The sequence below is a fragment of the Nocardia tenerifensis NBRC 101015 genome (assembly GCF_000308715.1).
Taxonomy (GTDB): Bacteria; Actinomycetota; Actinomycetes; order Mycobacteriales; family Mycobacteriaceae; genus Nocardia; species Nocardia tenerifensis.
Genome location: NZ_BAGH01000241.1, coordinates 1 through 57,671 on the forward strand (window position 1 = coordinate 1; position 57,671 = coordinate 57,671).

50 protein-coding genes are annotated in these 57,671 nt (G+C 67.0%); 20 read left to right on the top strand and 30 right to left on the bottom strand.

Going from position 1 to position 57,671, the window contains the following annotated elements; genetic code table 11:
* Positions 1–411 precede the first annotated feature (411 nt).
* Together ON39_RS19150 and pip are read left to right on the top strand one after the other, a co-directional pair.
* Positions 412–1,374 (top strand): COX15/CtaA family protein, encoded by a 963-nt coding sequence (locus ON39_RS19150; protein WP_040736299.1) that lies wholly within the window; start codon positions 412–414, stop codon positions 1,372–1,374.
* A 54-nt stretch (positions 1,375–1,428) separates the two neighbouring features.
* Positions 1,429–2,427 (top strand): prolyl aminopeptidase, encoded by a 999-nt coding sequence (gene pip, locus ON39_RS19155; protein ID WP_040736238.1) that lies wholly within the window; start codon positions 1,429–1,431, stop codon positions 2,425–2,427.
* A 6-nt stretch (positions 2,428–2,433) separates the two neighbouring features.
* Here pip and ON39_RS19160 read toward each other — a convergent pair whose 3' ends face one another.
* From ON39_RS19160 to ON39_RS19225, 14 genes are all read right to left on the bottom strand, one after another.
* Positions 2,434–3,045, bottom strand: a complete 612-nt coding sequence (locus tag ON39_RS19160; RefSeq protein ID WP_040736240.1) for a TetR/AcrR family transcriptional regulator — start codon at positions 3,043–3,045, stop codon at positions 2,434–2,436.
* Positions 3,042–3,716 (bottom strand): TetR/AcrR family transcriptional regulator, encoded by a 675-nt coding sequence (locus tag ON39_RS19165; RefSeq protein WP_040736242.1) that lies wholly within the window; start codon positions 3,714–3,716, stop codon positions 3,042–3,044. Before ON39_RS19165 ends, ON39_RS19160 begins: the two co-directional genes overlap by 4 nt.
* 46 nt (positions 3,717–3,762) lie before the next feature.
* The gene (locus tag ON39_RS19170) at positions 3,763–4,317 is read right to left on the bottom strand and encodes a hypothetical protein (RefSeq protein WP_051186800.1); all 555 of its coding nucleotides are present in this window, start codon (positions 4,315–4,317) and stop codon (positions 3,763–3,765) included.
* A gap of 15 nt (positions 4,318–4,332) precedes the next feature.
* A complete protein-coding gene (locus ON39_RS19175; protein ID WP_040736244.1) occupies positions 4,333–5,277 on the bottom strand; it encodes an MlaD family protein in 945 nt (314 codons plus the stop codon).
* Positions 5,274–6,263 carry an MlaD family protein gene (locus ON39_RS19180; protein WP_051186801.1) on the bottom strand — a complete coding sequence of 330 codons (990 nt, stop codon included), beginning with the start codon at positions 6,261–6,263 and terminating at the stop codon, positions 5,274–5,276. The genes ON39_RS19175 and ON39_RS19180 overlap by 4 nt, the downstream gene beginning before the upstream one ends.
* Positions 6,264–6,289: 26 nt before the next feature.
* A complete protein-coding gene (locus ON39_RS19185) occupies positions 6,290–7,369 on the bottom strand; it encodes an MCE family protein (protein ID WP_146251436.1) in 1,080 nt (359 codons plus the stop codon).
* The gene (locus ON39_RS19190) at positions 7,339–8,385 is read right to left on the bottom strand and encodes an MCE family protein (RefSeq protein WP_040736248.1); all 1,047 of its coding nucleotides are present in this window, start codon (positions 8,383–8,385) and stop codon (positions 7,339–7,341) included. The genes ON39_RS19185 and ON39_RS19190 overlap by 31 nt, the downstream gene beginning before the upstream one ends.
* Complete coding sequence (locus tag ON39_RS19195; protein WP_040736250.1) at positions 8,382–9,389, bottom strand: MlaD family protein; 1,008 nt, start codon at positions 9,387–9,389, stop codon at positions 8,382–8,384. The genes ON39_RS19190 and ON39_RS19195 overlap by 4 nt, the downstream gene beginning before the upstream one ends.
* Positions 9,386–10,408 (bottom strand): MlaD family protein, encoded by a 1,023-nt coding sequence (locus tag ON39_RS19200; RefSeq protein WP_040736252.1) that lies wholly within the window; start codon positions 10,406–10,408, stop codon positions 9,386–9,388. The genes ON39_RS19195 and ON39_RS19200 overlap by 4 nt, the downstream gene beginning before the upstream one ends.
* Positions 10,409–10,412: 4 nt before the next feature.
* On the bottom strand, positions 10,413–11,201 hold the full coding sequence (locus tag ON39_RS19205) for an ABC transporter permease (protein WP_373283704.1): 789 nt from the start codon (positions 11,199–11,201) through the stop codon (positions 10,413–10,415).
* A gap of 232 nt (positions 11,202–11,433) precedes the next feature.
* Entirely contained in the window at positions 11,434–12,267 is an 834-nt protein-coding gene (locus tag ON39_RS19210) for an MlaE family ABC transporter permease (RefSeq protein ID WP_040736256.1), read from the bottom strand.
* Positions 12,268–12,661: 394 nt separating this feature from the next.
* Complete coding sequence (locus ON39_RS19215) at positions 12,662–13,471, bottom strand: transporter substrate-binding domain-containing protein (protein ID WP_051186805.1); 810 nt, start codon at positions 13,469–13,471, stop codon at positions 12,662–12,664.
* Positions 13,471–13,698 carry a hypothetical protein gene (locus ON39_RS19220; RefSeq protein ID WP_040736259.1) on the bottom strand — a complete coding sequence of 76 codons (228 nt, stop codon included), beginning with the start codon at positions 13,696–13,698 and terminating at the stop codon, positions 13,471–13,473. Before ON39_RS19220 ends, ON39_RS19215 begins: the two co-directional genes overlap by 1 nt.
* Before the next feature lie 3 nt (positions 13,699–13,701).
* Entirely contained in the window at positions 13,702–14,052 is a 351-nt protein-coding gene (locus ON39_RS19225) for a hypothetical protein (protein WP_040736261.1), read from the bottom strand.
* 132 nt (positions 14,053–14,184) lie between these two features.
* Between ON39_RS19225 and ON39_RS19230 the strand changes: the two genes are divergently transcribed.
* The gene (locus ON39_RS19230; RefSeq protein WP_040736263.1) at positions 14,185–15,150 is read left to right on the top strand and encodes a quinone oxidoreductase family protein; all 966 of its coding nucleotides are present in this window, start codon (positions 14,185–14,187) and stop codon (positions 15,148–15,150) included.
* Positions 15,151–15,156: 6 nt separating this feature from the next.
* On the opposite strand, the gene ON39_RS19235 is transcribed toward ON39_RS19230, so the two are convergent.
* A complete protein-coding gene (locus tag ON39_RS19235) occupies positions 15,157–15,753 on the bottom strand; it encodes a TetR/AcrR family transcriptional regulator (RefSeq protein WP_040736306.1) in 597 nt (198 codons plus the stop codon).
* Positions 15,754–15,842: 89 nt separating this feature from the next.
* On the opposite strand from ON39_RS19235, the gene ON39_RS19240 reads away from it, so the two are divergent.
* Both ON39_RS19240 and ON39_RS19245 read left to right on the top strand, forming a co-directional pair.
* On the top strand, positions 15,843–17,264 hold the full coding sequence (locus tag ON39_RS19240; protein WP_040736266.1) for an FAD-dependent monooxygenase: 1,422 nt from the start codon (positions 15,843–15,845) through the stop codon (positions 17,262–17,264).
* Between the two features lie 271 nt (positions 17,265–17,535).
* Positions 17,536–18,039 carry an OsmC family protein gene (locus ON39_RS19245; RefSeq protein ID WP_040736267.1) on the top strand — a complete coding sequence of 168 codons (504 nt, stop codon included), beginning with the start codon at positions 17,536–17,538 and terminating at the stop codon, positions 18,037–18,039.
* 269 nt (positions 18,040–18,308) lie between these two features.
* On the opposite strand, the gene ON39_RS19250 is transcribed toward ON39_RS19245, so the two are convergent.
* On the bottom strand, positions 18,309–19,295 hold the full coding sequence (locus ON39_RS19250; protein ID WP_040736268.1) for a heme o synthase: 987 nt from the start codon (positions 19,293–19,295) through the stop codon (positions 18,309–18,311).
* 421 nt (positions 19,296–19,716) lie between these two features.
* On the opposite strand from ON39_RS19250, the gene tkt reads away from it, so the two are divergent.
* The 7 genes from tkt to ON39_RS19285 all read left to right on the top strand — a co-directional run bounded on the left by tkt (position 19,717) and on the right by ON39_RS19285 (position 29,208).
* Positions 19,717–21,876 (top strand): transketolase, encoded by a 2,160-nt coding sequence (gene tkt / locus ON39_RS19255; protein WP_040736269.1) that lies wholly within the window; start codon positions 19,717–19,719, stop codon positions 21,874–21,876.
* 6 nt (positions 21,877–21,882) lie between these two features.
* Positions 21,883–23,016, top strand: coding sequence for a transaldolase (gene tal / locus ON39_RS19260; protein ID WP_040736270.1), 1,134 nt, complete (start codon positions 21,883–21,885; stop codon positions 23,014–23,016).
* Between the two features lie 5 nt (positions 23,017–23,021).
* On the top strand, positions 23,022–24,581 hold the full coding sequence (gene zwf, locus ON39_RS19265; RefSeq protein ID WP_040736271.1) for a glucose-6-phosphate dehydrogenase: 1,560 nt from the start codon (positions 23,022–23,024) through the stop codon (positions 24,579–24,581).
* Positions 24,578–25,486 (top strand): glucose-6-phosphate dehydrogenase assembly protein OpcA, encoded by a 909-nt coding sequence (gene opcA / locus ON39_RS19270; protein ID WP_174412543.1) that lies wholly within the window; start codon positions 24,578–24,580, stop codon positions 25,484–25,486. Before zwf ends, opcA begins: the two co-directional genes overlap by 4 nt.
* On the top strand, positions 25,479–26,228 hold the full coding sequence (gene pgl / locus ON39_RS19275; RefSeq protein ID WP_040736273.1) for a 6-phosphogluconolactonase: 750 nt from the start codon (positions 25,479–25,481) through the stop codon (positions 26,226–26,228). The genes opcA and pgl overlap by 8 nt, the downstream gene beginning before the upstream one ends.
* Before the next feature lie 296 nt (positions 26,229–26,524).
* Positions 26,525–28,723 carry a thiamine pyrophosphate-dependent enzyme gene (locus ON39_RS19280; RefSeq protein WP_051186806.1) on the top strand — a complete coding sequence of 733 codons (2,199 nt, stop codon included), beginning with the start codon at positions 26,525–26,527 and terminating at the stop codon, positions 28,721–28,723.
* 5 nt (positions 28,724–28,728) lie between these two features.
* Positions 28,729–29,208, top strand: coding sequence for a hypothetical protein (locus ON39_RS19285; protein ID WP_040736274.1), 480 nt, complete (start codon positions 28,729–28,731; stop codon positions 29,206–29,208).
* A 6-nt stretch (positions 29,209–29,214) separates the two neighbouring features.
* On the opposite strand, the gene ON39_RS19290 is transcribed toward ON39_RS19285, so the two are convergent.
* Genes ON39_RS19290 through ON39_RS19315 form a run of 6 tightly spaced genes read right to left on the bottom strand, consistent with a single transcriptional unit; the run spans position 29,215 to position 34,485 of the window.
* Positions 29,215–30,435: a cytochrome P450 family protein gene (locus ON39_RS19290; protein ID WP_040736275.1), complete on the bottom strand. Its 1,221-nt coding sequence runs from the start codon at positions 30,433–30,435 to the stop codon at positions 29,215–29,217.
* Complete coding sequence (locus tag ON39_RS19295) at positions 30,432–31,709, bottom strand: cytochrome P450 family protein (RefSeq protein ID WP_040736276.1); 1,278 nt, start codon at positions 31,707–31,709, stop codon at positions 30,432–30,434. The genes ON39_RS19290 and ON39_RS19295 overlap by 4 nt, the downstream gene beginning before the upstream one ends.
* Positions 31,706–32,320 (bottom strand): GTP-binding protein, encoded by a 615-nt coding sequence (locus ON39_RS19300; RefSeq protein ID WP_040736277.1) that lies wholly within the window; start codon positions 32,318–32,320, stop codon positions 31,706–31,708. Before ON39_RS19300 ends, ON39_RS19295 begins: the two co-directional genes overlap by 4 nt.
* A complete protein-coding gene (locus tag ON39_RS19305) occupies positions 32,301–32,672 on the bottom strand; it encodes a DUF742 domain-containing protein (RefSeq protein WP_040736278.1) in 372 nt (123 codons plus the stop codon). The genes ON39_RS19300 and ON39_RS19305 overlap by 20 nt, the downstream gene beginning before the upstream one ends.
* Positions 32,669–33,085 carry a roadblock/LC7 domain-containing protein gene (locus tag ON39_RS19310; protein WP_040736279.1) on the bottom strand — a complete coding sequence of 139 codons (417 nt, stop codon included), beginning with the start codon at positions 33,083–33,085 and terminating at the stop codon, positions 32,669–32,671. The genes ON39_RS19305 and ON39_RS19310 overlap by 4 nt, the downstream gene beginning before the upstream one ends.
* On the bottom strand, positions 33,082–34,485 hold the full coding sequence (locus ON39_RS19315; RefSeq protein WP_246003253.1) for a sensor histidine kinase: 1,404 nt from the start codon (positions 34,483–34,485) through the stop codon (positions 33,082–33,084). The genes ON39_RS19310 and ON39_RS19315 overlap by 4 nt, the downstream gene beginning before the upstream one ends.
* A 387-nt stretch (positions 34,486–34,872) precedes the next feature.
* Between ON39_RS19315 and ON39_RS19320 the strand changes: the two genes are divergently transcribed.
* Complete coding sequence (locus ON39_RS19320; RefSeq protein WP_040736311.1) at positions 34,873–35,352, top strand: SRPBCC family protein; 480 nt, start codon at positions 34,873–34,875, stop codon at positions 35,350–35,352.
* Between the two features lie 540 nt (positions 35,353–35,892).
* On the opposite strand, the gene ON39_RS19325 is transcribed toward ON39_RS19320, so the two are convergent.
* Together ON39_RS19325 and ON39_RS19330 are read right to left on the bottom strand one after the other, a co-directional pair.
* On the bottom strand, positions 35,893–36,495 hold the full coding sequence (locus ON39_RS19325; protein ID WP_040736280.1) for a DUF7691 family protein: 603 nt from the start codon (positions 36,493–36,495) through the stop codon (positions 35,893–35,895).
* A gap of 60 nt (positions 36,496–36,555) precedes the next feature.
* Positions 36,556–37,545 (bottom strand): alpha/beta fold hydrolase, encoded by a 990-nt coding sequence (locus ON39_RS19330; RefSeq protein WP_040736313.1) that lies wholly within the window; start codon positions 37,543–37,545, stop codon positions 36,556–36,558.
* A 54-nt stretch (positions 37,546–37,599) separates the two neighbouring features.
* On the opposite strand from ON39_RS19330, the gene ON39_RS19335 reads away from it, so the two are divergent.
* Entirely contained in the window at positions 37,600–38,448 is an 849-nt protein-coding gene (locus ON39_RS19335; RefSeq protein ID WP_040736281.1) for an SDR family NAD(P)-dependent oxidoreductase, read from the top strand.
* 260 nt (positions 38,449–38,708) lie between these two features.
* Here the strand turns inward: ON39_RS19335 and ON39_RS19340 are convergent, their stop codons facing one another.
* Entirely contained in the window at positions 38,709–39,590 is an 882-nt protein-coding gene (locus ON39_RS19340; RefSeq protein WP_051186807.1) for a LysR family transcriptional regulator, read from the bottom strand.
* 69 nt (positions 39,591–39,659) lie between these two features.
* Here ON39_RS19340 and ON39_RS19345 point away from each other — a divergent pair, with 69 nt between their 5' ends.
* Entirely contained in the window at positions 39,660–40,790 is a 1,131-nt protein-coding gene (locus ON39_RS19345) for a YbfB/YjiJ family MFS transporter (protein WP_040736282.1), read from the top strand.
* Here ON39_RS19345 and secG read toward each other — a convergent pair.
* From secG to ON39_RS19360, 3 genes are all read right to left on the bottom strand, one after another.
* On the bottom strand, positions 40,777–41,010 hold the full coding sequence (gene secG, locus ON39_RS19350; RefSeq protein ID WP_040736283.1) for a preprotein translocase subunit SecG: 234 nt from the start codon (positions 41,008–41,010) through the stop codon (positions 40,777–40,779). The two genes, ON39_RS19345 and secG, sit on opposite strands and share 14 nt — an antisense overlap.
* A gap of 59 nt (positions 41,011–41,069) precedes the next feature.
* Positions 41,070–43,439, bottom strand: coding sequence for a protein kinase domain-containing protein (locus tag ON39_RS19355; protein WP_040736284.1), 2,370 nt, complete (start codon positions 43,437–43,439; stop codon positions 41,070–41,072).
* Between the two features lie 315 nt (positions 43,440–43,754).
* Entirely contained in the window at positions 43,755–44,633 is an 879-nt protein-coding gene (locus ON39_RS19360) for a hypothetical protein (RefSeq protein ID WP_040736285.1), read from the bottom strand.
* A gap of 293 nt (positions 44,634–44,926) precedes the next feature.
* On the opposite strand from ON39_RS19360, the gene ON39_RS19365 reads away from it, so the two are divergent.
* From ON39_RS19365 to ON39_RS19385, 5 genes are all read left to right on the top strand, one after another.
* Positions 44,927–46,597: a DNA recombination protein RmuC gene (locus tag ON39_RS19365; protein WP_040736286.1), complete on the top strand. Its 1,671-nt coding sequence runs from the start codon at positions 44,927–44,929 to the stop codon at positions 46,595–46,597.
* A gap of 266 nt (positions 46,598–46,863) precedes the next feature.
* Complete coding sequence (locus ON39_RS19370; protein WP_040736287.1) at positions 46,864–48,984, top strand: DNA methyltransferase family protein; 2,121 nt, start codon at positions 46,864–46,866, stop codon at positions 48,982–48,984.
* A gap of 42 nt (positions 48,985–49,026) precedes the next feature.
* Complete coding sequence (locus ON39_RS19375) at positions 49,027–50,652, top strand: class I SAM-dependent DNA methyltransferase (protein WP_040736288.1); 1,626 nt, start codon at positions 49,027–49,029, stop codon at positions 50,650–50,652.
* Positions 50,653–50,848: 196 nt separating this feature from the next.
* Positions 50,849–51,886, top strand: coding sequence for a restriction endonuclease subunit S (locus tag ON39_RS47390; RefSeq protein WP_083894548.1), 1,038 nt, complete (start codon positions 50,849–50,851; stop codon positions 51,884–51,886).
* Complete coding sequence (locus tag ON39_RS19385; RefSeq protein WP_040736290.1) at positions 51,883–55,182, top strand: type I restriction endonuclease subunit R; 3,300 nt, start codon at positions 51,883–51,885, stop codon at positions 55,180–55,182. The genes ON39_RS47390 and ON39_RS19385 overlap by 4 nt, the downstream gene beginning before the upstream one ends.
* Positions 55,183–55,600: 418 nt before the next feature.
* Here the strand turns inward: ON39_RS19385 and ON39_RS19390 are convergent, their stop codons facing one another.
* Positions 55,601–56,293: a hypothetical protein gene (locus tag ON39_RS19390; RefSeq protein ID WP_146251437.1), complete on the bottom strand. Its 693-nt coding sequence runs from the start codon at positions 56,291–56,293 to the stop codon at positions 55,601–55,603.
* A gap of 147 nt (positions 56,294–56,440) precedes the next feature.
* Positions 56,441–56,623: a hypothetical protein gene (locus ON39_RS50095; RefSeq protein WP_211336521.1), complete on the bottom strand. Its 183-nt coding sequence runs from the start codon at positions 56,621–56,623 to the stop codon at positions 56,441–56,443.
* Between the last annotated feature and the right edge of the window lie 1,048 nt (positions 56,624–57,671).

Sequence of the window (57,671 nt, forward strand, 5' to 3'; positions counted from 1 at the left end):
GCCTCCAGCCAGACCTGCATCCCGCACTTCCAACAGCCCTGCACCCCGCATTCTCAGCCAGCCCTGCCCCACCTCCAGCCAGCCCGGCACTCCGCACTTCCAGCCGGCCCTGCATCCCACGGGGGTTCCGGCCAGCCCCTGCACCCCGCGCCTTCACGCCAGACTTGCATCCCGCACTTCGAGCCAGCCCGGCATTTCGACTTCCAGTCGGCCTGCATCCCACGGCGTTCCGGCCAGATCTGCATCCCACGCTTCCAGCCAGCCTGTGCCCGACGCTTCCGGTAAGGCCTGCTCACCGCGCTTCACGTGGGCCGTGCGCGCCCTTTTCCACTACCCTCTGCGCACCGCCGCCGGGCGTCTGCGGGCGGTGCCAACGACAGCGTGTAGTTGACTGTGCTCTACCATCGTGACGTGCTGTATCGCGCCTTTCTGCGACTCGTCGACAAGCTGCCGCTTCCCTCGCTGCGTGTGCAGCGACTGATCGCGATCGCGGTCATCCTGACTCAGGCGGGGATCGCGGTTACCGGCGCGGTCGTCCGGGTCACCGCCTCCGGTCTCGGCTGCCCGACCTGGCCGCAGTGCTTCCCCGGCAGTTTCACGCCGGTCGGCGTCTCCGAGGTGCCGGTGCTGCACCAGACGGTCGAGTTCAGCAACCGGCTGCTCACCTTCGTCGTCTCTCTGTTCGCCGCGCTGATCGTGCTCGCGGTCACCCGGGCCCGGCGCCGCCGCGACGTCCTGACCTACGCCTGGCTGATGCCCGGCGGCACGCTGCTGCAGGGCATCATCGGCGGCATCACCGTGCGCACCGGCCTGCTCTGGTGGACCGTCGCCGTGCACCTGCTGGCGTCCATGCTGATGGTCTGGCTGGCCGTGGTGCTCTACTCGAAGATCAACGAACCCGACGACGGCATCGAGGTCGTCCAGGCGCCCGCACCGCTGCGCTGGCTCACCGGCCTCAGTGGCGTCGCGCTGAGCGGCGTGCTGATCGCGGGCACGCTGGTCACGGGCGCGGGGCCGCACGCGGGCGACAAGAGCATCGAGCGTCAGGTCGAGCGGTTGCAGGTCGAGATCGTCACCCTCGTGCACCTGCATTCGCAGCTGCTCGTCGGCTATCTGGCGCTGCTGATCGGGCTGGCCTTCGGTTTGTATGCGGTGGGCATCACCCCCGCGGTCCGCAAGCGGCTGTTCGTGCTGCTCGCCCTCGTCTGCTCGCAGGCCTTGGTCGGTGTCGTGCAGTACTTCACCGATGTCCCGGCCGTGCTCGTCGTCGTCCACGTGGGCGGGGCCGCCGCGTGCGTCGCGGCGACCGCGGCCCTCTGGGCCTCGCTGCGCACCAGGGAGAAGATCGCCGTTCCGGCGACCCAGCCGGCCTGAGCCCGACTACCCGCCGGTCGGCTACGCTCGGGTGATGGCCGAGAGGTGGGAGTGATGCGACCGGATCAGCCGAAAGTCGCGCCGCCACAGCCGTTTCCCGAGATCGAGCCCTACGCGCACGGGCTGCTCGAGGTCGGGGACGGTCAGCGGATTTACTGGGAGACCAGTGGAAATCCCGACGGCAAGCCGGCTTTGGTCGTGCACGGCGGCCCGGGCGGCGGAGGTAAGCGCGGGGCGCGCAAGACCTTCGACCCCGCCGTCTACCGCATAGTGCTGTTCGATCAGCGCGGGAGCGGCGAGAGCCTGCCGCACGCCTCGGACCCGGCGACCGATCTGGCGCACAACACCACCGAGCATCTCATCGCCGACATGGAGCGGCTGCGCGAACACCTCGGCATCGAAAAGTGGCTGCTGTACGGCGGTTCCTGGGGTTCGACGCTGATTCTCGCCTACGCCCAACGCTATCCGGCGCGGGTCTCGGAGATCGTCCTGCTCGGCGTCACGATGACCCGCCCGGAGGAGACCGACTGGCTCTACCGCGGCGTCGCCCGCTTCCGGCCGGAGGCGTGGGCCGCCTTCCGCGACGCGCTGCCGGAGTCCGAGCGCGACGGGAATCTCGTTGCGGCGTACAGCCGTTGGGTCAAGCACCCCGACCCGCTGGAGCGGGCGGCGGCGGCGCACGCGTGGTGTGCGTGGGAGGACGCGGTCATCGCGCACGAAACCCTCGGCCGCCCAGGCCAATACAGCGACAAGCCGGATGCGGACCTGCTCGCCTTCGTCCGCATCTGCACGCACTACTTCGCCAACGACGCCTGGCTGCCCGACGGGCAGCTGCTGCGCGACGCACACCGGCTCGCCGGGATCCCCGGTGTGCTGATCCACGGGCGGCTCGATCTCGGCAGCCCGCTGTACACGGCCTGGCAGCTGGCGCAGGCCTGGCCGGACGCGGAGTTGCATGTCATCGATGAGTCCGGGCACACCGGCAGCCCGACCATGCTCGCGACGATTCTGGATGCTGTTGCGCGGTTCGGACTTTCGGCTGGGAGGCGCTGACCCTCCTCAAGGCGCGAGCGTCGCCCGCAGAAACGCGACCAGTTCCGCCCGCACCCGCGCCTGGTCCAGCCCTTCGGCCCCGCCGCGGATCGCGGACAGCAGGGCCGCGAGCAAGGTCGAGAGCAGGATCTCACCGGTGAATCGCGGGTCGAGCGCGGGATCGAGGTAGCCGAGTTCGATGCCCCGCTCGATCCGCGTGGCCGCCTCGTCGCCGTACACCCGCAGCTTTCGCAGGGAGCGCTCGGCCACCCGGTCGTCGATCGTCGCGGCCTCCAGCAGGATGAAGTTGACCATGCCCGGCTCGTCCTCGACCAATTCGTAACAGCGGTCGACGATGTGCGCGACCAGCTCACAGAACTCGTCCAGGGTCGTGGGCCGCTGTCCCGTGATGGCCCGGCCGAAGACGCGGTCGCGGATGAGCGCGAAATAGTGGTCGATGACGGCGTCGAGAATGTCGCGCTTGTTGTCGAAGTAGTTGTAGAACGTGCCGTGGCTCGCGCCCGCCCGCGCGGCGATGTCGGCGACGACCACGGACCGATAACCCTTGTCCACGAACAGTTCATGGGCGGCGAGGACGAGTTCGGCCCGGCGTTTGGCGCTGCGTTCGGCGGCGTTCATCGCGCCGCTCCGGACGCGGCGACATTGCTTGGCCGCAAAGCCTTTTCGAGCAGAATCAGCACGCCTGCGGTGATCCGCTCCCGGTCCGCGGCGGAGTTCTCGCCCCGCATCTCCTGGAGCAGCCCCGGCACGCCGAGGGTCAGGATGATGTGCGCGGTCACCTCGGCGTCGAGGTCGGCGCGGACCCAGCCCGCCTCGATGCCGAGCCGAAGTTCTTGCGCCACATAGGTGCTGACGAGCAGTTCGAGGCCGAGCAGCCGATCGCTGAGCTCCTTGTCGATCGCGCTCGCCTCGACCAGCAGCAGGCGCACGAAATCCGGTTCCTCGTCCAGCATCTCGAACCACCGCCCGATGGCCGCCCTGACGTCGGCGAGCAGCTCCTCGACCGAGGACGGCCGCCGCAGCAGGGTCTGCGGCCGCAGCATGTCCACGAACTTCTCGATGCCGAAATCGACGACATGGTCCAGGATTTCGCGTTTGCTCGCGAAGTAGCGGTAGACCGTGCCCTGGCCGATGCCCGCGTGCGCGGCCACGTCCGAGATCGCGGTCGCCTCGTAACCGCGGGCGACGAACACGGCGTACGCCGACTCGATGATCTGGCGCCTGCGCCGCTCCACCAGGCCGGGCTGCGGCGGCCGTCCGCGGCGCGGCGCGGGGGGCTGGTCCGGCACAGCACTCCCTCTCGACACCAATCAGGACGAACAACCCATAACTCTATCAACGCCCCGGCGACTCGCCCTTCGGGCCGTAATCGACCACCTGCCAGTCACCCCCGTTCTTCGCCACGGTGACCACCAGCAGGTTCGGCACCGTCGCCGGCGTCGGCTGCTGGATGTTCTGGGTCTTCTGCGTCGCGAACACCGTCACCGAGTACCGGTCGTTGCCCGGCGCGTCCACCGCCGTGCCGAGCACCTGCCCGGTGGCCACCACCTGCGCCTCGGTCATGATCTTCGCCAGGGTGTCGTGCACCTCGTCGTAGCGCTTGCGCAGGGCGTCGGAGGTGCCGCGCTGCACGCCGTCGAAGAAGGCGGGCAGGTTCTTGTGGTCGTAGGTGAGCGAGCGCAGCGTGTAGTCCTTCGCGACCTCGGCGGCCTTGTCGCGGTCGGCGTTTCGCGCGCGCAACGCGTCGAGGTCGTCGGAGGTGGACTGCCAGGACAGGCCGAGGGCGATGCAGAGCACCGCCAGCAGCACGGTGAGGCCGCCCAGCACGACGCTGATGCCGCTGTGCCGCAAGGGCTTCGGAGGTGTCTGCGACGTCTCGTTCTCGGTCATGGGGTCCTCCACTCTCTACTTCGGAACGTCGAGCGTGACGCGTGCGGTGCCGTTGCCCGGAAAGACCGCCGACAGCAGGTCGATGATCGAACCCGCGTCCACCCGAACGGGTTTCAGCACGCTGGTGGACGGCCGCAACGCGGTGGCGATGTGCGCCAGATCGGGGCCGAGGACGGCGAGGTACTGATCGATCTTCTGCACGAGGGGTCCGAGCGGTTCGTCCCAGACCTGCTCGCCCGCATAGGAATAACCCTGGAAGCTCTTGATCAGGTGCACCGCTTCGGGTAGCACCTCGGTGAAGTCGGCTGCCCAGCCGCCGATCACGGGCCCGTAGCCGTCGAAGTTCTCGGCGAGAGCCTGGCCGTTCAGGTACAGCCGGGTGATGGCGTCCCGCTTGTCGTGCAGCAGCTGCGCCGTCATGGTCAATGCCTTGGTGAGCGTGGCGATCTCGCGCTCCCGGCCCGCGTAGCCCTGCGACAGGATGGCGGCGAGCCGCTCGATCTTCGCCGGATCGATCTGCGCGTTCAGCACATCAAGCTTGGCCAGCGCCTCGCTGACTGTCGTCGCCACGCGCACCTGACGCGCCGGAACGACGCTGCCGTCGGTGAGGTACGGACCCGCCATTCCGGTCGGACGAAAGTCCATGAACTGCTCGCCCGCGGCCGACAGATTGCTGACGCGCACCTCGCTCCCGATCGGCACCCGATACTTCGCGTCCAGCTCGAGCCGCACCGCCAGGCCCGTGCCGGTCGCGGTGATGGCGCGCACCCGGCCGATGCGCATGCCGCGCAGGTCGACCTGGGAGGTCTGCATCAGGCCGCCGGACGAATCCATCAGCACCGTCACGGTATTCGTCGTGCGGCGCGGATCGAGGTCGAGCACCCCGACGGTCAGGTACGCCGCGCACACCCCGGTCAGCACGAGCAGCAGCACCAGCGAGACCGGACCGGACAGCTTCATCGGACCATTCCTATCGACCGGAGCACCGTGATCATCTCGTCCGAGCGCGCCGCGGCGTCGGCGGCGATCGCCTCCGCCGTCACCCGCTGCACCCGAATGTTCGGCGGCGCACTGAAAAACGGGATGAGCTTCTCGCGCAGCAGCCGGTTCACCGTGTCCACGTTCCGCGGCACCGTCGTGTCGGAGCTCGCGATGGTGAGCGCGGCGGGGGCGAGAACGCCGATGATGTCGTGCAGGTCGCCGCGTATCGGCAGCGCGAGATCGCCTACATGCACGGCCAATTCGCCGCCGTCGATGATCAGCTGGACGAGCCCGAAGAGCACGTCGGACAGGCCGGCGGCGCGGCTGGGCCCCAGCACGAGGGCGCGGTCGACGTTGTCCTTGTTCGCCTCCAGCGTGGTCGTCACGCTCGCCGCCGCGGCCAGGATCCGGTCCAATTCGGCGCTGTGCGTGGCGAGATCGTGCAGTGCGTTCCTGCCGCCGACCATGATGCGCGCCACATCGGCGGGGTCGGAAGGGAAGGCGGCGTTGACGTTGGCGATGAGTTCCTGCATCTCGCCGAAGCGCCCGCCGGTGACGATATTCGACAGCGCCCGCAGGATGTCCTCCACATTGGCGGCGGGCAGGGTGCGCGAACGCGGGATGACGTCGCCGTCCGTCAGAAACGGCGGGCCCGCGTTCGGCGGCGACTGCAGGGCGATATGGATATCGCCGAGGATCGTGCTCTGGCGCAGCTCCGCGGTGGCCGTCTTGGGCAGTCGCACATCGGCTTTCAGGTCGACGGTGGCGACCGCGGTATCCCCGATCAGCTCGATCCGGTCGAGCATGCCGACCTCGACGCCTTCGGCGACGACCTTGGCCCGGTCGGGCAGGTTGAGCACCGAGCCGAACTCGATCCTGATCGCGAAGGTGTCCCCGGCGAGGTATGTCCCCGGGATCGGGATGTCGGTCGCTCGTAACCCGCAGCCGCTCAACAGAAGCGCCACTGCGGCAAGGATCGTAATCAAGCGCTTCATCGCGCCCCCAGCGAGCCGAGGATCACCCGGGCTAAACCGGTTTGGCTGCCGTCTACCGATTCGTACTGCGGCGGAGCGTAATTCACCCGCACCGAGCCGTTGGCCGGGTCGAAGACCCGGACCAGCCGATCGGTCAGCGGCGGCAGTCGCACGAGCAGGTCCACGATGCCGCCCGCCTGCACCGCGTAGCGATGCGCCTCGGGCACGACCCGGTCCAGGAAGTCATAGGACTGCTGGTCGTACTTGCCGACATTGCGGGCGATCACCGGCAGGAACTCCAGCGCGAGATCGACCGCCCTGGACAGTTGCGCGGAGAAGCCGTCGACCAGCTGGATGCCGTTCTTCAGATTGTCCAGCAGCGCCTGCATATCCGGCCAGTTGGTGATGAACATGGTGGTGAGCTGGTCGAGGTTGTCGACGAGCCGGCGGATCGCGCCATCCCGGTCGGCCGGATCGCCGATCACCTGGGACAGCCGCTGTAGCAGTGCGTTCCACTGCGGGCCGGTGCCGTCCAGCGCCCGGACCGCGCCCGTGAGCGTCTGGTCGAGCAGGGTGTCCGACGGCGCGCCCGGCGTCGGCGACTGCTGCGCGCCGAGCAGGTCGCCGGCGAGGCGGGCGATCGCGTCGAGCGCCTCGCTGATGCCGACCGGAGTCTTGGTGCGCTCCAGCGGAATACAGCGCGCGGTATCGAATTTCGGGCCGCCGGTGTAGGTCTTGGCGAGCTCGACGTGCCGGTCGGTGACGATGGAGCTGGAGATGGTCACGGCGGTGATGTCGGCGGGCAGATCGAGCGTGCCGTCGATCGTCATGGTCACCCGCATGCGATCGCCGCGCGCCTCGATGCCCGAGACGGTGCCCACCTCGACGCCGAGCACGGTGACGCTGTTGCCCTCGTAAAGCCCTACCGTATCGGTGAATTCGGCACACACGCGCTGCGTAGTCGGCCGCACCCGGTCCACCCAGCTCGCGCCGCTCACGCCGACGACCACCGCGACCGTGACGACCACGGCGGCGGCGACCGAACCCGTTCTGCTCAGCACCCGCATCAGCACGCCCTCCCCTCGAACGGAACGCACAGTGCCGGACCGCGAATCACGTCGGCGGACTGGTCGATGGTCACCGCGTCCGCGCCGAGCATGGCCGAGATCTTCGCGATGAAGTCCTTGATCCCCGCGATCGCGGTGTCGAGCCGGGCGGGGTCTTGCACGAGTTTGTTGAACAGCTCCTCGAACTCGGCGACCGACGGCTCGAGCGAGTCGCCGTAGGCCAGCACCGGCCGGTGGATCACCGCGAAGAACCGCTTCAACAGCTCGAAGACCTGGACGATCTCGCCCTTGCGCTGTCCAAGCACCACCGCGACGACGCCGAGTTCGCGCACGAAGTCGGCGAGCACCGCCCGGTCGGTCGCGATCGCGCCGACGTACTCGTCGGAGACCCGCACCGCGGAGTCCAGCTGCCTCGACCGTTCGGCCAGCACGCCGGTCAGGTCGTTGACGTTGCCGATGATCGAGCGCACCGCGTCGGGCTGACCCGCCAGCGCGGCGTTCACCTCGGCGACGGTGGCGCGCAATGTCTTTCCGTCGACCTGACCGAGCGCCGGGGTGGCGACGTCGAGGATGTCGGTCAGCTCGAACGGTGTGGTGGTCCGCTCCGGCGGAATATGCCTGCCGCCCAACGGTTCCTTGCCCTGGGGCGCGAGCGACAGGTAGTGGCCGCCGATCGGTGTCAGCATCTTCACCGCCACCGAGGAGGCGTCGCCGACGTGCACGTTCCGGTCGATGCCGAAGCGCACCTCGACGTGGTCGCGGACCAGGCTGACCGAATGGACCTGGCCCACCTTGATTCCCGCGATCCGCACCTCGTCGCCGGTCCTGGCACCGCCCGACGTGCGGAAGTCCGCCGTATAGGACTGCTCCCCGAACGGCACCGCGTAGACGACCGCGGCGGCCAGCAGAGCGAGCACGGTCAGCAGCACCCCCGCTATGCCCCACCGCAATTGGGTCCACGACTCCGACTTCTCGGCGCGCAGTTGCCAGAGCTCGCCGAGCAGCCGGAACGGAAGCCCGGCCAGTTGCCTTGTCGCACCGCTCATTTGCATACCACCAGCCTCTGGTTACCGAGGACGATCTCGCCGATGCCCGGTAGACCTAGCTCGCCGCCCGCGCACGTGTACGTCTTCGCCTCGCCGCCGGCCGGGATGTTCCGGTTGAGCCCGCTGATCAACGACGGCACCAGCGAGAGGATCTCGACGATCTGATCGGTCTGCGGCAGCACCCTGCGCAGCAGCCCGTCCAGCGGCAGGTAGCTCTCGTCGTAGGCGCCCTGCAACTCCTCGAGCAGCGGAATGAGCGGCGCGAGAGTGCGATTGGACTGTTCGATGGCCTTGATGATCATCGACGTCCGGCCGCCGAACTGGCTCAGTATGCCGTCCAGCTGCTTGACCAGATCGCCGACGGCGGCGGACTTTCCGCCGATCGAGCGGGAGATCTCGCCCAGGTTGTTGATCAGCAGCACGATCACCGCCTCGCTGCTCTTGGCGTGCTGGGTCAGCCGGTCGAGGTCGGCCAGGACCGGGCCGATGCCGCTGCCGTCGCCCTGCAGCACCCGCAGGATGTTCGTGCCGAACTGGTTGAGCTGAGCGGTATCCAGGGTCTCGAACAGCGGCTTGAAGCCGTTGAACAGTTTGGACACATCGAAACTCGGGATGGTGCGCTCCACCGGGATGGTGGCTCCGGCCGCCAGCGGCACGCCGCCGGGCCGCGCGGTCATCAACTCCACATAGCGCTGGCCGATCAGATCCTGGTACCGCACAGCGGCTTCGGTGTTGTCGTAGAGCGGACGCTGCCGGTCCACCGTGAACCGCACACGGGCATTCGTGCCGTCCAACTCGACGCGGTCGACCTTACCGACCGCCACCCCCGACATCCGCACCACGTCCCCCGTGTAAAGCCCTGAGACGTCGGTGAAGACGGCGTCGTAGGAGACCTTGTCCTGCGGCACCGGCGTATTCAGCGCCGCCACGATGAAGGCTGCGCAGACCGCGACGATCGCGACGAAGATCCCGAGCTTCACGGCCGCGCCGGTCACACTGTTCATCGCGGCGCCCCGATCACCGAATCCGCAAGGTATGGCATGTTTTTCACGATCAGCTCGAGCTGCAGCTGCACCCGGCCGTCGACCATCGGGAACGCGTCGCCGATCCGTTCGAGCAGCGCGGGGAGCCGGTGGTACGCGGGCGCGACGGTGCCGATCGACGCGCTGATCGGCACCGCCAGATCGAGCACGCCGCCGATGATCGCGGCCAGGTCGGGGTTGTCCCGGCGCAGCAGATCGGCGACCGGCAGCAGCAGCGCGGTGTCGAGCCCGGACAGCGAAAGCTTTGTCCGCTCGCGGTTCTCGGCGGTGCCGAAGTACGCGCTGTTGTCGAGCACGCCGAGGATCACGTCGACGACCGGCGGCGTCGTCTGCGCGACGCCGGTGCCGACGTCGGCGCCGATCTCCAGGTAATGCCCCAGTGGCGCACGCTGATTCGTGGCGAGCACCCGCGCGGTCGCGAAGAACGAGCGCACCGTGGGGCCCAGCGCGGCGGTGTTGTCGAGCAGCAGGTCGAACAGCGCGCGCACGGTCTGGGAGTCGAGCACCTGGGTCAACCGCGCCGCCCTGCGGAACACACTGGCCACGGTGGCGTTGCTCGCGTTCTCGCCGATGAACAGGGTGGTGTTCTCCGGCAGTCGGCCGCCGCGCCCGTTGTTCACCAATTCTATTGCGCTGGAACCGAAGATGTTCGACGAGGTGAACCGCGCCGACACGTCGTCGGTCAGCGCGCCGGCCTGGACGCGATCCAGCGACAGCTCGATGCGCTGGTGCCCGTAACCGACGGTCTCCACCTTGCGCACCGTGCCGATTCCGTAGCCGCGGAACTTCACCTCCGCGCCCGGCGCGAGCCCCTCGCCGAGGGTGGCCGCGTCGATGGTGAGCTCGAACCGGTCGGCGAATCGGCCCTGCGCGTACTGCGTGGTGAACACCGCGACCACCACGATGACCGCCGCCACGACCAGCCCGCGCAACCGCAGCATCCACCGCCCCGCCGCACGCCCCGAATGATCGACGAACACGGCCTCACCCCGATATCTTGATGCCGACGTCGACACCCCAGAAGACGATCGTCATGATCATGTCCGCGATCACCACCAGCACCAGGCTGGCGCGGATCGCCCGGCCCGACGCCCGCCCGACCCCCTCCGGGCCGCCGGTCGCGTAAAACCCTTGGTAGCCGTGGATCAGGATGATCATGACCACGAAGACCGTCGCCTTGATCAGCGACGCGATCACGTCGCCGGGTTGCAGAAACGCGTCGAAGTAGTGGTAGTAGGTGCCCGAGGACTGCCCGTGCAGCACATTGACGACCACCGCGCAGGACAGGTAGCTGAGGATCAACGTGAGCAGGTAGAGCGGGACGATGGTGATCATGCCCGCGATCACCCTGGTGGTCACCACGAACGGAACGGGCCGGATGCCGATGGCCTCCAGCGCGTCGATCTCCTCGGAGATGCGCATGGCGCCGATCTCGGCGGTCATCCGGCAGCCCGCCTGCGCAGCGAACCCGATCGCGGCGACCATGGGCGCCATCTCCCTGGTGTTCGCGTAGGCGGAGACGAACCCGGTGAGCGGGCCCATGCCGACCATGTTCAGCGCCGTGAACCCCTCGACTCCGATCGAGCCGCCGACCGCGACGCCCAGGAAGACCAGCACCGCCACCGTGCCGCCGCCGACGATGATATTGCCGCTGCCCCAGGTGATGTCGGTGAGGGTGAGCATGGTCTGGCGGCGGTAGGAGCGCAGGGTGTGCGGTACGGCGAAGAGAACCTGGGTCACGAAAGTCAGCTGGTGGCCTAGGGATTCGAACAGCGTCAGCGGTCCGCGAGTGCCGCGCTCGACGAGACGACCGACCCGGCCGAACGGCCGATACTGAGCGGGCACTTGCCCACCCGTCACCCGACCACCGCCCCTCATCGAATCGCTCCGCGATGCTCGCCCACCCGTCACCCGACCACCGCCCCTCATCGAATCGCTCCGCGATGCTCGCCCACCCGTCACCCGACCACCGCCCCTCATCGAATCGCTCCGCGATGCCGGTTCATCAGCCCACCTTCTGTGGCAAGAACATCGAGACCAGTTGGGTGATAACGAGATTCACACCGAACGCGGCGATCACCCCGATCACCACGGCCGCGTTCACCGCGTTCGCCACGCCCTTGGGTCCATGCGTCGCCTCCAGCCCGCGCTGGCAGGCGACGATCAACACGATCACCCCGAACACGACCGACTTCCCGATCGCCACCGCGAGATCCGCCATGGTCGCGAAGGCCGCGAACGAAGACAGGTAGCTACCGGGCGTCACCCCTTGGAAGCCGACCGCGACCACGTACCCGGTGAACACCCCCATGAAAATCACCAGCAGGCACAGCAGCGGCGTCAGCACGACCATGGCCGCCAGCCGCGGCGCGACCAGCCGCCGCACCGGGTCGATTCCCATGGTGCGCAACGCGTCTACTTCCTCGCGGATCGTGCGGGCGCCGAGGTCCGAGGCGATCGCCGAGCCCGCCGCGCCGCCGAGCAACAGCGCCGTCACCATCGGCGCGCCCTGCCGGATGACGCCGAGCCCGCCCGCCGCCCCGGCCACCGAGGTCGCACCGACCTGCTGGGTGAGGCTGCCGACCTGCACCGAGACGATCACGCCGAACGGAATCGCTACCAGCACAGCGGGAATCGCGGTCACACTGACGATGAACCACCCCTGCTGCAAGGTGTCCCGCCAGGGATGTCGCAGCTTCAGGAGGTCGCCGACGAGGTAGGTGAACGCGGCGGTGGCGAGTTGCAGTGTGCGCCCGAATGTCCGCAGGCTCCGCAGCACCAGCTCGAATCCCCACCGCGCCAACGGCTCGGAGACTCGCGCGACCCTGTCGACGACCACCGCTACCTCGATTCCGCCGGCCCCACCCCCGACGAGGCTCAATTTAACCGACTGATATGTCACTCTGCGGCGTATTGACGGAAATCGGTTCAGTGACTGGGACAGACGGAAACACTGAGCTTCCCCGGACTGACCGGCCGAATAATGTTCAGCGGGAACCTAGCTGCGACGGATTCAGACCGGCCGCCGGTGCGCCTGCCCCTCCTCGCACGCCACTGTCCCGGCCACTTAGATCGGCGATCGAGTTCGCCCGCTCGCTCGCACCATTCCCAGCATTCGCACCGTCGCAGAGCCCTAGACGCAGTGCGGATCTTTGGAAGGAGTGCGGTCTCCAAGGCGCTGCTGTAGCAAACCCTGCGCTTCGGCACCTAAGAGGTCTGTGCGCTGCGGATTGTCAGGGCGTACCGATCCACGGCTCGAAGAGCCGGTCTACCCCGCCTGTGGCGAGTTGAGTAGCCAGCCATGCGTTGAGGGTGGTGGCAAGCATCGGGTCGTCCTTGCGGACCAGGAGGACCTTGCCGAAGGAGTCAAAAGGCTTGTCCGGGTGCAGAACTTGCAGCCCCGGATGTTGGCGTACCCGGTAGCGGCCCTCGACGGCGTCGGTGACGAACACGTCCGCGCGGCCCTGCTCGACCTCGTCGAAAATGGTGCGGTTCTCCGGCCAGAGGGTCAGCTCGGCCTCGGGAAAGTTCTTGCGCGCGAACTCCTCGTTGGTGCCGCCGCGGTTGGCGATCACGCGCACGCCTGGGCGGTTGATCTGCTCGATAGTCGAGAATTCAGCGCCGGTGTCGCGGCGGGTGATCGGCGTCTTGCCGTCGGTGCCGTAGACGAGGGAGAAGTCGGCGAAGGCACGCCGGGCGGGCGCATCGGAGATCCCGCCGACGGCGATATCGCAGTGCAGCGCGGCAAAGTCCGTCTTCATGCTCGCCCACGTAAGCGGAACGAACTGCACCGGGCGGCGGAGCATATCGGCGAACCCGCGCGCCAAATCGATGTCCACGCCGCGATATTCACCCGCGCCCTCGACCATCGCGTACGGCGGGTAGTCGCCGGGCGTACACACCCGCAAAGCATTCGGGGCGTCAGCACTCGCCGAAATCGACGGTGCCACAAGGACGCTGGGCCCGACCAGGAGAACCACGCCGAGCCGCCGAAGTGGCGTGACCGCGCCCGCCGTCACCGCACCGAGCCGACGCAGCAGCATCACCGCTCCCCCGTCACCGCACCGAGCCGACGCAGCGGCATGACCACGCCCCGCGCCACCGCACCGGGCCTCCGCAGCAGCATGACCACGCCCGATGTCACCGCCTCGAGCCGCCACAGTAGCGTGACCGCACCCGGCATCACCACACCCGTCGTCACCGCACCGAGCCGCCACAGCGGCATGACCACTCCCGGCACCACCGCGCCAAGCCGCCACAGCTCCCGCACCGCTCAGTTCTCGTTGCGCGCCTTGGGGAATCGCTTTTGATTGGCCACCCAGCCCGCCATCTTCGCCCAGTGCGACTTGCGCGGGGTGGCGATCGAGGTCAGCTCGCGGTCCCACTCGTCGGCCTCGGTGAGGCCGTCGACGGTGGCGACGAGTTCCTTCGCGGCGGCGAGGTCGGCGACGACCCGGTCGCCGAGGATGCCGTCGGAGCCGACCAGCGTGACGCGGACACCGACGCGGCCGACCGGCTGCAGCACGGCAGTAGCCGACCCGCCGTGATCGGCGACGAATCCCTTGACGGACGCCACGATGGCCTTCGGCAACTTCACCGGGGCGGTGGCGGCATGAGCACTCATGGGAGGGAGTTTACCGACCAGTAGGAAACGGTCCAGTCCCCTGTGCCCCGAATTACGGCCGAGTCCCCCGCCGATGATTCCCGGGCTAGGCAAGCGACACGTCCGAATCCGCGAGGGTGTAGAACAGACCTCATGCGCGCGATCCAGGTGTCCGAACACGGCGGCCCCGAAGTACTCCGGTACGTCGAGGTGCCCGATCCGCAGATCGGCCCGGATCAGCTGCTCGTCGATATCCAGGCGACCGGCATCAACTTCATCGACACCTATATCCGCACCGGCCGCTACCCGCAGGACGTGCCGTACGTCCCCGGCTCCGAAGCCAGCGGGGTGGTCGCCGAGGTCGGCGCCGACGTCACCGAGTTCGCCGTGGGCGACCGGGTCGCGTGGGCCGCGGGCCCCGGCAGCTACGCCGAGCGCGTCGCGGTGAACGCGAGCGTCGCGGTCAAGGTCCCCGACGCGGTGGACCCGCCGGTCGCCGCGTCGGCGTTGCTGCAGGGCATGACCGCGCACTACCTGCTCGAATCGATCTACACGCCGCAGCAGGGCGAGGCCGTGCTCGTGCACGCCGGCGCGGGCGGTGTCGGCCTGATCCTCACCCAGCTGGCCGCGGCCCGCGGCGCGCGCGTGATCACCACGGTCTCCTCCGACGCCAAGGAGCAACTGTCGCGCGAGGCCGGCGCGGCCGAGGTGCTGCGCTACGACGACGACCTCGCCGATCAGGTGCGCGCGCTCACCGACGGCGTCGGCGTCGCCGCCGTGTACGACGGGGTCGGCGCGGCCACCTTCGAGGCCAGCCTCGCCTCGCTGCGCGTGCGCGGCATGCTCGCCCTCTTCGGCGCGGCCAGCGGACCGGTCCCCCCGTTCGATCTGCAGCGCCTCAACCCCGCGGGTTCCCTGTTCGTCACCCGTCCGAGCCTCGCCTTCTACACCCGCACCCGCGACGAATTGCTCTGGCGCGCAACGGATGTCTTCGACGCCATCGCCGCGGGGACCTTACGGATCCGCATCGGCGCGACCTACCCGCTCGCCGAGGCCGAACAGGCGCACCGAGACCTGGAGGCCCGCAAGACGACCGGCTCCATCGTCCTGCTGCCCTGACAATCTTCAGAAGTCCCGACCGGTGAGCCCGCGATAGATGAAGCGGGTCAGGCCCTCCACGGCCTGCTTGTCGGTCAGCTCGACGGTGCCCTCCTCGACGGACTGCACCAAACCCGTGGTGAGCAGGAACATCATCGCCAGGCTGGCGTCGGGCGTGCTCGGCAGCGTGAGCCCGCGCGGGCCGAAGGCATCGAGGTGGTCGGCGATGTCACGTCGCTGCCGAATCGCGAACTGCCCTGCCTGCCTGGCGAATTCGTCGTTGACGAGGGCCGCCTGCTGGATCGAGCGGAACACCGCCCAGTGCTGACGGGCCGCGATCCAGTACTGCTCGATGTGGAAGCGGATCGCCGCGGGGTCGGTGAAGTCCGGATTGTGGTCCGGCCCTTCGGCCGTCACGTCGCCCTGCTCCGCGACGTCGTTCAGCAGCGCCTGGAGTAGCTCCTCCTTGCTCGCGAAATGGTTGTAGAACGACCCGGCCGCGCGACCCGCCGCGGTCGTGATGTCGACGATCTTGGTGTTCAGGTAGCCGCGCTCCGCGAACAGCCGTAGGGCCGCTGCCTTCAGCGCGAGCTCGGTCTCGGCCGACTTCTCCTTGCGACTCATCGACACCGCACCCACCTCCTTGACAGGGAACGTACCAACTCACATACTGAACCGACATTCACTGAATAGTAATTCACCAAGGAGAAATCGTGCAGGAGCAGGTACTCGTCGCGGGTGCAGGACCGACCGGCTTGACCATCGGCCTCGAGCTGGCCCGCCGCGACATCCCGGTGCGTATCGTCGACCAGGCCGCGGAGTTCTTCGCGGGTTCGCGCGGCGACGGAATCCAGCCCCGCACCCTGGAGGTGTTCGACGATCTCGGGGTGCTCGACGCGGTGCTGGCGGCGGGCATACCGATGCCGATCATGCGGGTCCACCTCGGCGGCGAGTTCGTCGGCGAACACCGGATGGCGGAACTCGTCGAGCCGACACCCGCGTTCCCCCACCCCAATCCGTGGGTGCTCGGGCAGTCCGGGACCGAGGCGATTCTGCGCGAGCGGCTCGCGGAGTTCGGAGTGCACGTCGAACTGGACACGGCGCTAACGACTTTCGACCAGGACGCCACCGGGGTCACCGCGACGCTGACCCGCGACGGCGTCGAGGAGACCGTGCGCGTCGCCTACCTCGTCGGCGCCGACGGCGGCCGCAGCACGGTGCGCAAGGCGCTCGGCATCGCGTTCGAGGGCACGACCGACGAGTCGCTGCGCATGCTGCTCGGCGATGTCCGGGCCGACGCCCTCGACCACCAGTTCGGCTACTGGTTCGCCGGAGCCGAGCATCCGATGGAGGGAATCGCCATGTCCCCCTTGCCCGGTGGACGGCAGTTCCAGTTCGCGGCCCCGCTGACCGGCGACGCCGAGCCGACCCTCGAGGTGCTGCAGGAGTACGTGGATCGCTACTCCGGGCGCACCGACATCACACTGTCCGAGCTGACCTGGGTCACCGTCTGGCGGCCGAATGTGCGCCTGGCCGAACGGTTCCGGGTCGGACGCGTCTTCCTGGCCGGCGACGCCGCGCACGTGCACCCGCCGACCGGCGGGCAGGGCATGAACACCGGCATCCAGGACGCGTACAACCTCGGCTGGAAGCTGGCCGCCGCGGTACACGGCGACGAATCACAGTTGGACAGCTACGAATCCGAGCGCAGGCGAGTCGCCGCCCACGTGCTCGGCATCAGCTCCGGCCTGCTGAACAAACTCGTCGACGGCGACGAGGACGCGATGCGGCGCGGCCCGGAGACCCAGCAGCTCGATATCTCCTACCGAGACCCGGCCGACCGCGCCCCGCTCGCGCCCGGCGATCGCGCCCCCGACGCCCCGCTGAAAGACATGGCAGGCAACCCGATTCGCCTGTTCGACCTGTTCCGCGGCCCGCACGCGACAACGCTCTGCTTCGGCGAAACCGGCCAGCTCCCACCGGGATCCGATACGTACGCGGTCGTCCGGCCGGGCACCACCGCCGCCGGTCAGTACGTCGTCGACGTCGAGGGCCACGCGTTCACCGCCTACCACGCGACCGACGGAACCCGGGTGGTGGTCCGCCCCGACGGATACCTTGCCGAACGGAGCTGAACAGGGTTTTCGTCGCCCGGAGGTTACGCGCTCGGTCGGTGGCCGGGGCCGTGTCCGGAATCCGGGGTTCGGGGTGGAGATGACGGTGGCCGAGGACGCGGTCGGTCCGTGCGCAGGGCGGAGCATCGTGAGGGGGCATCGTTGAAGTCGGGTAACGGGTCGATGCCGATCAGGTCAGGGCAGTGGCCGGGGTGGTGACGGGTTGTCAGACTCGATAGCGGTTGATCTTGGAAACGGATGGATTCACCAGCCTCGCACAAGGAGACCGACTATGACGCACATGTACACCACGGACACCACGAGGATGACGGCCACGAGTTCCTTCGGGAGTCCCCCGACGGTCAAGCCCGACGGCGGCCAGTTCAACGACGTGATGGTCATGCCAAGGACTCCTGGGTCCGCCCGCATGAATGGCCTTCCCGATTCGGAGCAGCTGTTGACTGCGGCGTATGCGGCGGACCTGCTTCAGGCGATGAATCGCTTCGGCAGCGAGAACCAACTCCCCATCAAGGACCCCGCCAAGGACTTCCCGACGGTCACCGTGGAGGTCGGGCACTACATAGACGTGGATGCACCGCCCAGAATGAAAACGAACGCCAGCGGGCAGGTCGTGTCTGTCAGCGAACCCGAGGGCAAACTGAAGATCGACCTTCAGGTCAGCGCGCCCAGCTGGAAGAAGGACATGATCGACAAGGCCATCGACCAATGGCGCAGCGACAGCTACCTGTGCGGGATCCTCGACCGCGATGCTCTCGTCACGGTGTCCGCCACCTGACCGGTAGTGGGTGCATGCCCGTTGCGGCTCTGGTGTCCGGGGCGTGCATCACTACCGATGCACGCCCAGGCACCGCACCGATCAGCCGCCCAGATCTCCGTACACTCACGCACGCCGATCACTGGCGAAGATCAGCACCGATCAGTCCGCAGCGGAACGAAACTCACAACTGGAAGGCCGGCCGCGCGGTCAACAACGCGCGCCCGACCGCACGCCCGCGACACGACGTAGGGCCTCCCCACGACCGGCGAAAGGCGCGGAGAGGCGGATCAGAACAGGCTGCCGATGGTGTCCCAGCCGAGCACGGAGTCGACCGCCAGGCCGCAGAACACCACGGCCAGATAGTTGTTCGACTGCAGGAACAGTCGCAGCGGCTTCACCGACTCGCCACGCCGCACGCCCGCGTACAGCTGGTGCGCCATAAGCAGGAACCACGCTCCGGCCACCAGCGCCACGGCCGCGTAGACCACGCCGGTCGCGGGCACCAACGCCAAGGTGGTGAGCACGGTGAGCCAGGTGTAGACGACGATCTGCTTGGTCACCGCCTGCTCGGTCGCCACCACGGGCAGCATCGGCACGCCCGCCGCGCGGTAGTCCTCCTTGTAGCGCATGGCCAGCGCCCAGGTGTGCGGCGGCGTCCAGAAGAAGATCACGCCGAACAACGCGATGGCGGGCCAGCCGATGCCGCCGGTCGCGGCGGACCAGCCGACCAGGGCGGGCATGCAGCCCGCCGCGCCGCCCCACACCACGTTCTGCGAGGTGCGGCGCTTGAGGCCGAGGGTGTAGACGAAGACGTAGAACAGGATCGTCGCGACGACGAGCACGCCGCTGAGCAGGTTGGCCTGCCACCACAGCCAGCCGAACGAGGCGAGGCCGAGCACGACGCCGAACACGAAGGCATGCGAGGTCGGCACCGCCTCCCTGGCCAGCGGGCGCTTGGCGGTCCGCTTCATCACCTTGTCGATATCGGCGTCCGCGACGCAGTTCAGGGTGTTCGCGCTGGCCGCGCCCATCCAGCCGCCGAAGAGGGTGACCAGGATGAGCCGCAGGTCGATGTGCCCACGGTCGGCGAGCAGCATCGTCGGGATGGTCGCGACGAGCAGCAGCTCGATGACCCGCGGTTTGGTGAGCGCGATGTAGGCGAGCACCCGCCGGGTCAGTCGGGACGGCAGGCCGGGACCGGTGAACCGGTCGGCCAGCGCCGTCGGAGAGGAGCCGTGCGCGCCATTGCCACCCGGCTGTTGCCCAATCCGCACTGTTTCTCCTCGCACGCTGTGCATCGCATCCGGCATGGACCAAGCAGCGCGCTGCGGCCCCGCTGAGCTGGATGCGCGAGAGCTGGACCTTCGCCCGCCTCGGCGCCCCTCGGCCGGTGCGGCGCGGCTACTACTACAGAGGATGGTAGACCCCGTCGAGCCCGGTTCTCACATAGCCCCACTCAACAAGACGGCGAATGTGACCCACCTGACCGAGCGCCGCACGGCCGAACAGGCCCGCACGCCCTCGTGTTTCGGCCGCCGCGCACGGGGCAAATAACACAGGGTTCCCCGCATGGCGCTGGATGTGCACATCTAGGGTGGGTGGGTACACACCCGGTATGCACGCGCCGCTGCCGTGCGTTCATCGCCGCCCGTAAATGCCGCCGTCGACGAAACCAATGTCAGGAGAACCTCGGTCGTGTCAGTCACAGACGACATCCGCGCCCTCACTCAGCCGAATCACCCGGACGACTGGACGGATCTGGACACCAAGGCCGTCGACACGATCCGGCTGCTGGCCGCGGACGCGGTCCAGAACGCCGGAAACGGACACCCGGGCACCGCGATGAGCTTGGCGCCGCTGGCCTACACCCTCTACCAGCGCACCATGCGCATCGACCCGAGCGATCCGAGCTGGGTCGGCCGGGACCGCTTCGTGCTGTCCTGCGGACACTCCAGCATCACCCAGTACATCCAGCTCTACCTGGCCGGTTTCGGCCTCGAGCTGGACGATTTGAAGAACCTGCGCAAGTGGGGCTCGCTCACCCCCGGCCACCCCGAGTTCCGGCACACCGACGGCGTCGAGATCACCACCGGCCCGCTCGGCCAGGGTCTGGCCTCCGCGGTCGGCATGGCAATGGCCGCCCGCCGCGAGCGCGGCCTGTTCGACCCGAACGCCGCGGCGGGCGAGAGCCCGTTCGACCACTTCATCTACGTGATCGCCTCCGACGGCGACATGGAGGAGGGCGTCACCTCCGAGGCGTCCTCGCTCGCGGGCACCCAGCAGCTGGGCAACCTGGTGCTGATCTACGACGACAACAAGATCTCCATCGAGGACGACACCACCATCGCCTTCGACGAGGACGTGGCCGAGCGCTACGAGGCCTACGGCTGGCACGTGCAGGTGGTCGAGGGCGGCGAGGACGTCGTCGCCATCGAGTCGGCACTGGCCGCCGCGCGGGCCGAGACCGGCAAACCGTCGATCATCGTGCTGCGCACCATCATCGGCTACCCGGCGCCCAACAAGATGAACACCGGCGCCGCGCACGGCGCCGCCCTCGGCGCGGACGAGGTGGCCGCCACCAAGAAGATCCTCGGCTTCGACCCCGAGCAGAGCTTCCAGGTCGACGACGCGGTCATCGAGCACACCCGCAAGGCCGTCGAGCGCGGCAAGCGCGCGCACGCCGCCTGGCAGGAGAAGTTCGACGCGTGGGCCCAGGCCAACCCGGACAACAAGGCGCTCTTCGACCGCCTGGCCAAGCGCGACCTGCCCGAGGGCTGGGCCGATCGGCTGCCGACCTACGAGCCCGACCCGAAGGGCGTCGCGACCCGCAAGGCGTCCGGCAAGGTGCTCGCCGCGCTGGCCCCCGTGCTGCCGGAGCTGTGGGGCGGCTCGGCCGACCTCGCCGAGTCGAACAACACCACCATGTCGGGCGAGCCCAGCTTCGGCCCGGAGTCGATCTCCACCGGCATGTGGAAGGCCAACCCGTACGGCCGCACCCTGCACTTCGGCGTGCGCGAGCATGCGATGGGCGCGATCCTCAACGGCATCGCGCTGCACGGCCCGACCCGCCCGTACGGCGGCACCTTCCTGGTGTTCAGCGACTACATGCGCCCCGCGGTGCGCCTGGCCGCGCTGATGCGCGTGCCCGCCATCTACGTGTGGACGCACGACTCCATCGGCCTCGGCGAGGACGGCCCGACGCACCAGCCGATCGAGCACCTCGCCGCGCTGCGTGCCATCCCCGGCCTCAATGTCGTGCGCCCCGGCGACGCCAACGAGACCACCTACGCGTGGCGGACCATCCTCGAGCGCGACAGCAGCGAGCACACCTCGCACTTCTCCGTCTCCGAAATGCCGCACCAGGACGGGCCTTCCGCGCTCGCGCTGACCCGCCAGGACCTGCCGATCCAGGAGGGCACCAGCTACGAGGGCGTCAAGCGGGGCGGCTACATCCTCGCCGAATCATCCACCGACACTCCGCAGGTGATCATCATCGCTACGGGCTCGGAGCTCCAGCTCGCCGTCGGCGCGCGGACTAGCCTGGAGGAGCGCGGCATCGGAACCCGGGTGGTGTCGATGCCGTGCGTGGAGTGGTTCGACGCGCAGGACCAGGCGTACCGCAACGAGGTGCTTCCGTCGACGGTCACCGCGCGCGTGGTGGTCGAGGCCGGTATCGCGATGCCGTGGCACCGGTTCGCCGGCGACGCGGGCGAGATCGTCTCGATCGAGCACTTCGGCGCGTCGGCCGACTACAAGACCCTGTTCCGCGAGTTCGGAATCACCACCGAGGCCGTGGTCGCCGCCGCGCTCACGACGTTCGAGAACAGCGGCGCAGTCGAAAACGTGAAGGGATAAGCGCTCATGACACAGAACGCGAATACCGCCGCCCTCTCGGCGGCCGGAGTGTCGGTATGGCTCGACGACCTGTCCAGGGACCGGATCCAGTCCGGCAACCTGGCGCAGCTGATCGAGACCCGCAGCGTCGTCGGGGTGACCACCAACCCGACGATCTTCCAGGGCGCGCTGAGCAAGGGCCACGCCTACGACGGACAGCTCAAAGAGCTTGCCGCCCAGGGCGCGGACGCCGACGCCGCCATCCGTACCATCACCACCGACGACGTGCGCGCCGCCTGTGACGTCTTCGCCGACGCCTTCGAGGCGTCCAACGGCGTCGACGGCCGCGTCTCCATCGAGGTCGACCCCCGCTTCGCCTTCGACGCGGACAAGACCGTGGCGCAGGCGATCGACCTGTGGAAGACCGTCGACCGGCCGAACCTGTTCATCAAGATCCCGGCCACCGAGGCGGGCCTGCCCGCGATCACCAAGGTGATCGCCGAGGGCATCAGCGTGAACGTGACGTTGATCTTCTCGGTCCAGCGCTACCGCGCGGTGATGGGCGCGTACCTCGACGGCCTGCGCAAGGCCAGGACCGCGGGCCACGATCTCGGCAAGATCCATTCCGTCGCTTCGTTCTTCGTGTCCAGGGTGGACACCGAGATCGACAAGCGGCTCGAGGCGCTCGGCACCGAGGACGCGCTCGCGCTGCGCGGCCAGGCCGGAATCGCCAACGCGCGCTTGGCCTATGCCGAATACCAGGACGTGTTCGACGGCGGCGCGCACACCTCCACCTTCGACAACCTCGGCGCCTCGGGCGCGAATCGCCAACGGCCGCTGTGGGCTTCGACCGGCGTGAAGAACCCGGAGTACTCCGACGTCATGTACGTGACGGAGCTGGTCGCGCCGAACACGGTGAACACGTTGCCGGAGAAGACCCTCGAGGCCGTCGCCGATCACGCCGAGATCCGCGGCGACACCGTCAGCGGCACCGCCGCGGCGGCGCAGGAGGTCTTCGACAAGCTCGTCGCCGTGGGCGTCGACCTCGACGACGTGTTCGAGGTGCTCGAGCGCGAAGGCGTGGACAAGTTCGAAAAGTCGTGGGCTGAACTGATTTCCGCGACCACCGAGGAACTGTCCGCGGCAGCCGGGAGCAACTGACGGCGATGGCCGGATCAAAGAACCCGACCTGGCGTAACCCGCTGCGCGATGAGCGGGACAAGCGCGTCCCGCGCATCGCGGGGCCGTGCAGCATGGTGATCTTCGGAGTCACCGGCGACCTGTCCCGGAAGAAACTGATGCCGGCCATCTACGACCTCGCGAACCGGGGGCTGCTGCCCCCGGGTTTCGCGCTGGTCGGTTTCGCCCGGCGGGACTACGCGGATGAGGATTTCGCGAAGGTCGTGCTCGACTCGGTGAAGACGCACGCGCGCACGCCCTTCCGCCAGGAGGTCTGGGACCACCTGGCCGAGGGAATCCGTTTCGTGCAGGGCAGTTTCGACGACGACGCGGCCTTCGCCAGCCTCGCCGACACCCTCGCGACGCTGGACAAGGACCGGGGCACCGGCGGCAATCACGCGTTCTACCTGTCGATTCCGCCGAACATGTTCCCCGTGGTGCTCAACCAGCTCTCCGAGCACGGGCTCGCGCAGCCGAACAACACCGACTCCGCGGGTCGCAAGCCGTGGCGGCGGGTGGTGATCGAGAAGCCGTTCGGGCACGACCTGGAGAGCGCTCAGGAGCTCAACGCGCTGGTCAACGGGGTGTTCCCCGAGGAGACGGTCTTCCGCATCGACCACTACCTCGGCAAGGAGACGGTGCAGAACATCCTGGCGCTGCGCTTCGCCAACCAGCTCTACGATCCGATCTGGAACGCCAACTACGTCGACCATGTGCAGATCACCATGGCCGAGGACATCGGATTGGGCGGGCGCGCAGGCTATTACGACGGCATCGGCGCGGCCCGCGACGTCATCCAGAACCACCTGCTCCAGTTGCTCGCGCTCACCGCGATGGAGGAGCCGATCAGCTTCCAGCCCAAGCAATTACAGGCGGAGAAGATCAAGGTGCTCTCGGCGACCAAACTCGTCGAGCCGCTGGACGAGACCACCGCGCGCGGTCAGTACGCGGAGGGCTGGCAGGGCGGCGAGCACGTGGTCGGCCTGCTCGACGAGGAGGGTTTCGACCCGGTGTCGCGCACGGAGACCTACGCCGCGATCACCCTCGAGGTGGACACGCGCCGGTGGGCGGGGGTGCCGTTCTACCTGCGCACCGGAAAGCGGTTGGGCCGCAGGGTCACCGAGATCGCGATCATGTTCAAGCGGGCGCCGCACCTGCCCTTCGATCAGACGATGACCGAGGATCTCGGCCAGAACGCGCTGGTTATCCGGGTACAGCCGGACGAGGGCATCACCACCCGATTCGGGTCGAAGGTGCCGGGGTCCAGCATGGAGGTGCGCGACGTCAACATGGACTTCAGCTACGGCGAGGCGTTCACCGAGTCCTCCCCCGAGGCCTACGAGCGCCTGATCCTCGACGTGCTGCTCGGGGTGCCCTCGCTGTTCCCGGTGAACGCGGAGGTCGAATTGTCCTGGGGCATCCTGGATCCCGTGCTCGAGCACTGGGCCGAGCAGGGTCGGCCCGAATCCTACGAGGCGGGCACCTGGGGTCCGGCCTCGGCCGACGAGATGCTCGCCCGCACCGGGCGCGAATGGCGGCGACCGTGATCATCGACATTCCGAACACCACGACCGGCGAGGTCACCAAGCGCATCGTGCAGCTGCGCGAAAGCAACGGCGTGATCACCATGATGCGCGTGCTCACGCTGGTGGTGTGCACGCTGGACAGCTCCGAGGCCGAGGACGCGATCGACGCCGCCAACGACGCCAGCCGCGAACACCCTTGCCGGGTGGTCGTATTGGCGCGCGGCGACCGCGACGCCGAGACCAGGCTGGACGCGCAGATCCGGGTGGGCGGCGACGCGGGCGCGGCCGAGGTGATCGTGCTGCGGCTGCAGGGCGAGCTGATCAATCACGAGAGCAGCGTGGTCATCCCGTTCCTGCTGCCGGACACCCCCGTGGTCGCCTGGTGGCCGCGCGGCGCGCCGGAGTTCCCGTCCAAGGATTCGGTGGGGCGCTTGGCGACTCGCCGCATCACCGATGCCACCTACGCCGCCGACCCGCAGGCCACGATCAAGAAACGGCTGAATTCCTACGCGAGCGGCGACACCGATCTGGCGTGGAGCCGGATCACCTACTGGCGGGCGCTGCTCGCCGCCGCACTGGACGAACCGCCGTACGAGCCGGTCGAGTCGGTGCTGGTGTCCGGGCTGCGCGACGAGCCCGCACTGGACACCCTGGCCGGCTGGCTCGCCATCCGCCTCGACTGCCCCGTGGTCCGGCGCTCAGGGGCGCTGCGCGTCGAGCTGCACCGGCCGTCGGTGTCGGTCACCATCGAGCGGCCGCAGAACGGGCGCACCGCGACGCTCACCCGCACCGGCGATCCGGACCAGCGAATCGCGTTGGCGCGCAGGGAGACCCGCGACTGCCTCGCCGAGGAGCTGCGTAGGCTGGACGCCGACGAGATCTACGCCGAGGCTCTCGCCGGAATCGAGAAGGTGACCTATGAGTGAATCCGCTAGCGACACAGTCGAAGTCCACGTCGATACCGAGTCGCTGGTGGCCTCGGCCGCCGCGCGCTTCGTCGAGGTCGTCGTCGCCGCGCAGGCCGAGCGCGGGTCCGCCTCGGTCGTGCTGACCGGCGGCGGCACCGGCATCGGACTGCTCGAACTGGTGCGCAAGTCGCCCGGCGACATCGATTGGTCCGCCATCGACTTCTTTTGGGGCGATGAGCGTTTCGTGCCTGCGGGCGATCCGGAGCGCAACGATTTGCAGGCGCGTCAGGCTTTGCTCGACCACGTTCCGGTCGATCCGGCACGGGTGCACCCGGTGGCCACCTCCGACGGCGAGTACCCCGACCCGGTCGAGGCCGCCGCCGAGTACTCCGCCGCCGTGCACGCCCACCTCGCCGAGCACGGCGCCTTCGACCTGCACCTGCTCGGCATGGGCGGTGAGGGACACGTGAACTCGCTGTTCCCGCACACCGACGCGGTCCGCGAGGAGCACGAACTCGTTGTCGCCGTGACGAACTCGCCCAAACCGCCCCCGGTCCGCGTCACCCTCACCATCCCCGCCATCCGCCGCGCGCGTCACGTGGTCCTGGTCGTAGGCGGCGCGGCCAAGGCCGACGCCGTAGCCGCGGCCATCTCCGGCGCGGACCCCGTCGACATCCCCGCCGCAGGCGCGGTAGGCCTCGAATCCACCACCTGGCTGCTGGATCAAGACGCCGCGTCGAGCCTGCAACTGCCGGACTGAGTGCTTTTCTCGCCACCGTGCGTGGGCCGTATACCCGATTCGGTGAGCGAATGGGCGCTGCACCTTGCCGGTCGTCAGACCTCAGGTGCTGGCGGTCCGTGCCGATCAACACGCCGCCGCGGACATCTCGGTCGGCCAAGCGCAGTTCGGCGGCCTTGGCATGGGCGGTGGAATGCCGAGGCCCGGTCGGGGTGGGTGAGGATTGAAATCCGGTTTGGTGCCGGTTTGGCCGGAACTTCTTCGGCTGAGTTGGATATGACGCGCAGAAAGATCGGGTTTGCCGTTAGGGTGGGGCGGTGAGCGAGCGGGTTGCGTCTCCCGGTGGGAGTCCGGGCAAGATTCTCGATGATCAGTTCCGTGCGGCGGTCGGGGCGCTGACGCCGGCACCGGATCGAACGGACGAAATCGCGCCCGGCGTCACCGGCGCGACGCTGCTGGAGTTGTTCGAGGCGCAGGCGACGAGTAGGCACCTGGATCTGGCGGCGCGGCAGTTGGGGGCGAGCAAGCGCGGGTATTACAGCATCGGCTCATCGGGGCATGAGGGCAACGCGGCGCTCGGGCTCGCGCTGCGGGTGAACGATCCGGCGTTGCTGCACTACCGATCCGGGGCGTTCTTCGTGCAGCGCGCCCGGCGGGTGGCGGGTCTCGACCCGATCCGTGATGTGCTGCTCGGCGTCGTCGCGGCGGCCGCGGACCCCATATCCGGTGGGCGGCATAAGGTTTTCGGCAGCAAGGCCGCCGCCGTCATTCCGCAGACCTCGACCATCGCCTCACACCTCCCCCGCGCGGTCGGGCTCGCCTTCGCGATCGATCGAGCCGCGCGACTGGGGGTTTCGAGTGAGTGGCCCTCGGATGCGGTGGTGCTGTGCAGTTTCGGGGACGCCTCGGCCAACCACTCCACGGCGGCAGGCGCGATCAACGCGGCGATACACACTGCGCGCCAGGGTGTTCCGCTGCCGATCCTGTTCCTGTGCGAGGACAACGGCATCGGAATCAGCGTGCCGACCCCAGCGGACTGGATCCAGCAGGCGTACGGCTCGCGCACCGGGCTGGAGTACTTCTGTGCCGACGGCTGCGATCCGCTCGACGCGCTTACCACCTCGATCGCGGCCGCAGCCTGGGTTCGCGAGCACCGCAAGCCCGCCTTCCTGCATCTGCGCACGGTGCGGTTGATGGGGCACGCCGGCTCCGACGTCGAGGCCGCCTACCGCAGGCCCGCCGACATCGCCGCCGACCTCCTCCGCGATCCGGTCACCGCCACGGCCCGACTGCTCGTCGCCACCGGCACCGCCACCCCCGCCGAAATCCTCGCCCGCTACGACGACATCGCCCGCCGCGTCGACGCCACGGCCGAAACCGTCTGGCAGGAACCCAAATTGACTTCGGCCGCCGCAGTAGTCGCCCCACTCGCCGCCACCAACCCGGCGCTCGTGCGGGCGGACGTGCTTCGAGCGGGACCTTCCGAGGCCGACCATGGCGCGGCGGAGCCGATGACCCTCGGTCAGGCGATCAACCGCACCTTGGCCGATCTGCTGGCCCGCGACAAGGACGTCCTCGTCTTCGGTGAGGACGTCGGCCGCAAGGGCGGCGTCTACGGCGTAACCAAGGGCCTGCAAAAGCAATTCGGAAAGCGCCGCGTCTTCGACACTCTGCTGGATGAGCAAAGCGTGCTCGGTACGGCATTGGGGACCGCACTGGCGGGTTTCGTACCGATCCCTGAAATCCAGTATCTCGCTTACGTTCACAACGCCGCCGACCAATTGCGCGGCGAGGCAGCCACTTTGGCGTTCTTCTCCGAGGGACGTTACCGCAACCCGATGGTGGTCCGCATCGCGGGCTACGCCTACCAGAAGGGTTTCGGCGGCCACTTCCACAACGATAACTCGATAGCCGCCCTGCGCGACATCCCCGGCGTCGTCGTCACGTCCCCGTCGCGCGCCGACGACGCCGCCGCCCTCCTGCGCACCTGCGTCTCCGCCGCCCGAGTAGACGGCCGCGTCTGCGTCTATCTGGAACCCATCGCGCTCTACCACACCCGCGACCTGTACGAGCCGGGCGACAACGCCTGGCTAGCAACGACTTCCGACATCGATCACGCCGAGATCGGCCGAGCCCGCGTCTACGGCGACGGCACCGACATCACCATTGTCACCTTCGCCAACGGCGTCCCTATGAGCCTGCGCGTCGCCCGCCGCCTGTCCGAGCGCGGCATCCGCCCCCGCGTCCTCGACCTACGCTGGCTCTCCCCCCTCCCCCTCCAAGACCTCCTCCACCACGCCCGCGCCACCGGCCGCGTCCTCATCGCCGACGAAACCCGCCACAGCGGCGGCGTCTCCGAGTCGATCTGCGCCGCCCTCATCGACGCAGGCTTCGACGGCTACATCGCCAGAGTCACCAGCGAAGACAGCTTCGTCCCCCTAGGCCCCGCCGCCGACACCGTCCTCCTCGACGAGACCAAAATAGAGACCGCCGCCGGAAAGCTGCTGGCGCAGTAAGAATCATGTCCGGCACCGACGTTCCCGAAGAACACCGGCGCTACTGGCGATACCGCCGGGAGCTGGCCGCCGTGAGCGCCGAAGCGGAAACCGAACTGGTCACCACCGTCCTGCACGACGAAGACACCGTGATGGCAGTAGCGGCGATAGTTGAATACTTCGACCGCCGTGCGGCGCAACTGATCCCGGGGAACAACGCCCACTTCGATCGCTGGGCGAGCACCATGTCCGAGCTGGCCGCCGGCCACGACTTCCTGATCCGCCGCCTACGGGAATGGACCCTGCTGCAGTCGATCACGTTGGGCCACAAGTGGTCCCCGGCCGAGATACTCACCGCCACCGACTGGTTCCAGCGCAAGGCCGCGGCCACCGCGACGGCCCCCGACGTCCTCGCCTTGCTGGCAGAGCAGGGCAGAACACGACGGGTCCGCAACGCCACAGAACTACGCCGCCGGAACCGGGGCGCGAATCCACAACCCTCGTAACGAGAATCAGGCGAGGTAGACGGGGAACGAGGCCAAGTCGTTTTGGGTGAGGACTGGGAGGTTGCGGATTTCCTCGACCGGGACTGCGAGACGGAGGTTGGGGAAGCGGTTGAAGAGGGCGGGGAGGGCGATTCCCGCTTCGAGGCGGGAGAGGGCGGCGCCGGGGCAGATGTGCGGTCCGTGGCCGAAAGTCATGTGGCGGTTGGAGGTTGAGCGGGTGAGGTCGAACTCGTCGGAGTCCTCGCCGTGCACGGCGGTGTCGCGGCCGATGGCGCGGTAGGACATGACGACGCCCTCGCCTTTCTCGATCACCGTGTCGCCGATGGTGATGTCCTCGGTGGCGAAGCGCATGAGGAGGTGGGTGACGGGGCTGTCCCAGCGCAGCGTCTCCTCGACCGCCTGCTTCCACTCGATGTCCCCGGAGCGGACCTTGTCGAGCTGTTCGGGGCGGGTGAGCAGGGCGCGCACGGCGTTGAGGATGAGCCCGACGGTGGTCTCGTGACCGGCGGCGACCAGCGCCTTCAGGTTGCCGACCACCTCTTCCTCGGTCAGCGGCTCACCGCCGTCGGCGGCGAGGATGAGGGCGCTGGTGAGGTCGTCGGTGGGTTCGGCGGTCTTCTTGCGCACCAAATCCGTGTAGTAGACGTCCATTTCGTCGATCACGCGCAACCGCTCGTCCTGCGGGGTGAGCAGCGAGAAGAACGCCTTGTACCAGTCGAGCAGCATCGGATGGTCGGCGCGGTCCACGCCCATCAGCTCGCTGACGACGCGCATCGGCAGCGGGTAGGCGAACACCTCCTTGAGATCCACCACGGCGCCGCCGTCGCCCGCCGCGCTGAGATCCTCCAGGAGCTCCGCGGTCAGCCGCTCGATGGTGGGGCGCAGCTCGGCTAGTCGACGGGGCGACAACGCCTGCGTGGTCTTGATCCGCAGCCGCCGGTGTTCGGCCCCGTCGACGGTGAACATGGAGCGGCCCGCGTCGATCATGCCGATCAGCGGCCACTGGCGCGTCACCACGCCGGAGTTCCACAGCGACCAGCCGTTGATGTCCTTGATGAGCCGGGGGTCGACGAGCAACTGCCTGGCCACGGAGTGCTCGGTGATGGTCCAGGCGGGCACGCCGAGCAGCTCGATGCGGGCGACCGGTCCCGCGGCGCGCAGGTGAGCGGTCTCTCCAGCGAGGTCACCGACCATCGGATCGATGGCGAACGGACATGTTTGGGTCACTGGGTACCTCCGACTGCACGAACTGGGGTGAAACGAACCGGCAAGGAAGTCATGCCGCGCAGGAACGCCGACGGACGGCGGACCAGGTTCTGCGCGGGAACCGACAGGTCGATATCGGGCAGCCGATCCAGCAGCACCTCGATGCTGGTCCGCGCGATGATCTCGGCCAGTTGCTGAGCGGGGAACGGGCACCGGTACTCGCCGTAGCTGAACGCGAAGTGCGCGCTGTTGCCCGCGTGCGCCGGCTCGACACCGTCGACGAGGTGCTGACGCACGTGCGGGTCCGCGTTGGCGGCGGCGAGCCCGAGCAGCAACATGTCGCCGGCCCGAATTACCTTGTCGGCCAAGCGGGTATCGCGCGCCGCCCAGCGTCCGGCGAGGATCTGGGTGGGCGTGTCCTCCCACAGCACCTCGTTCATCGCCTCGCCGACGCTGCGCCGCCCGCCGCCGAGCGCGGCCGCGAACCGGTCGTCGGTGAGCATGAGCCGCACCGAGTTGCCGATCCAGTCGGCGGTGGGCAGATGCCCGGCGGCGGTGACCGCCATCAGGTCCTGCACGTACTCTTCGTCGCTGAACTGACCGGGGTGCGCCAGCATTCGCGACACCAGATCGTGGCCGGGCCTGGCCTTCTTCGCGGCGAGCACCTGCTGCATCTGCTCGTAGTAGCGCCCGTAGGCCGCCTGCGCGTCCGCGCCGCCGTCGGCGAGCGCCTTCATGCTCCACGCCAGGCGCGGCCCGTCCTCGTCGGGGAAGCCGAGCGCCCAGGCCAGCGCGAGCACCGGCATCGGCACCGCGAACTCGGCGACCAGGTCGGCCTCGCCCCGGCCGCAGAACCCGTCGATCAGCCGGTCGGCCACATCCTCACAGGTGCGGCGCAATTCGAACGGGTCGACGGATTCGAGCGCGGGCTCGACCATCGCGACGTGCCTGCGGTGCTCGGCGCCCGCGGTGAAGTAGATCGACGGCCGCGGCTGCCCGACCATCGGCAGCAGCGGCCAGTCCTCGGGAATGTTGGGCCACTGGTTCCACAGGGCGACGTCGCGCGGGAACAGCTCGGGATCGCTGGTGACCTGATGCAGCTCGCGATACCCGATGACCAGCCACGCCGGGACATTGCCCGGCAGCTCGACGGCGACGACGGGCCCGTGCTCGCGGCGCATCTCGCGGTAGAGGTGCTGCGGGTCGGTGTGGAAGCGCGGGCCGCTCAGCGGCACCGCGCCGGGCTGGACCGGGCAGCCGCCGGTGGCGGCCGACGCCGCGCTCGGGGTGGTCATGATGCGGTCTCCGCTCGCGGGGCGTCGGCATAGAGGTGCTCGACCAGGCTGATGAGCACGCGTTTGCAGGACTCGCGCGACCTGGCGTCACAGTCGATCAGCGGCACGTGCGGGTCCAGATCGAGCGCGTCGCGGACCTCGTCGAGTCGCGACGGTCCGTCGAAGTTGTTGCACGCCACCACGAATCGCGTGCGTTGGGCCTCGAGCCGGTCGATGGCGTACCAGGAGTCGGCGATCCGGCGCTGGTCGACCAGCACGATCGCGCCGAGCGCGCCGGAGAACAACCGGTCCCAGAGGAAGAAGAACCGTTCCTGGCCGGGCGCGCCGAACAGGTAGAGCACGTTCTCGGCGTCGATGGTGATGCGGCCGAAGTCGAAGGCGACCGTCGTCGTCGACTTGCCGGGCGCGCCGGTCGGATCATCGATCCCGATGCCCGCGTTGGTCATCGTGGCCTCGGTGTCGAGCGGGCGGATCTCGCTGACCGCACGGACCATGGTGGTCTTGCCGACCCCGAAACCGCCGACGATGACGATCTTCAGGCCCTGGCGGGTCGCGCTGTTCAGCGGTGCGTCGGCGCGGGCGGGCCGAGCGTCAAAGGTTGCGGAGTCCAACGAGCACCTTCTCGAGGGTGGTGGAGTCGGGCACCGAATTCCACGGCGCGTCAAGGTGACCGGGGCCGGCGTCGGGGTGCCGGACGGTGATTTTGCCTGCGTGCAGCAGGTCCGACAGCAGAATGGTCGCGATGCCGACCGGGATGCGCAGTTCGGCGGCGATCTCGACGACCGCGGTCGGGGCGCGGCACATGTCCAGGATCGCGACGTGCTCGGACTGCATGCCCGGACTCGGATCGCACTCGCTGACCACGAGCGTGACCAGGTCGAAGCTGTCGGAGTCCGGTGTGCTGCGTCCCCCGGTCAGCGTGTAGAGCCGGTCGGGGTCGTCGTCGCGGCCTGGCCTGTTCACGACACGCTCGCTCCCCCGACCCGCGGTGTGGACGCTAGGTGGTGGCCGAGTTGTTCGACCAGCTCCCGCATGTTGTGCCCGACCAGGCCCGCGTCCGCGTCCTCGGCGGCGACCACCGCGATGTGCGCGGCGAGCCCGGCCTCCACGATGAACAGGATGCCGCCGTAGAACTCCGTCATCGATTGGCGCACACCGCCTCTGCCGTCGCCGAACTCGACGGACGCGCCGTGCGAGAGGCTCTGGATGCCCGCGGCGATGGCGGCGAGCTGATCGGCCTTGTCCATGCTGAGTTCCGGAGTGTGGCAGATCTTGAGGCCGTCGCCGGACAGCAGCAGCGCGTGCCGGGCGCGCGGGGTGCGGGCGAGCAGTTGCTCCAGTAGCCAGCTCAGTTGCGACGGAACAGACGTTGTCATCGATCATTCTCCACGGCAACGGTAGGGACGGGGGAGGGTGTCGCGGAGTCGTCGGCGTCACGACCGGCCAACGCCCGCTGAAACGCGCCGAACGCCGCGGGGGTCGACGCGGGCGGGGTGGCCGCGGGTGCGTCGGGTTCGGGGAGCGAGAGGCCGGCGGGGTGGACCGCGGCCAGCGTGCTGCCCCTGCGTCGTTTCGGCAGGCCCATGCTGGTGTGCTCGGCGGTGAGCGGCGGGGCGGGGGCGGCCTGCGGCGCGGGTGTGGGCGCGGCGGCCTCGGGTGCGAGGGCGACCGGCGTCACGGTCGGCGACGCGGTCGGCAGCGAGGGATGGGTGGCCAGCGCCGCCGGTTGCGAACGGTCGACGCGGGCGGTGAGATCGCGCGGCACCACCACGACGACGGCGGTGCCGCCGATGGCCGAGGGCCGGTAGGAGACGGTGAGGCCGTGCTTGCGGGCGAGATGTCCGACGACCGCGAGACCGAGCCGGGTACCGCTGAGCGAGGACAGGTCGGCGGAGCGCTGGCCGCGACCGTCCGGGCTGACGTTCGACACGGTCTGTTCGGCGCGGCGCAGCGCGGACTCGCTCATCACCAGGCCGCTGTCCTCGATGGTGATCACCACGCCCGCGGGCACCTCGGCGGCGTAGACGTGCACCTCGGTGGTCGGTGGGGAGAAGTTGCACGCGTTGTCGAGGAGTTCGGCCAGGGTGTGCATCACACCCTCGGCGGCGTGGCCGGCGATGGCGATCTCGGCGATGGCGCGCAGGCGCACCCGCTGATAGCCGGCGACCCGGCCCATCGCGCCGCGCAGAATCGACTCCATCGCAATGGGTTTGGCCCACCGACGACCGGAGCGGGCGCCGCTGAGCACGGCGATGCTGTCGGCGAGCCTGCCCGCCTGCGCCGTGCGGTGGTCCAGGTGCAGCAGGTCGGCGAGGACCTTGGGGTCGGCGTGCCGGTGCTCCATCTCGCGCAGTTCGGCGAGCATGCTCGTGGTCATCGCCTGCATGCGGCCCGCGGCGCCGGCGAACGCGGCCATCGCCGCGGCCCGGCGGCTTTCGCTGTTCTTCGACTCCCACGCCTGTGCGCCCGCGGCCTCGCTCGCGGCCGCCATCCTGGCCGTCGCCTCGGCGGTCACCGCCTCGGCCGCCCGCCGGGCCCGCTGGGCCGCGCCGCGATAGTGCACCGCGGCGGTTACCGTGGCGCACAAGGCGATCGCGACGGTGACCGCGCCGATGGTCAGCGGCACGCGGAAGTCGGTCGGCGCGAGATACACCGCGACCACCACGCCGACCGAGGTGACGGCGGCGCAGGTCAGCAGGGCTAGCAGCGGCATGCGCAGACGACGGAACAGCGGTTCCCGACGCTCGCCTTCCGGCGCGATCAATGACTGTGACAAGTTCCGTACTTCCGCACTCGCGTTCACCGAGAAGGCATGCTTGTTGAGTCCCGACCCCTCCTGCAGCGTTCGGGCTGCACCAAATGTACAGACCGCCAAGCGGTTCCGCATCTCGATCGAAGAGACCGGCGCGACCGCGACTTCCGCGCCGCGGTGGTTGTATTGTATTGCGCTACTTTAATTTTCAACGACACCGGCGACCGGGCAGCTACCGCTCGGCAGCCCGCCGATCATCGCCTCGTCACGCGGTGGACACACCGCCGCCACCCGCGCCTGCGTCGCATTCGGGTAGGCACGCCGTGCCCGGATTCCCCACGATCCGGATTCGTCCGGAGAATACTGGCAATACAGTGGCGGTGACGATGACCAGCAGTGGAGGGCACGGCGATGACCATGATGTCCATGCTCGGTGAGGTTCGGCCGGAGCACGATCGCGCGGCGGACGGCGATTTGGTGCTCCTGCACTATCTGCGCTCGTTCCGCAAACCGGTGCTCGAGGTCTGGTCGGCGGCGACCGACCGGGGGCAGTTGGGGCGGTGGCTCGGGGCGGTGTCGGGCGGCAACGGCAATCTGACGATCGAACCCATGGACGGGCCGGTATCGAGCCCCATCGCGGTCCGCGTCGGGCACTGCCAGGCGCCGCACGAACTGATCGCGCACGTCGGCGGGTGCCTGCTCGAACTGCGGATGACCCAGGTCGGCGTGGTCACCAATGTCGAGTTGATCCGCAGGCACGTCAGCCCCGACGAGGCGCGCGTGGTCGGCCCGCGCTGGCAGTACCTGCTCGATCGGCTCACCGCCTATTTGGAGTATCAGCCGCTGCCGCGGTGGGCCGACTATCCGAAACGAGCCGATGAATATCGTTGAGTTGGCTGATGTTTCGCTGAGCCGGGCCGTCATTCGGCTGAGCGGCCGACGATCGGCTGAGCATGGTCACAACGGCTGCGTAGCCGTCGACCGGCTGAGCAGGGCTGCAATCGACTGCGCGACCGCCGACCGGCTGAGCAGGCCCGCATCCGGCTGAGCGGCCGTCAACCGGTTGAGCAGGCCCGCAATCGACTACGCGGCCGTCAACCGGCGGAGCGGGCTGCCACATCGTTTGAGCGGAGCCGCCGACCGGCTGAGCATTGCCGCAATCGACTACGCGGTCGTCGACCGGCGGAGCGGGGCCGTCGATTGGTTCGGCGGGTGGTCGAGGCTGAGCGGGCTGCCAAATCGTTGAGCGGAGCCGTCGATCGGCGGAGCATGGTCGCAATCGGCTGCGCGGCCGTCGATCGGCGGAGCAGGGCCGCACTCGACTGCGCAGCCGTCAACCCACTGAGCAGGGCTGTCAACTGGTTCGGCGGGGTGGTCGATCGGCTGAGCGGCTGCCGAATCTTTGAGCGGAACCGTCGATCGAAACTGCCCTCAGAGGAAGAAGCCCGCGATCCCCCATCCCGGCCTGGCCTGCGCCTCGCGAATCCACTCCATGCACGACTCGATGGCGGCCAGTACCTCGTGGTCGATCTCCTCGCGTTGCCGTGGCGGCGTCGACTCCCATTGGACGAGGGCCTCCGCGCATTGCTCGGGGGTCCACTCGCCGTAGCCGGGTAGGTCCGCCGGCTCGGGCAGGGCGGCGGGCAGCGCGTGGTAGACGAAGTCGGCCAGGTTGATCGCCTTGATGCCGAGCTCGGCCAAGCCCTCGTCGACGCGCTCGAGCCAGCCGTTGCGGAACGGGGAGAAGTAGCGGTTGTCCAGGAAGCGGCCGTAGAACTGGCAGATCGTTTGATACGCGTACGCGTACTGGAAGCCATAGGACCGGTCGAACGGGCCGCCCTCGATGACGGCGCGCACCGCGTCGTAGCGCGTGGGGGCGCCGCCGGCGATCTCCTCGGCGAACCAGTCGTCGGCGTGGGCCAGCTGGGCCTTGAACCGGCCGCCGATCATGCGCCGGAGCTTGTCGTCCCGCGAGCCGATCGCGGCCCTGACCCTATCCAGTTCGACGACGTAGACGCTCAGGCTGTAACTCATGAGCGAACATTAGCGGCACCCACCGACAATGAACGGCGCACCGGCGGAGGGCGTTTGGCGTTACGCGGGCACCTCCGAGGTGTCGGTGACGAGTTCGCGCAGGTGGGCGGTGAGCAGGGCGCCGACCTCGCCCGCGCGCTCGAGTTGCACGAGGTGTCCGGCGTCCGCGATCTCGGTCACCGCGCGCAGGTCCGGGACGGACGCGCGCAGGGTCGCGAGCGGGTCGCGGCCGCTGAAACCCTCCATGTCCGGGTCGTGGTCGCCGTACACGAAGTAGGCGGGGACGGTGACGGACGCGTCGGCGTAGTCCGCGGCGAGTTCCCAGTTGCGGTCGAGCGCGCGGTACCAGTTGAGGCCGCCGGTGAAGCCCGTGCGCTCGAATTCCGCGGCGAGGGTGTCGAATTCGGCCTCGGTGAGCCAGCGCCACGGCAGCGGCGGGGCCTCGGGCAGCACATCGAGGTAGCCGGTGCCCTCCGCCGGGAACTGCCAGGTGTCGAGGTAGTGGTAGTCGGCGCTGAGCGAGTAGTACACCCGCGCCAGGAAATCCCTTGGGCGAGCGGCCAGTTCGGCGTCGGCCACGCCGGGCTGCTGAAAGTAGTGCAGGTGCAGGAAGTGTCGCGCGGCGGCCTTGGCCCACAGCTGCGACGGCGCGCGCGGCGGACGCGGCGCGAAGGGGTTGTTCAACACGATCACCCCGCGCACCCGCTCCGGCGCGCGTAAAGCCAACTCCCACACCAGCGCCGCGCCGAAGTCCAAGCCGACGAACACCGCCTGCTCGGCGCCGATGTCGTCGAGCAAAGCGAGCAGATCGCCGATCACCGCGCGGTTGGTGTAGGAGTCGATGTCGGCGGGCGCGTCGGTCTGTCCGTAGCCGCGCAGGTCGGGCGCGATGGCGCGGTAGCCCGCCGCGGCGACGGCGGCCAGCTGGTGGTGCCAGATGAACCAGGTGTGCGGGAAGCCGTGGCAGAAGATCACCGGATACCCCGCGCCCTGCTCGGCGACGTGCATCCGGACGCCGTTGGCCGTCACGAACCGATGCGTCAACTCCACTGCGGCCTCCAAAACCTAGAACGTGTTCTCATTTAACGGTAATGTGCCGAAGTCGTGAGCGGAATACCTAACGCACTGGCGGGCAAGATCGCGGTGGTCACCGGCGCGAGTCGCGGCATCGGCAAAGGCATCGCGCTGGAGCTCGGGGCGGCCGGGGCGACGGTGTACGTCACCGGACGCTCGGCCACGCCGGGGCGACTGCCCGGCACGGTGCACGAGACCGCGGCCGCCGTCGACGCGGCGGGCGGGGTCGGCGTCCCGTTCGTCTGCGATCACCGCGACGACGACGCGGTGCGGCGGCTGTTCCAGACGATCCGCGACGAGCACGGCCGCCTCGACGTGCTGGTGAACAACGTGTACAACTCCCCTGCCGCGGCGCGCTGGCTCGGCAAGCCGTTCTGGGAGGTACCGCCGGATGCCTGGGACGAGACGTTCGACATCGGCGTTCGATCGCATTACGTGGCAAGCGTTTTCGCCGCGCCGCTGCTGATCGAGTCGGGCGGGTTGATCGTCAATATCTCCTCGCCGGGCTCGCAGCGATACATGCACAACGCGGTGTACGGCGTCGCGAAGACCGCGCTGGACCGGCTCACCGCAGACATGGCGCACAACCTGGCCGAGACCGAGGTGACCGTGGTCTCGCTGTGGCCGGGCATCGTGGATACCGAACTGCTGCAACTGGTTCCGGCCGACGCTCAGGGTCAGCGCCTGGTCACCCTGCCGGGCGAGGGCACCTTCGACCTGGGTCAGGCGGAGACGCCGCGGTTCCCCGGCCGCGCCGTCGCGGCGCTCGCCGCCGACCCCGGCCGCCGGTCGCGCACCGGAACCGCTTGGCGCGTGGCCGATCTCGCGGAGGCCTACGGGTTCACCGACGTCGACGGGCGCATTCCCCGCGCGGACTGACCCGGCACGCAACGCCCGAAAACCGCCGCCCCGCAGGCGACGGCCAGACCCCATCACGCGACACCAAGAAACCACCACACCGCGCGCAGCCGCCAGGCATCGTGATCGAGGAGGTCGCCCGCGTCTGTGATTCGTCCTCGCTCATCCCCGTGGTCAACAAGCTCGGCACCATGGGCCTGATCCCGCGCAGATCTGAAGCGACGCCGAGCTGCGCGGCTCTGCACGCGAAGGGCAAGATGCACCAGGTCGCGATCGCCCCATCACGCAACACCAAGAAACCGCCGCACCGCACGCGACGGCTCAGGCTTGGCGTGCCAGGCCAGGTAGACGTGCGACGGCGGCGCATCCGGGATGTCCAGATACACAACGCCCGGGTGCGGCGCGCGGCTGCGGGCCAGGTCGGGCACGCCGCCGATGCCGCGATCGGCCGCGACCAGCTCGATCCACTCGTCGAAGTTCCGGCAGGTGATGATCGGCCGGTCCGGGTCGCCCTCGTCCCACGAACCGGCGTGGGTCGTGCCGGACACCACGTTCACGACCAGGGGGTAGCCGGCGAGATCGGCCCAGCGCAGATCGGTCGCGGTCGCGAGGGGCGAATGCACGGAGACGGCGAGCAACCGCCGCTCGGTCGCGATCACCCGCGAGTCGAAGTGGCTCGGCAGTCGAATCGCCTTGCGGTAGATGGCGATATCGATGGCTCGCACGTCGAGCGCGGCCAGCGGATCGTCGACGCGGCGCAGCGTGAGCCGGCCGCCCGCGGCCTCGTAGCGGCGGCGGGTCGCGGCCAACCAGCTGGTCGGCAGCAGCCAGGCGAAGCCGATTTCCACCGCGGAGCGGGCCCGCAGCCGGGCAGCCACGGTGTCGACATCGGCGAGAACGCGACGCGCGTGCGTCAGCAGTTCGGCGCCCTCGTCGGTCAGCGCGAAGCGCCGGGAGGTGCGTTCGATGAGGCGGCACTCGACGATCCGCTCCAGTTGCTGAATGGTCCTGGTCAGCGCGGGCTGGCTCAGGTGGAGGGCGGCGGCCGCGCGGGTGTAGTTGGCCTCCTCGCACAGCGCGACATACGCCCGCAGATGCCGCAGTTCGATATTCGTCGGTCCGTCCTGCGGATCGGCTCCGTCGGGCAGCGGCCGCACTTCCATGCGTCGAGCGTATACATGGTGCGTAGAAAGCATTTCACAGGGGTGGGAACGAGACGTACGTTCGCTGGAGTGACCGCAACTCGCACAGCACCACGCCACAGCCTCGCCCCCGCCTTCGCGGCCGCGGCCGGGCTCGCCGCCGCGATGGGCGTCGGCCGGTTCGTCTACACGCCGCTGCTGCCGATCATGGTGGACGCGCACCGGATCAGCACCAACGACGGCGCGGTGATCGCGGCGGCCAACTACGCCGGCTATCTGCTCGGCGCCGTCGCGCTCACCTGGTGGCCGGAGTTGAACAGCCGCAACGTTTTCCGGCTCTCCGCCACGCTGCTGATCCTCAGCGAGGCGCTAATGGCCGTGCCCGCGCCGACGAGTGTCGCCGCCGCGCTGCGGCTGGTCGCCGGGGTCACCAGCGCCGTCATCTTCGTCGCGTGCGCCGGGGTGGCCGCGCGGCACGGCAGCAGCCGGGACGCGGCCGGAATCGCCATCAGCGGAGTGGGTTTCGGCATCGCGCTCACCGGGCTGCTGGTGCTGGCGGTGCGGCCGTTCCTCGGCTGGCAGAGCATGTGGCTGGTCTCAGCAGTGCTGACCGCGGCGTTGCTCGTGCCCGCGCTGCGGCTCGACATCCGGCCGGGGCGGCGGGCCGGCAAGGCCACCGTCCGGTCGCGGGGTGCGTGGCGGGCGCTGCTCGTCGCCTATTTCCTGGAGGGTGTCGGGTACATCGTGATCGGCACGTTTCTGGTGGCCGCGGTGAGCGATCAGCGGGGGCCGGTGGTCGGCTCGGCGATCTGGGTGGTGGTCGGCGTGGCCGCGGTGCCGGCGACGGTGCTGTGGGGCGTGGCCGCGCGCCGCTGGGCTCCGGCCGTCGCAATGACGAGTGCCCTACTGGCGCAGTGTGTTTCGGCGGTGCTGCCCGCCGTGTCGAGCGCGGTGTGGCCCGCAGTGATCGCCGCGGTGCTGTTCGGGGCGACGTTCCTCGGGATCGTCATGCTGGCGATTCGGATCGGCGGCGAACTGTCCGACGGGAGCGCCGCCGCGCCGCTCACCGCCGTCTACGGCGCGGGGCAGATGCTCGGTCCCCTGGTCGTCGCGCCGGTGATCAGGGACAGTTATCCGGCCGCGTTCGTCATCGCCGCCCTGGTGCTGGCGGCCGCGACGCTCGCGGCCGGTCTGGTGACCCGCCTGATCAGGCGAACTTGATCTCCAAGCCGATGCCGAGGATGGCGATGACCCACACCAGGCCGGTGAAGATGGTGACTCGGTCGAGGTTCTTCTCCACAACGGTCGAGCCGGAGAGGCTGGACTGCACACCACCGCCGAACAGGCTGGACAGACCTCCACCCTTGGCGCGGTGCAGCAGCACCAGCAGCACCAGCAGCACGCTGGTGATGATCAGGAGGATATCGAGGAACATGCGCATTCGAGAGATTCTAGGCGGGCGTCAGGGGCGGGATTGGGTCGCCCCTGGCTACCGCCGTGTCATTCGCACGAAGTCCTGATTGGTCCGGCGCAGACCTGCCAAATCGGGCGGAGTCCCGCATCACAGCGGGACAAGAGCAGGTTGCGGGTGCGTTGATCGTCGCCCAGGAGCGCATCGACCGCATGCCGCGCGACCTCGGGCGACATGTCCGCATCAAGGGTGAGGGCGCCGTTCAAGTGCCGCCCGGCGTCGGCGAATAATTCATCGCGGTAACTCTCGAGCTGTTCGATCCGGTTGTGCAGCTCGCTGGGATCGGTGTAGTCGTCAAGGACGGTGGCGAGTTCGGAAGGAGCGGACTCTCTTTGGGTGTCGATTTGAAGTGCGCGTAGGCGCATCAGATCTGTCGTGACAGCCGCGAATTGCTGTAGCGCCAGCGCCGCGCGGAGGTGATCGGTCGACATACCGACCGAATCAGCCTGTGCGCTCAGATGCTTATCGGCGCGCTTACGGACCTCCTTCGCCCACCGTTTCATCTGCGCATCGAGCAGTAAGTGACGTACAGATTGTCCGACGCGGCGCCCGTCGGTAGCGGCGAGACGGATGAGGTCGGCCTGCCCACTCTGATCCAGCTTTTCGAGGGCATTGTCCACGGCAACATTGGTTTGCGAAGCGATCAGCACACGCGCATGCGGGTGACGGCGCAGGTACTGGTCGACCAGTTCGGCGATGAAGCTCGTCTTCCCGGTGCCCGGCGGGCCCTGCACCACCAGGAAGTCCTGGGCGCCCAATGCCTTGCGGACAGCGTCCTTCTTGGCACCGTCCAGCTCGCGCTGCCATGAGGGTGGATCGGTGTCGACGGGCATACGATTGCCCGCTGGATCCAGTAGTAGCTCCCGCAGAGCGGGGCGAGGACACGATTGTGCTTGCACAGCCTGGACCGCTTCGCGCTGTCGATTCAGAGCTGCCGCTTCCGGGCCGAGGCGGCGGGCGAGCATTCCGCGTGTGGGGAGATCGGCCCATTCAAGACTTCGAAGTACTATCTGGTCCCCGACTTGATCGACGACCTCGCCCCAGCCAAAAGTGCGGCTGTTGTGGCGGTCTCTTACCTCCCATGCGGTGCCGACGATGTTGTCCTCGACCGATTCCTCAAGTGTGAAATGTGCTTCTCTACCTTGGAACTCGCAGGCCATGTAGATCATCGGTGCGCCCTCGCCAGCGAGGTCGCGCCGCGCCGCCAGCACCCGCAACCACCGATCGAATGTGCCCTCGCTGTCGCGTCCGATCTTGTTGCGCGTCGATTCGGCGAGCTGATCGTGGAAATCGTAGATCGCTGTGGCAAGCGCCCCAAGGGCGCGTTCTGCGGCATCGAGGTTCGTGGGTCTGCGGAAGGTCCAGTCGAATTCTGATGCGAGACGCAGTCCTCGCCCGCGCTGCGCCTCCAGGTGCTCGGCGTCGAGCTGCCGCGCCGAGACGACCGCAGCTTGCCGATCGGCAAATTCACGCTCGCCGTTGGCGAGGCTGAACTCCCACGACTCCCCGATAACTCGGATGCGATCGATTCGGCGTCCACCAGGCATATCGAGCGCGGTCATCCACGTGCAATCGACAAACACTTCACCCGATAGATCTTCGAGCAGTGCCGATTCGGCAGCCCGTCGTCCGCTCGACTCGCCGACGAGCGCTTTGACGGCCGTGTTGGTCAGATGGAGCCAAACCGTCTCTCGCATCGAGTTCCGGCTGGGCACCTGCACACGATCGGCGTGCTTGAGCGTGTCGAGTAGCTCGCTCGCATTCCGCGGCCGGTCACCGGGGTCGGGCGCAACACACGAGGTGAGGATTCGCCGGATCTCCGGAGGGATCGCGGCACTGTCCAACGCACGCGCGACGTCACCAGGGTCTTTCAGCGTCGCTTTGCTCAGGCACTGGGCGGCCAGGACGCCCAGTGAATATACGTCGCGGACATACTTGATCGGCCCGTAGACCTCCGGCGGCGCATACGGTGGCGAGTGGAATGCGCGCACGGTCTGGGTCGGGGGGTCGTCCGCTTCACGAATGGTGGCGATACCGAAGTCTGCGAGCAGAGGTCTGCCGTCGTCGTCGATCAGGACGTTCTGCGGCTTGATATCACGGTGTTCGATGCGCTGCAGATGTGTGTATGCGAGTGCTTCGACCAAGGGATAGACCAGCTCCTGTGACAGCTTCTCCCAGGAAGTCCAGACATCACCATTGGCCAGATCGTCAGCCAGGTTGCGTTCTACCCAGTCCATGACCAGGAAGTAGGTTCCGCTGTTGTCGACCCCGGCATCACGGAAACCGACGATGTTCGGATGCACCAACTTCCGCAGCATCTGGGCTTCGCGCTCGAATACTGTGCGCGCAAGGTCGCCAGATCCGGCGGTGATGAACTTGACCGCGACGAAAGCCACCATCACCGAGATCGGTCGCCTTCCGCACATAGGACAGACCGCCCTCGCGGCGTTCGCTGCCCACCAACGCAAACCGTTCACCGATGATCTCCGGCACCCCCACCGTCCTTCAACGTCTGGCCGGTTGCCGTACCGGACATGACTGGAAAGCATAGAAGGTCGCGACCATGATCGTAAAGCGTTGTGCCGCGTCTGCTGTGCCGCGCTGCCTTTGCTCAGCTCGACCTGGCCAGCCGTCCCACGACCGCCCCCGTCCGAGGCGGAGTCGACGTGGTGATGTGTAACGTTCGATGAGGTGCCGTGCGCAGACGTCGACTTTTACCAGAGACTTCTCGGATCAGAGGGGCCGATCACGAGGTCGCCGGGGTCTTGTTCAATAACCGCCACCTCGAAGAGGTTGTCTCGGTAGACCTCTCGGGAGGACTCGATGCCGGCCTGGTCGAAGCTGATCGCATTGATCGTCATCGTCGTGTAGAAGGTCCACCGCGCCGGCTCCTCCACGACTCGCTTGGGCTGGGTGCATTCCGCGCAGTTTTCGAGCTGGGTTTCGTCGCTCTCGGCGTGCGCTTCGCAGGACTCGAACTGGGTCCAATATACGAAACCTTCGTAGGTCAATGAACCATTAGGAGGCCATTCGAGCTCGATCCACTGGCCGGGCCCAAGGCCGTACACGCCGATTGCCCGCTCCAAACCAGCCTTCTTATCGGCATCGGACCATGGCACGTCGGGGGGCAGCGCGACATCCTCGATGGGGTCCACCCCGGTATACGTGGGAACATCGCTGGCGTAGTCGACTTCAACGTGCTTCTCTGCGGCCCGCGCCAACCAGTGGGCGGTACTCGTGCGGCCTGTGTCGACCTGCTCGTGGTCGAGCTGCGGGGTGATTTCAGCCTCCAGATAGACCAGCGCGTGACGACGCTCGTGCACGACGCGCGATGGAATCCGGCCGATAATCTCGGTTTCAACGACTTCGGCGGCAGCTTCGTCGAGGGTATGTCTGACGTTGCGAATGGCGTCGCTGCCGGAGATCAGTTGTGGCAGCCCGAAGCGCTTGTCCCAGATGGAGGCGGCGATGAGCTCTTGCTTGTCGAGGAGTCCCTGGACGACCACTCGTCGCGCCGCCTCATCCGTAAGTTCCGGATCATGCAGGTACTCGTTCTGGACAGTCTCGAGAATTTTCATGAACTGATCGAACATTCGGGGCCCCTTCCGATTTCAGTCACCAAGATACGCATCTGATGTTGGTCGCGGAAACAAGGGCCTATCGATCAGAGTGACGCGCGTCGGATTCAACCGAGGCATGCCCCATTCCTACAGACCGGACGCATGGCGAGCCACTGCACTTCATGGCTCACCTGTTGATAACGCAGGTTATCAACGGTATTAGAGCAAAATTTGCAACTCGGATCATATGGTTCGTTCAACACAGCAATCCGACCGCAAGGCCGATCGCATGTGCCGAGTTCGATTGCCTACCAAGGGAGTTCGTGATGTTTAACCTCACCGTCGTCATCATCACCATCACGGCCGCTATCTTTGCGGTCGCTGCCTATGCGGTTGCCAAGAACCGCGGCGCCGCTCGTCTGGCGGAGCAGGACGCGCGCCGCCGCGTCGCCGAGGAAAATAGCCGTTTAGCCAAAGTCCAGGCGGAGGAACTGCGTGCGGAACGGGACCGGGCTCAGGAACAGGCTGACCGGGTCACTAACGCCAACAGCGAATTGTCGCTACGGCAGCACGATCTCGAGCAGGGAATCGTGACGCTGACCGGCCAGCTTGAGGCCACCCGGAACGAACTGCGTCACACCGAGCTGAAGGCCGAACAGTTGCGGGCCGAGGCCAGCTCGGGACAAACCGAATCCACGAGTCTTGCAAGCCGGCTGCGGACCGCCGAGAACGAGATCGCGACGCTGCGCGGGAAGGAGCAGCAGCTGGTAGACGAAGTTCAGCGGTTGCGCGTGCGGGTAGCCGAGCTGGACGAGCTGAACCAGGGCCTGCAACAGCAGGCCGTGGCGCTCGAAGCCGTACGCCAGCAGGTAGATACGGCCGGTGCCGAGAATCTGCGATTGCAGCAGGAGGCGTTCCAGGCCCTCGGTGATCAGTTGCTGGCGCGCTCAGAGGCGAGCCTGGTCTCGGCGGCCCAGACGAAACTCGCGCAAATCAGCGAACCGGTGCGCGAACGTCTGGCGCTGATCGACAAGCGGTTGGAGGAATTCGAAGTCAGCCGCACATCGAGCGAGGCGACGCTGCGGCAGGAGATCAAAGGGCTCTCCGAGGAAAGCCTGCGTCATCGCCAGCAGACCCACAGCCTGGTACAGGCGTTGAAGCGTCCCGAAACCCGCGGTCGTTGGGGTGAGATGCATCTGGAACGCGCCGTCGAACTCGCTGGCCTGCACCAGCATTGCGATTTCGACACGCAGGTGCACATTCCGGGTGTCGACGTGTCCCTTCGCCCCGACATGATCGTTCATCTGGTCGGCGGCAAGCACGTCGTCGTGGACTCCAAGGTGCCTATGGACGCCTTCGTCGCCGCTACCGAGGCTGACAGTGACGCTGCGGCGGGGAAGCATTGGGTGGAGCACGCCAAGCAGGTCCGTCGGCACATCGACGGGCTCGCCGAAAAGGAGTACTTCCGCAAGGTTGGGTCGACGCCGGAGTTCGTGATCATGTTCGTGCCTAGTGAGTCCTTCCTTGCTCCGGCCTTGGAGCGGGACCGTACGCTGCTCGAATACGCCGCTGCCAAGCAGGTTTTGATCGTTACGCCAGTGACACTGATCGCGGCGCTGCGGGCGATCGCGTTCGGCTGGAAACAGGAAGCGTTGCGCGAGAACCTGCGTCAGGTCCTCAAGCTCGGCACCGAGATCTATGAGCGCTTGTCGACTATGGGCGGCCACGTGGAACGGCTCGGCTCGGCGATCGACCGTGCGGTGAAGACCTATAACGACACGGTCGGGTCGTTGGAAAGCCGGGTTCTGGTGACTGCTCGCAAGCTCCGGGAGCTGAGTGTTGCGTCCGGCGAGTTGCCGATGCCGCAGCCCAAAGACAAGCTCACCCGACCGCTCGGCAGCGTCGAGTTGCTGGAATCGGCGGCGGCGGAACGGTTGAGCCCGGTTCCGCAGACGGAGGCGACGGTATCCGCAGCTCGCCAGATTGGCACGGAATAGCCCGGCCGTTCAGAGGATCCGGCGCTCTCGAACCGAGAACGCCGGATTTCTGCCGCTCAGCCGCCCGACTGCCATTGCCGATGATCGAATCCAGCGCACAGAAATACGAGGATAACGCCGAACCACTGATATCTGCAGTTTGCACGTCATTGTTGATAACCCCTCTTATCAAGTTATTAAAGGCAGGTCCCGACAAGGCCGGGATAGAGTCTTCTTAGCCGAGCCCAGGAGAGGCCAGCTCGATGACCGGAAGGGAGTAAGCCGAGATGCCCACGAAGCAAGGCGCCGCCGCTTCCAGCCTCTCGGAGGCAAACGCCCGGCTGATCTCCTACGCTGAGATCGCGACAATGGCCCGGGTACAACGTCCCGTTCCCACAACCTGGGCACGTCGGCACAGCGACTTTCCATCGCCAGTAGCTCACGAAGGCACTAGCCCACTCTTCGACGGCCGAGCCGTAGTTGACTGGCTGATCACCACAGGCCACGGCAATACGGACGCCCCCGAACTGCACGCTGAACTGGCGCTGCACACGCTGGCTGGATGGCGCCGACGAGTACCGCCCCGAATCCTTTTGGATGCCCTAACCTCGCTGATCTGCCTGCACCAGCAGCTCGACGCGCCCGTGAGCGGCGGACTAGGATGGCGGTCTCTTGTCGAGCGCGCCGAGAGCCTCGACCCGGATGACACCTTCCTGTTGAGCGAGCTACGCTCCGTGCCGGACGCGGAGCGCATCGGCCCGGCGCTCGCCACGCTCGCCGATGAGCTGACCGAGGCCGCATACGCCCCGGCCGAAGCCTTCGATTGGGTGCTTGACTCGCGCCGACGACTAGGCTCGGCCGCCCACGTCGCCGACGAGTGCGCCCCGGCCATCACCCACACTCTTGCCCGCCTTGCTCTCACCGCGGACCTAGCGGAGGACGCCGTCATCGCGGTGCCCCACGCCCGCTCAGGAGATCTCCTCGCGGCCTTGCACGCAGAAAGGACATCCGAGGCAGAGCATCTCTACGTCGCCGCCGATCCGGACCCGACCCTGGTTCGGCTGGTGCGCCGCCGCATGCTTGTGCGCGGGGTCTACGAGTACCGCTTGGACGTCGTGGAAGGCGTCGATCCTGACACTGACGAATGGGGTGATCCGCACGCCTTGGTCTGTGCGCTCCCATACGAAGCGGCCGAAACCCGCACTGCGCTAGCGGTTCTCGAGCACATCCAGAACCTGGCCGACCTACTTTCGGCCGGCCGTACCGCCGTGGTCCTCGGTCCAGCCGATGCTCTTGTGCACGCGTTGCCAGCGCATGGGGAAGCCGACCGCTTGCGGAGCTGGTTCCTCGCTGAGGGCCTACTGAAGGCTGTGATCAGCCTGCCCGATGGGGTTTACCCCCATCGCCCCGCGTACCGCACAGCGATTTGGGTGCTCTCGCGTACGCCGGAGACAGACCGCCACGGACTCGTCCTGCTGTCCGACCTCACGGCTGAAACCATTACCGCCGCCACCCTCAACACCGTCATCGAGGAGACACACGACTTCCATGCCGCAGGCTGGCGGGCGGACCGTCGGCACGAACCTCGCCGTGCGGTGCTCGTCCCGATCCTTCACCTTCGCCCCGGCGCGGCGCTGACCCCCCAGTACCGCTCGTATGCGAACCGCTACACCCAGCCGGTCTATGAACGCCCGGTGCGTATCTCCGAACTGGAGCTGACCGTTCAGCAGTTCCGCGAGCAGGACCGCGCAGATCAGAGCGCCCCGATCCGGACCAATGCAGTACTCCGCCCGGAAGGACAACCGATACGCCGCACCAGCGTCGCGCGCCTTCTCAAAGAGCGTCGGCTGCGCCGTCTTCCCGGGCACCGTATCGCGGCCGAGCACCTGGCGTCCGATGGCCATTACCCCGTAATCACCCCCGCTGAAGTAATGGGAGTCGCACCCGTCGGCGGCCGGCGTATCGACCGCGCCGTATTGCTCACCGCATACGAACATGCCGAGTTCACTGAGCCCGGCGACATTGTGGTGACCACCAGCCCCGTCTTCGGCGTGTATGTCGACGAAGAGGGCTTGTCCGTGGTCGCTTACCCTGCACGTGTTCTGCGCGCACGGCATGACCGTGATCCCGAACACCCAGTTCGCCCTCGAGTCCTGGCTGCACTACTGCGCGCCGCCGCAGAGCACGGCCGAGTCAACGGTGCAATGCGGGCGCCCCGCCGCATCGAAGATCTGATCGTCCCCGACCTCGATCCCACCGAGGCAGCACATTATGACGCCCTACTCGCCGAGATCAGCCGACGGACTGCGCTGCTACGACAGCAGAGTGCGGCCCTGGACGATCTCGCCCGCCTCACCGCCGCCGGCCTCACCGACGGCACCCTCGCTCTCAACGCATTACCGAACTGACCCGCGCCAACCCGCAGGACCCAAAGGAGACGAAAACCCGCCATGCCTCCCGCCAAGAAGAAGCCCGCCACACAGGCGGAGCTGTTCACCACCTCCACACCCAAGGAAATCCAGGACATTCTCTGGAAGGCCGCCGACAAGCTGCGCGGCTCCATGGACGCCGCGCAATACAAGGAATTCGTCCTCGGACTGATCTTCCTCAAATACATCTCGGACGCCTTCAGCGAGCGTCGCGAACAGCTCGCCAAGGAGCTCGCGGAGGAAGGAATTGAGGAAGAGCGCCGGGCTGAAATCCTGGAGAACAAGGACGAGTACACCGGCGAACACGTCTTCTGGGTCCCCGAGACCGCCCGCTGGTCCTGGATCGCGGCGAACGCCAAAGCCAAAGGCGTCGGCCTGCTCCTCAACGAGGCCATGGACGCGATCATGCGCGAAAACGCCTCGCTTACCGGCGTGCTCCCCAAGATCTTCAACAGCGACAACGTCGACCAGAAGCGCCTGGCCGAGCTCATCGATCTCATCAGCGATGCCCGCTTCGGGGGCGCCGGTGATAAGCCCGCCCAGGACGTGCTGGGCGAGGTCTACGAGTACTTTCTCGGCAACTTCGCCCGGGCGGAGGGCAAGCGGGCCGGAGAGTTCTACACACCTCGGTCCGTGGTTCAGCTCTTGGTCGAGGTCCTGGAACCGTACGAGGGCCGGGTGTACGACCCGGCATGCGGCTCGGGGGGGATGTTCGTCCAGGCCGGCAAGTTCATCGAGGCGCATCGAGGGCGTGGCCACAAGTCCGACATCTCGGTGTACGGCCAGGAGAATATCGAGCGCACTTGGCGCCTGGCCAAGATGAATCTCGCTATCCACGGGATCGACGGCAACCTCGCGGCACGGTGGGGTGACACGTTCGACGACGACAAACACCCGGACCTCAAGGCTGACTTCGTGATGGCCAACCCGCCGTTCAACCTCAAGGACTGGGCTCGGAAGGAGAGCGACCCGCGTTGGAAATACGGCGTCCCGCCCAAAAACAACGCCAACTATGCATGGCTGCAGCACATTGTTAGCAAGCTCGGGGAGCGCGGCACGGCCGGCGTCGTCCTCGCGAATGGCTCGATGAGCTCTCAAGCGAGCGGCGAGGGCGAAATCCGCAAGGCGTTGGTCGAGGCGGACCTGGTGGCATGCATGATCGCCCTTCCGTCGCAGCTGTTCCGTACGACTCAGATCCCCGCGTGCCTTTGGTTCCTGTCCAAGGACAAGTCTCCGCAGGGGGCGCGGCGGTTGGACGACCGGCGGGGCGAGGTCCTCTTCATCGACGCCCGCGCAATGGGCGAGATGATCGACCGCACGGAACGCATCCTCACGGACGCCGACATTGCGAAAATCGCCGACACTTACCATGCATGGCGCGGCACAAATTCTGCCCGCGACGGAGCCCTTTCGTACAAGGACGAGACCGGGTTCTGCTTCACGGCCGACCTGAACACTGTTCGCGAGCACAAGTATGTGTTGACTCCGGGGAGGTACGTGGGGTCGGTCGAGGTGGAAGAAGAAGACGCAGAGGCGGTCGCGGAGAAGATCGCCCGGCTGACAGGAGAACTTTTTGAGCTCTTCGATAGGTCGGACGACCTGGCGATCACCGTACGTGAGCAACTGGAGGCCGTTCGTGGACGCTGAGATCAATCTCGCGGCTGATCGAGTAAACCTCCCTATCGGATTTCCCGACATCCCGTCAGATTGGAGGTGGGCACCTCTAGCTGAATCTTGCACGGGCATTTACGACTGCCCTCACTCAACACCTGAACTTACGAGCTCGGGCCCTTACCTGGTACGAACGCAAGACTACACGGATGGGGTTCTGAAACTAGACAAAATGGCGCGAGTTTCTGAAGAGACATACGCGGACCGAGTGCGCCGGGCGGTTCCGCAACGTGGCGATATTTTGTATAGTCGAGAAGGTAGTTACCATGGAATCGCCGCAGAAGTTCCATTCGGGCATCGGGTATGCATGGGACAGCGCATGGTTCTCATTCGCCCTAATTCCAACGTGCTCAACTTTAGGTTCTTGCGCTACTGGCTGAACTCGTCCTACGTACGAGACTTCATCGAGGGTATGCGCGAAGGGTCTGGCGCCCCGCGAATCAACATGCCAACAATCCGCGAGCTGTTGACGCCTCTACCTCCAATCGGAGAGCAAAACTCTGTGGCGCGCCTACTCGGAGCGCTTGACGACAAGATCGCCGTCAATGAGCGCATTGCAGCCACCGCAGACGAGCTGGTTTTGGCAATCGCGTCTAGTGAGCGTTGGGAAGCACGCATCCCGCTGGGCGAAATCTGCACTCTCCGCAAGGATCAGATTTCCCCCGCGGAGATTTCAGAACCCCAGGTCGATCATTACAGTCTGCCTGCATTTGATTCACAAAAGCGGCCTGAACGCACCTCGCCTGGAACCATCAAGAGTGGAAAATTTCTCGTAGCCACTCCGGCCGTCCTATTCTCTAAGCTAAATCCGGAAATCCCACGGGTATGGAATGTGACACCCGCCAATGCTGTGCCAGCATTGGCTTCCACTGAGTTCCTAGTTCTAACTCCGCGCGGCGATGTATCGACCCACGAGTTGTGGGCAGTGACCGCGCAGCAGGACTTCAGGGAGGTCGTGGCCGCTAGGGTGACGGGGACGTCCAAGAGCCATCAGCGCGTCCGGCCTACCGACGTGCTCGCTGCGGAGGTGGTCGACCCGCGCCGCTTCGGCGCTGTTCAACAGCAGATCAATTCCCTCGCGCTCAGCGCACTCGCGGCCCGCAAAGAGTCCGTCGTCCTCGCCTCCCTCCGCGACACCCTCCTCCCCCAAATAACGTCCGGCCGTCTCCGCGTCAAGGAGGCCGAAATGATTATCGAGGACCACGCATGACGTACGACTCCAGCGCCTCCGACGAGAACTCGGCTGAGGACACCGCGCTTTCCAATTTCCGCCCCCTGGAAAGCGATTGGGAGCACCTCGCTCTCGATGAGCTCGAAAGGTTGGCGTGGTCCAGGAATGAGGGCAACGAACTCGCCCCCAACTCCGGCCACCGCGCCTCCTGGGACGACCTGGTCCTCTACTCCGACCTACGCGAAGCCATTGAGCGGCTCAACCCGGACCTGCCACCAGACGCCGTCGGTGACGCGCTCGCCACCGCTTCGACTCCTACCTCGCAGGACGCGTATGAGGAGAATCGGACTGCTCACGTCTACCTGACGGACGGCATCCGGTCGGTTAGCTACACCGACGAATTCGGGGCAGTGCACAACCCGACCGTTCGTATTGTCGACCTGGCCGACCGGGACAAGAACACCTATCGGGCGGTCCGCCAGGTCACCGTCATCGACGGCGAGAAGAACGGCCGTTTCGACCTCGTCCTGTACGTCAACGGCCTCCCCTTGGCCGTCATCGAGCTGAAGCGCGCCGGCGACGAGGACACCAGGCTGAGTGACGCTCACACACAGATCAGCTGGTACGTGAAGGATTTCCCGACGGCTTTCCGCTACAACGCGATTGTGCTGCTCTCCGACGGCATCACAGCCAAGTACGGCACTCCCTTTACTGCCTACGAGCACTTCGCCCCGTGGAACACCGACGACACGGGCAGACGCATCAACCCCATGGAGGCCGATGGACTGACTCAGTCGGGCCAGAACCTCGCGCTTCACGGTCTGTTCGACCAGCTCCGGCTCCTCACCCTAATCCGGTCCTTCATCAACTTCGTACCGTCGAAGCGGATGAAGCGGATCGCCAAACCGCACCAGTACTTCGCCGTCACCCGCGCTGCACAGGCCGTGCGCAAAGCCGCGGCGACCGACGGCAAGGCTGGCGTGGTCTGGCACACCCAGGGTTCAGGCAAGTCCGAGGAGATGGTCCTCACGACCAACGTCGTGGTCCGCGACCCGGTCCTGCATAACCCCACCGTCGTCGTCGTCACCGATCGCAACGACCTCGACAACCAGCTGTATACGACCTTCCTGGAGAGCGAAATCCTCCCAGAAAAGCCGCGCCAGATCCTGACTCGTGCCGAGCTACGCGAGGAGCTCGCCGCGAAACGCACCGGCGGAATCCTGTTCACCACGCTCCAGAAGTTCGGGCGTACAAAGCGGGAGAAGGAGTCGGGCGCCGACCACCCTCTGCTCTCCGACCGGCGCAACATCGTCGTAGTCGTAGACGAAGCCCACCGCAGCCACTACGACAACCTGGACGGCTATGCCCGCCACCTGCGTGACGCCCTCCCGCACGCGACACTCCTCGCCTTCACCGGCACCCCGATCTCCGAGGCCGACCGCAACACCCGGGACGTATTCGGTGGGCCCGACTACATCGACGTCTACGACCTCAAGCGGGCCGCCGATGACGGCGCGACCGTCAAGGTCTACCACGAGAGCCGCGTCGTCCAGCTCGTCTTGGACCACGACGTCGACCCCACCAAGATCGACGAGGAAGCAGACCGGATCACCGACGGCCTCGACGAAACCGAGCGCCGCCGTATTGAGCAGGCCGTCGCAACCATGAACGCGATGTATGGCGCACCGGCCCGGATACGCGACCTGGCCCAGGACCTGGTCGAGCACTGGGAAGCAAGGCGGACACGGATGCAGCCGTTCGTTGGCGTCTCCGAGAAGCCGAACGGCGCGGCCGGCAAGGCGATGATTGTGTGCGCCACACGTGACATTTGTGTGCGGGTCTACGACGCTCTGCGCGAGCTGCGCCCGGAATGGCATAGCGACGAGATCGACAAGGGCGCAATGAAGATCGTGTTCTCCTCGGACTCCCGCAAAGACCCAGCACATCTGCGCGCACACGCCCTGCGGGACTCGCAGCGTAAGACCGTCATCAACCGCGCCACGGACCCCGACGATGAGCTCGAACTTCTCATCGTCAACAACATGCTCCTGACCGGATTCGATGCCCCACCGGTCCACACCATGTACCTGGACCGCCCGCTCAAGGGCGCCAACCTGATGCAGGCCCTCGCCCGCGTCAACCGACGGTTCCGCGGCAAGGAAGACGGTCTGCTCGTTGGCTACGCACCGCTGACCGAGCATCTCCAGAACGCGATCGCCGAATACTCAAACGCCGACCAGAAGGACCGAACTCTGGGCCAGGACATCGACCGCGCACTCGATGAACTGCGCAACGAGTACGACATCCTCGGCGACATGCTCCGCGGTTGGGATTGGCGTGAGCGGCTTGCTCGGCCCAAGCGCACGGCGTTCATCGATGCAGCGCTGGGCACCGCGAACTACCTTCGCAACCCGGCCACCCCGGGCAACAACCCCGACAAGCTCGATAATCCCAACGACACTCTCAGCCGCCGTTTCCGCGACCACGCCCACCGGCTGGAACGCTTCCACGCACTCGCGGGTTCCTCAGCCGACATCGCCTCCCGCTTCTTGGACCAGCCGCAATGGAAAAGGGACATCCAGTTCCTCGTCGAGGTCCGCGCGTACATGGCAAAGCTAGACGCGATGGACAGAGAAGCCCGGGGTCTGCCCATCGCCCGCGATGTCCAGCTGTACCTATCCCAGCTCACCTCGGCCGTCGTCGAGACCGGCGGTGTGACAGACCTGTTCGCCGAAGCCGGCCTGGAGACCGCCGACCTCACCCACCTCACCGACGCAGTTGTCTCCCGGCTCCAGAACAGCGAGACGCCGCACTTGGTCGCCGAGGCGCTCCGCCGGCTCGTCGAACAGAAGATGCGCGAGGTCACCGGGCACAACATCGTGCGTCGAACAACCTTCTCGGAGCGTCTGCAAGATCTGATGGTCCAGTACATGCGCCAGCAGCTCACCAGCGCGGAGATCATCGCGAGGCTGGTCGAGATGGCGAAGGAAGTCAGGAACGACGCCGAACGTGGCAAGCAGTTCAACCCATCCCTGGACGACAACGAGCTCGCCTTCTACGACGCCGTGGCCGATCTGGGCAGCGCACGCAAACTCATGGGAGATGAAGTTCTGGCGGGAATCGCCCGCGAACTGGTCGCGGAGGTCCGCAAGCAGATCAAGAAGGACTGGATCTCACGGGAACCAGTCCGCGCGAAACTTCGCTCCACAATCAGGCGCCTTCTGGCCCGCCGTGGGTATCCGCCCGAGGAGGCACCCAAGGCAATCGAGCTGGTACTGAAGCAGATGGAACACTTCGCCAACGAGTGGTCGCAGGATGGAACAGCGGAATCTTGATCCGCGCGGCCAAGCGGGGCGGAGGCGGGACGACAATTCACCGGTAAATAGGCGCAGATTCATCGATCGAGCACACTGGACGGCGCGCCGAGTACCCGACGAGATCCATCGTGACCGAGTCAATGTGCAGGAACATTGCGGTAGGTAGCCTGGGATGATGCCCAGCGATCGACCCTTCAAACCGAGCGGGGACTACTAATCCGGGAAAACCCATTTCGCTCCGACTACGCTCCGAGTCCCGACACATTCCGTGACGGAACTGCCCTCACGTGGGGGAAGTCTTGACCGCTGACAGTCTGGCGCAGGCTTGATCGGCTGCAGTCCCAACCGACAGGATGTACCGCAGCTTCGGACCGCTCGCTCACCGAGACCGATCGCCGCTGGCCGGGTATGAACGACGATCGTTCCTATAGATACTTCACCTGTCAAGGTTGCAGTCGACGACAACCGCGATACGGCCGACCGTGAAGAGCGTGTCTGAGACGGATTCCTTGTCGAATATGGGCTTTTCACGTGGCGGCCTGGTCGGGTCGTGCCAAGGATGGCCGGTGACCGAGTGCGCGAAGCTATTGCGCCGGTTTGCGAGCTTCTTGATTTGGGCCTGCACCTCGGCCTTCTCCTCGGACGATAGACTCAATAGCGGCAAAAGCCTCGCGAACTTCTGTTGCAGACCGCTGGACCCTGACGGGCGGTCCGTGGTGATCAAGTCTTCGGCCAGTGCCTCAAGAGCTGCGACTGCTGCAACAGTCACGGCACCGTACCCGATTGTCTCAGCATCCTTCACCGCGTACATGTCTTCGTCGACCATCATGTCGCACTCGTACTCCCAGCCTCGGATGCGGCGTGACCCGCTCTCCTTGATCTTGCTGAGCTGGGCGAGATGCTCTTCGGAGGCTGCGGCGATCCTTCGGAACAAGAAGACGGAGGCGCCTAGCCTGCTGGTGAACTCCATGAATAGGAAATCGTGAATGAAATCGTGGAAGTCGACGTAGAGATCGGCAAGGCTGGACGGGTTTTCGTCAACACCAGCCCAGTACCACTCCACCATCTCCTTATGCGACATGGGTGTCATTGCCGAGTGCATGTCGTCTGGATCGCCCTTGAAGTACACAGCCGTCACGATATTGGATGAGCAACGGCATCGTCATTCGAATTATGGCCGACCAGGTTGCTCTCGTCCGGAGTCGCCCGGCACTACAGCTCGGTTCATGCGCAGTCGTGTCCCCGGGTTGACGCTGTGGCGTTACAACGACGCTGGTTACGTCAAGACATGGGCCGCCTCACCGCGATTCGCAACGACACCAGCCGCATCATGCCCGTATTCGACCACGATGTCCTGTCCCTCCCGCTCAGTCTTGGCCAGTTGCAACGCGTCTGCGACAGCTGCGAATTCCTCTAGTGCGGCCTGCAGATCTTCGACGATCTCCTGCGCGTTGGCCACTGGTGGCTGCAGTTCGCCGCTGCTCTCGCAAGGACTGCCTGCGACAGACTATGGCTGCCTGCGATCAGGCCATCCCTGAGAGCGATTCCATACAGTCGTGGCACCTTCGCTCTTCTCCTGAAACCGATATCAACCTCACCGTCGAATATCACGGTGATTTTCGGAGTTCTTGGTTACCTACCATCGAAGACACGGCCGACGCGTCCACCAGGAGAATTGCGGACCCTTCGATCCCAAGGCCTGTCCGGGTCGTGCCAGCGACAGCGGCGATTTCCGACGCGACAGGACGCACCATGAGTCTCATGAAATCGCTTGACTACTCCACATTTAGTGAGCGTTCATGTAACAGCCTACCAAATTGAATTAGCCCATAGTTATTTGACTACGGAGCTGAATTTATGGATAAGTACTGAAGTAACGCAAGCCAATCAAGGCCTCGGCGAAAGTGTGCTAAATCAGTATCTCTCCGCAAGGTGCCACGAGCACAGCATCGGCAGCGCACCCCCGCTCGCAGGAAAGGAAGAACCAGCAATGCCAAGAACAGTGCCCGCCATCGGCAGATACGGCGAGTCAGACGAACCCGTCTGGCTAACCCGCAAAGAACTGTCCATTCGAACCAGGCTGAGCGAAAAGACCTTGCGAAATTGGGCCTGCGATGGCAGGGGCCGAAATTCACCCGCTTCGGCGGTCGAGTCCGCTACCGGGTGGCCGACCTGGTCAGGTGGGAGAACGAACTGTTCGCCCCAAATGAGTTGGCGGCGTAGCAAGGGCGCTGGATCCTGGCGCGCCGCCCGAGAAGTCGAAGCTGATCTCCGTTAAAGGCCCCGACGAGATCTACCGTCTGGATCGCGTACGGCACCGAGCCTTCAATGGCGAGGAAATCCGCACCAGCGCGCAGGGGCGAACCAAGAAGGAATGCCTCGATGAGTGGTGGCGGCGATTCCACATCAACAACCGCAAGGGCTCGAAGCGTAAGCGCGCCAGCAAGCGTGTGCAGTTCGCGCCGACCGCCAAGATGAGCCTGGCGTTCGCCGAGCTCGACAAGCAG

Bases quoted from the DNA above. Each gene is read 5' to 3' on its own strand.
- pip (WP_040736238.1), top strand. From the start codon at position 1,429: ATGCGACCGGATCAGCCGAAAGTCGCGCCGCCACAGCCGTTTCCCGAG.
- ON39_RS19160 (WP_040736240.1), bottom strand. From the start codon at position 3,045: ATGAACGCCGCCGAACGCAGCGCCAAACGCCGGGCCGAACTCGTCCTC.
- ON39_RS19170 (WP_051186800.1), bottom strand. From the start codon at position 4,317: ATGACCGAGAACGAGACGTCGCAGACACCTCCGAAGCCCTTGCGGCAC.
- ON39_RS19175 (WP_040736244.1), bottom strand. From the start codon at position 5,277: ATGAAGCTGTCCGGTCCGGTCTCGCTGGTGCTGCTGCTCGTGCTGACC.
- ON39_RS19190 (WP_040736248.1), bottom strand. From the start codon at position 8,385: ATGAGCGGTGCGACAAGGCAACTGGCCGGGCTTCCGTTCCGGCTGCTC.
- ON39_RS19195 (WP_040736250.1), bottom strand. From the start codon at position 9,389: ATGAACAGTGTGACCGGCGCGGCCGTGAAGCTCGGGATCTTCGTCGCG.
- ON39_RS19215 (WP_051186805.1), bottom strand. From the start codon at position 13,471: ATGCTGCTGCGTCGGCTCGGTGCGGTGACGGCGGGCGCGGTCACGCCA.
- ON39_RS19225 (WP_040736261.1), bottom strand. From the start codon at position 14,052: ATGAGTGCTCATGCCGCCACCGCCCCGGTGAAGTTGCCGAAGGCCATC.
- ON39_RS19230 (WP_040736263.1), top strand. From the start codon at position 14,185: ATGCGCGCGATCCAGGTGTCCGAACACGGCGGCCCCGAAGTACTCCGG.
- ON39_RS19235 (WP_040736306.1), bottom strand. From the start codon at position 15,753: ATGAGTCGCAAGGAGAAGTCGGCCGAGACCGAGCTCGCGCTGAAGGCA.
- ON39_RS19245 (WP_040736267.1), top strand. From the start codon at position 17,536: ATGACGCACATGTACACCACGGACACCACGAGGATGACGGCCACGAGT.
- tal (WP_040736270.1), top strand. From the start codon at position 21,883: ATGACACAGAACGCGAATACCGCCGCCCTCTCGGCGGCCGGAGTGTCG.
- zwf (WP_040736271.1), top strand. From the start codon at position 23,022: ATGGCCGGATCAAAGAACCCGACCTGGCGTAACCCGCTGCGCGATGAG.
- pgl (WP_040736273.1), top strand. From the start codon at position 25,479: ATGAGTGAATCCGCTAGCGACACAGTCGAAGTCCACGTCGATACCGAG.
- ON39_RS19285 (WP_040736274.1), top strand. From the start codon at position 28,729: ATGTCCGGCACCGACGTTCCCGAAGAACACCGGCGCTACTGGCGATAC.
- ON39_RS19295 (WP_040736276.1), bottom strand. From the start codon at position 31,709: ATGACCACCCCGAGCGCGGCGTCGGCCGCCACCGGCGGCTGCCCGGTC.
- ON39_RS19310 (WP_040736279.1), bottom strand. From the start codon at position 33,085: ATGACAACGTCTGTTCCGTCGCAACTGAGCTGGCTACTGGAGCAACTG.
- ON39_RS19320 (WP_040736311.1), top strand. From the start codon at position 34,873: ATGACCATGATGTCCATGCTCGGTGAGGTTCGGCCGGAGCACGATCGC.
- ON39_RS19325 (WP_040736280.1), bottom strand. From the start codon at position 36,495: ATGAGTTACAGCCTGAGCGTCTACGTCGTCGAACTGGATAGGGTCAGG.
- ON39_RS19340 (WP_051186807.1), bottom strand. From the start codon at position 39,590: ATGGAAGTGCGGCCGCTGCCCGACGGAGCCGATCCGCAGGACGGACCG.
- secG (WP_040736283.1), bottom strand. From the start codon at position 41,010: ATGCGCATGTTCCTCGATATCCTCCTGATCATCACCAGCGTGCTGCTG.
- ON39_RS19355 (WP_040736284.1), bottom strand. From the start codon at position 43,439: ATGGTGGCTTTCGTCGCGGTCAAGTTCATCACCGCCGGATCTGGCGAC.
- ON39_RS19360 (WP_040736285.1), bottom strand. From the start codon at position 44,633: ATGTTCGATCAGTTCATGAAAATTCTCGAGACTGTCCAGAACGAGTAC.
- ON39_RS19365 (WP_040736286.1), top strand. From the start codon at position 44,927: ATGTTTAACCTCACCGTCGTCATCATCACCATCACGGCCGCTATCTTT.
- ON39_RS19370 (WP_040736287.1), top strand. From the start codon at position 46,864: ATGCCCACGAAGCAAGGCGCCGCCGCTTCCAGCCTCTCGGAGGCAAAC.
- ON39_RS19375 (WP_040736288.1), top strand. From the start codon at position 49,027: ATGCCTCCCGCCAAGAAGAAGCCCGCCACACAGGCGGAGCTGTTCACC.
- ON39_RS47390 (WP_083894548.1), top strand. From the start codon at position 50,849: ATGGCGCGAGTTTCTGAAGAGACATACGCGGACCGAGTGCGCCGGGCG.
- ON39_RS19385 (WP_040736290.1), top strand. From the start codon at position 51,883: ATGACGTACGACTCCAGCGCCTCCGACGAGAACTCGGCTGAGGACACC.